The sequence below is a fragment of the Streptomyces sp. NPDC002643 genome (assembly GCF_053592555.1).
This window is the reverse complement of the sequence record NZ_JBSFVY010000011.1, coordinates 229181-286851: the sequence shown is the minus strand read 5'-3', so window position 1 is coordinate 286851 and position 57671 is coordinate 229181. Positions and strand designations below refer to the sequence as shown.

Below are 57671 nucleotides of genomic sequence, written 5' to 3'. Positions count from 1 at the left end.
GATCGGCATGGGCGTCACGGCCTACACCCTCGGTATGCGGCACGCCTTCGACGCCGACCACATCGCCGCCATCGACAACACCACCCGCAAGCTGATGGGCGAGGGCCGGCGCCCGCTGTCGGTGGGCTTCTGGTTCTCCCTCGGCCACTCCAGCATCGTCTTCGCCCTCACCTTCCTCCTCACCCTCGGCGTCAAGGCCCTCGCGGGCCCGGTCCGGAACGACGACTCCGGGCTGCACGAGGTCACCGGCTGGATCGGCACGACCGTCTCCGGGACCTTCCTCTACCTCATCGCGATCATCAACCTCGTGATCCTGGCCGGGATCTGGAAGGTCTTCCGCGCGATGCGCTCCGGCTCCTACGACGAGGCCGCCCTCGAAGAGCAGTTGAACAAGCGGGGCTTCATGAACCGCCTCCTCGGACGGCTGATGAGGTCCATCACCAAGCCCTGGCAGATGTACCCGCTCGGCCTGCTCTTCGGCCTCGGCTTCGACACGGCGACCGAGGTGGCGCTGCTGGTGCTCGCCGGCTCGGGCGCGGCCTCCGGGCTGCCCTGGTACGCGATCCTCTGCCTTCCCGTCCTGTTCGCGGCCGGAATGTCGCTGCTCGACACCATCGACGGCTCATTCATGAACTTCGCCTACGGCTGGGCCTTCTCCGAACCGGTCCGCAAGGTCTACTACAACCTCACCATCACGGGCCTCTCCGTGGCCGTCGCCCTCATCATCGGCACCGTCGAACTCCTCGGCCTCGTCGCCGAACAGGCGCATCCGCACGGCCCGTTCTGGACCTGGGCCGCCGGCCTCGACCTCAACATCATCGGCTACGTCGTCGTCGCCCTGTTCTTCGCCACCTGGGCCGTCGCCCTGCTGGTCTGGCGGTTCGGCCGTATCGAGGAGAAGTGGTCGGCGGCACTCGCCCCACCCCAGCGCGCCCGCCCATGAACTCACCCCGGCGCGCCCGACCGTGACCCGCCCTACGAAACGGTCTCGATCCACGCCCGCTCTTGGGCCGCGCGGACGCCCACGCAATCATGTGGCCATGCACCGGCCGCCCCCGCTCCACCTCCCCACCCCCGAGTGGTTCACGGCCGACGCCTCGACCCTGAACGTGGCGCTGGTCTACCCGATGCAGGGCCCCGCCGGGATCTTCGGCCCCACCTGCGCGACCTGCGCACGGCTGGCCGCCGAGGAGGTCAACAAGTCCGGGGGAGTGCTGGGCAGGGAGCTACGGCTGATCGAGGTCGACGGCGGCGCCGAGCCCCTCAGGGTCGCGGAGGAGGTCGAGGCCCTGGTCGCCTCGGGCCTGGTGCAGGGTGTCACCGGCTGGCACATCTCCTCCGTACGCCAGGCCGTCGCCCCGCGCATCGCCCACCGGGTGCCGTACGTCTACACGGCCCTGTACGAGGGCGGGGAGCGCACCGAGGGCGTCTTCATGACCAGTGAGACACCGTCCTGGCAGTTGCTGCCCGCCATGCGGCTGCTCGCGGAGGCACGCGGGGTGCGCCGCTGGTTCGTCGTCGGCAACAACTACGTATGGCCCCGGCACACCGCCCGCGCCGCGCGCGGTTACGCCCGAGCCTGCCGGGGCCGGGTGTGCGGCGAGGCGTATCTGCCGCTGGGCACCGAGGGGTTCACCGACGTACTGCGCCGTATCGAGAGGTCGGACGCGGACGGGGTGCTGATGCTGCTCGTGGGCAGCGACGCGGTCCGCTTCAACCGGGCCTTCGCCGCCTCCGGCCTCGACCGGCGCTGTCTCCGGCTGAGCACCCTGATGGACGAGAACATGCTGATGGGCAGCGGCCCCGAGGCCACCGTCGACCTCTACAGCACGGCCGGATTCTTCGCCTCGCTCGCCGACCGCAACACCCTCGACTTCCACGGCCAGTACGCCGACCGCTTCGGCCTGGACGCACCGACCCCAGGCAGCCTCGGCGAGTCCTGCTACGAGGGCGTCCTGCTGCTCGCCGCGCTCATCCAGCGGGCCCGCGCCCTCGACGTCTCCGCGATCGGCGCCACCGCCGACACCGTCTCGTACGAGGGGCCGCGCGGGCTGCTGCGGCTCGACGGCCGGCACGTACGCCAGCGCATCTATCTGGCCGAGGCCGACGGCTACGACTTCAACGTGCTCGCCCAGCTGCGCGCTCCGCACGACCTCCGCTGACCCGGCCCCGACCGCCCGCCGAGGCCCCTTCCTCCAGGGCCCGGGCCAGCCGGTCCAACAACGGCTCCAGCCGCGGACCGCCCCCGTCCTCACCGGCTTCCGCCTCCGCCTCCGCTTCCGCGAGCAGGGGCGCCAACTCCGCCCAGTCGGCCCGTACTTCACGCGTCAGCAGCTGCCAGCGCTCCTTGCCGCGCGGGGTGAGATGCGCGAGGACGCGACGCCGGTCGGCGGGGTCGATACGCCGGAACACCAGGTTCTGGTCGACGAGTTGGTCGATCAGCTTGGTCAGGCTGGGGGCCGGGAGGAAGGCGTGGTCGGCGAGGGCCGTCATATTGTGGCCGCGCCCGTCGGAGAGCAGATCGAGGACCCGCCACGCCTCGACGGAACAGTCGAACTCGTCCAGCACGGACTGCACCCGTCGTACGGACAGCCGCTCGGCCCGGGTGAGCAAGTGGAGCAGTTCCTGGGGCTGCTTCGCCATCGCACTCCTCAACTCGCGTATCCCCGCCCCCTCGACGGGGATGCGGCGAGCCTACCTTCGAGGACCGCGCCTCTGACAAGGCGGCCAGAAAGGACATCCGCAGAAGGACATCCTTTCTGGGGGAAGTAATGGATCTCGAAAATTACTTCCCCTGGAAACTGTTCTTCAATTGCTCGGAAACAGCGACGAAACAGTTCGATCCCAGGCTGTGACGGACTTCCGCTCCCTCTCCACAACGCCCTTCGCGGGCAAGGAGGTTCTGCATGTCCGGGTTCAGCATCAGCAGACGAGGTCTGCTCACCGGTGTGTCGGCGCTCGGCGCGACCGCCGCACTCAGCGCCTGCGGTGCCAAGACCGGCACCGCCACGACGAACTCCGGCGCCAAGGCGGACACCTCCGGCGACACCGTCAAGGTCGGCCTGCTGAACTCGCTCTCGGGCACCATGGCCATCAGCGAGGTCACCGTCCACAACGCGCTGCTGCTGGCCGTCGAGGAGATCAACGCCGCCGGTGGCGTCCTCGGCAAGAAGCTCAAGCCGATCAGCCAGGACGGCGCCTCGGACTGGCCGACCTTCGCCGAGAAGGCGGAGGCACTGATCACCGACGACAAGGTCGTCGCCACCTTCGGCTGCTGGACCTCCGCCAGCCGCAAGGCCGTCAAACCCGTCTTCGAGCGCTACAAGTCGCTCCTCTTCTACCCCGTGCAGTACGAAGGCCTGGAGCAGTCGCCGTACATCTTCTACACCGGCGCCACCACCAACCAGCAGATCGTCCCCGCCCTCGATTACCTCAAGAAGCAGGGCCTGACCCGGCTCTACCTCGTCGGCAGCGACTATGTCTTCCCCCGCACCGCCAACAAGATCATCAAGGCGTACGCGGCGGCCAACGGGATGACGGTGGCCGGTGAGGACTACGCGCCGCTGGGCTCCACGGAGTTCGCCACCATCGTCAACAAGGTGAAGGACGCCGGCGCGGACGCCGTGTTCAACACCCTCAATGGTGACAGCAATGTGGCCTTCTTCAAGGAGTACAAGTCCGCCGGGCTCACCGCGAAGAGCCTGCCGGTGCTGTCGGTGTCCATCGCCGAGGAGGAGGTCAAGAGCATCGGCACCCAGTATCTCGAAGGCCAGTTGACCGCCTGGAACTACTACGAGACCACTCCGGGGGCCGCCAACGAGAAGTTCGTGAAGGCGTATCAGGCCGCCTACGGCAAGGACAAGCCGACCAGCGATCCGATGGAGGCCGCGTACATCTCCGTCTACCTCTGGAAGGAGATGGTGGAGAAGGCCGGGTCCTTCGACGTCGCCAAGGTGAAGTCGGCCTCCGACGGTATCGAACTCGCCGCGCCCGAGGGGGCGGTCACCGTGGACGGGGCCACGCAGCATGTCTACAAGACGGCGCGTATCGGGAAGGTCGGGGCGGATGGCCTGATCGAGGAGGTCTGGAACTCCGGCAAGCCGATCAAGCCGGACCCGTATTTGAAGGGGTACGACTGGGCGTCCGGCCTCTCCTGACGGCCGGGCCCGCCCAAGAGGCTTCTCGCCCCCGCCGCCCCTACCCGTCCCATCCCCAGGGGGCTGCGCCCCCGGGCCCCCGCGGGGTGCGTGGTCGGGTGCGGGTGGGTGGGGGCTGGTCGCGCAGTTCCCCGCGCCCCTGAAGGCTTGGGGCTGCGCCCCGCGCCTTCGAGGGCCGCAGGCCCTTGCCCTTAGGGGCGCGGGGAACTGCGCGAGCGACCACGACACCACCCGCACCCGCCGAACAACCCCTCTTCCCGAGCCCTCCCCCGTGGCGGGGTCGAAGGGGCGCCACCCCTGGGGATGGGACGGGTAGGGGCGGCGGGGGCGGGAATCGTACGGGCGTACCCTGGTGTACGCCGAAGAATCGAATGCACAGGGAGCCGATGTGTCCGCAGTCTCACCCGACGGACGCAAGATGCTGCGCCTGGAGGTCCGCAACAGCCAGACCCCCATCGAGCGCAAGCCCGAGTGGATCAAGACCCGCGCGAAAATGGGCCCCGAGTACACGAAGATGCAGAGCCTCGTGAAGAGCGAGGGCCTGCACACGGTCTGCCAGGAAGCCGGCTGCCCGAACATCTACGAGTGCTGGGAGGACCGCGAGGCCACGTTCCTCATCGGCGGCGACCAGTGCACCCGGCGTTGCGACTTCTGCCAGATCGACACCGGCAAGCCCGAGGCCCTGGACCGTGACGAGCCCCGGCGCGTGGGCGAGTCCGTGGTCACCATGGATCTGAACTACGCGACCATCACCGGTGTCGCCCGCGACGACCTCCCCGACGGTGGCGCCTGGCTGTACGCCGAGACGGTCCGCCAGATCCACGAGCAGACCGCGAACCGCGAGGCCGGCAAGACCAAGGTCGAACTGCTCGCCCCCGACTTCAACGCCGTACCGGAACTGCTGGAAGAGGTCTTCGCCTCCCGCCCCGAGGTCTTCGCGCACAACGTCGAGACGGTCCCCCGCATCTTCAAGCGCATCCGCCCCGGCTTCCGCTACGACCGCTCGCTGAAGGTCATCACCGAGGCCCGCGACTACGGCCTGGTCACCAAGTCCAATCTGATCCTCGGCATGGGTGAGACCCGCGAGGAGGTCGTCGAGGCGCTCAAGCAGCTGCATGACGCGGGCTGCGAGCTGGTCACCATCACGCAGTACCTCCGGCCGAGCGTCCGCCACCACCCGGTGGAGCGCTGGGTCAAGCCGCAGGAGTTCGTCGAGCTGAAGCAGGAGGCCGAGGAGATCGGCTTCGCCGGCGTCATGTCCGGCCCACTGGTGCGGTCCTCCTACCGCGCCGGGCGGCTGTACCAGATGGCCATCGAGAAGCGGGGTTCCTACGTCGCCTCGCAGGCCGTGTGACACCCCTCGTACGACTCCTTCGTACGGCTCCGCCAAATGGCACGCAGTGCCACGCCGTCGTGTGAATCTGAGCACAAGTAGCTACTCGCCGGTAATGGCCGATTGGGCGCGGTCCCGACAGTCCTCGCAGATGAGGGCGTTGTCGGGGCCGCGTCGGGGTTTAAAGGCCGCGCATCAAGGTTTCATTGGTGTTTGACCGGTCGGTCACGCCCTGGTAACACCAATCAGTGACCCTGGTTTTACACCCGGTACAGCTCTCACCTGAGCCTTGAATCCCGAGGGGGACCTCCACATGCAGGCCGCGCCCGTCCGTGCCACCGCGATTCCGTCGTTCACCGATGCACTCCGTGCCGTCGAGTCGATCCTCATGAGCGGCGGCCAGCGCACCGCCCGCCGCAACGCCTGGACCTCCGTCCTGGAGGACCGCCGCCGCGCCAAGGACCGCGTCGAGGCCGAGCGAGTCCTCGAAGAGGCCGTCGCCGCGCGTATGTCGTAACCACCCGCACCACCGCGCACAACGCACACCTCGTACGACGCACCACCGCGTACGACGCACCACCGCACACAACGCACCACCCCGTACGACGCACCACCGCGCAGGACGACCGCTCCCGTGACGAGCACGAGCACTCCCGTACGACCACCGCTCGACCCCGTTCCATCCGGCACAGCCGCCGCCCGGCGCGCGTTCCCCAGCGTCGCAGCCGGTCACCGGTCCCCACCGGCACCGCCGTCGTCCGCACTTGCCCGGCCACGTAGACTTCGTGCCATGGCGAGGAAGGAATCCGCAGCGGAGGCTGCGAACCCCGGGCGACTCAAGCAGATCGCCCTGACGTACAAGATGACCCGCAGGGCCGACAAGAAGATCGGTCTTGTACTCGCGGCTGTCGGAATCATCACCTTCGGTGTCTTCCTCGCGATCGGTTTCTTGATCGGTCACCCGATCTATCTCGGTGTCTTCGGCCTCCTGGTCGCCTTCCTGGCGACGGCGATCGTCTTCGGACGGCGGGCGGAGCGTGCCGCGTTCGGGCAGATGGAGGGCCAGCCGGGCGCCGCCGCGGCGGTCCTGGACAATGTGGGCCGCGGCTGGACGACGACGCCCGCGGTGGCGATGAACCGCAGCCAGGACGTGGTGCACCGGGCCGTCGGCAAGGCCGGCATCGTCCTGGTCGCCGAGGGCAACCCGAACCGGGTGAAGGGCCTGCTGGCCGCCGAGAAGAAGAAGATGGCCCGGATCGTGGTGGACGTGCCGGTGCACGACCTGATCGTGGGCACCGGCGAGGGCCAGGTCGAGCTGAAGAAGCTCCGTACGACCATGCTGAAGCTGCCGCGTGTCCTCTCCGGCCCCCAGGTGACCACCACCAACGACCGGCTCCGCGCGATGGGCGACCTGATGAGCAACATGCCGCTGCCGAAGGGGCCGATGCCCAAGGGCATGCGCATGCCGAAGGGCGGCCCGAAGGCCCGCTGAACCGCCGACACCGACGCGGACTCGCTCCTCGTACGAGAAAGGGGGCGCCCGGATTGATTCCGGGCGCCCCCTTCGTCGTCGTACGAGCGACGCAGGACTGACGCTAGATGCGCACCTCCACCGTCCGCGCCAGGCGGTCGTGGAGGCCTCGGCCGTCGCGGTCCCACACCAGGGGCGGGATGGCGAGGAAGAACAGGACCGTACGCAACAGAGCGCGCGGCGGATTGACCCGGCCGGTGTCCAGGGCGACCACGCGGAGGCCGAAAAGGCGCTTACCCGGAGTGAAGCCGACCGTGCTGAGGGTGAGCACCATCAGCGCGAGCAGGATGAGCGGCGCCCAGAGTTGCGCCGCCTCGTTGTAGCTGTCCGCGATCAAGCTGTATGCGATCAAGAGGCACAGACCCCAGTCGACGGCCAGGGCGCCGAGGCGTCGGCCGGGGCGGGCGATGGAACCGGGACCCTCCTCCGGCAGACCCAACTGCTCACCCCGGTATCCGAAGTCGACACCGGCCTCTTCCGCGGCCGCGCGGGGGCCGGAGAGCCACGATCCGATTGCTTGCCTCTTGTCCACCGGACCACCGTACTGCGACCGTTTTGCGATATGGACAGGTGGGGTGCCGGGCGGGATGTCCGGTTAACTTGTGCGAAACAAATGGGTCACGTACGAGAAATCACCCATCCCTAGTGTCGAGATCAGCGTGTGCCACCGCACTGGCGCGCGAACGAACTACCACCCCGGCCGACGTCGGGAGTAGGAGGAGCTGGATGTTCCAGAACGCCGACGAGGCCAAGAAGTTCATCGCGGACGAGGACGTCAAGTTCATCGACGTCCGCTTCTGCGACCTGCCGGGCGTGATGCAGCACTTCACGGTGCCGGCGGAGGCCTTCGACCCGGCCGAGGAGCTGGCCTTCGACGGCTCCTCGATCCGCGGCTTCCAGGCCATCCACGAGTCCGACATGGCGCTGCGCGCGGACCTGTCCACGGCGCGCGTCGACCCGTTCCGCCGGGACAAGACCGTCAACATCAACTTCTTCATCCACGACCCGATCACGGGCGAGCAGTACTCCCGTGACCCTCGGAACGTGGCGAAGAAGGCGGAGGCGTACCTGGCGTCGACCGGTATCGCGGACACCGCGTACTTCGGTCCCGAGGCGGAGTTCTACGTCTTCGACAGCGTGCGCTTCGCCACCACGTCGAACGAGTCCTTCTACCACATCGACTCCGAGGCGGGCGCCTGGAACACCGGTGCGCTGGAGGACAACCGGGGTTACAAGGTCCGCTACAAGGGCGGTTACTTCCCGGTCCCGCCGGTCGACCACTTCGCCGACCTGCGTGCCGAGATCTCCCTGGAGCTGGAGAAGTCCGGCCTGCAGGTCGAGCGCCAGCACCACGAGGTGGGCACCGCCGGCCAGGCCGAGATCAACTACAAGTTCAACACGCTGCTCGCCGCCGCCGACGACCTGATGCTCTTCAAGTACATCGTGAAGAACGTGGCGTGGAAGAACGGCAAGACGGCGACCTTCATGCCGAAGCCGATCTTCGGTGACAACGGCTCGGGCATGCACGTCCACCAGTCGCTGTGGTCGGGTGGCTCGCCGCTCTTCTACGACGAGGCCGGTTACGCGGGTCTGTCGGACACCGCCCGCTACTACATCGGCGGCATCCTCAAGCACGCCCCGTCGCTGCTGGCCTTCACCAACCCGACGGTGAACTCGTACCACCGTCTGGTCCCGGGCTTCGAGGCCCCGATCAACCTGGTGTACTCGCAGCGCAACCGCTCGGCCGCGATGCGTATCCCGATCACGGGCTCCAACCCGAAGGCCAAGCGCGTCGAGTTCCGCGCGCCCGACTCCTCCGGCAACCCGTACCTGGCCTTCTCGGCACTGCTCCTCGCGGGCCTGGACGGCATCAAGAACAAGATCGAGCCGGCCGAGCCGATCGACAAGGACCTCTACGAGCTGGCTCCCGAGGAGCACGCCGGCGTGGCGCAGGTCCCGACCTCGCTCCCGGCCGTCCTCGACTCCCTGGAGCGCGACCACGAGTTCCTCCTCCAGGGCGACGTCTTCACGCCGGACCTGATCGAGACGTGGATCGACTTCAAGCGGACGAACGAGATCGCCCCGCTCCAGCTGCGCCCGCACCCGCACGAGTTCGAGCTGTACTTCGACGTGTGATCGGCGCTGTCGGAGTATGCGCGGTGTCTCGGAGTGCGAGGCGCTGATCGCCTCGTAGGCCGACCGTTTCGTTCGCCGACGCCCCCGTTCCGGTTTTTCCGGGCGGGGGCGTCGGCGTATGGTCTTCTGCACAGCTGTTCGACAGACAACGCTGTTCGACGGACAACGGGGAGATACGGGGATGCCCGAACAGGACGGCAGCGAGCGGGAGTTCGACCTCGGATGGGCGGAGAGCGCCGAGCACAAGGAGCCCTCGGCCCGGGCCCGGATGCTCGCCGCGCGCTGGAAGGAGAACCCGCCCCGGCCACAGCCCTTCCGCGCCGACCCCGGCCCGGTGACACCCCGCCGGTCGTCCTGGGTCTCGACCCTCATTGTCTTCGGCTGTGTGGCGGGCCTGATCGCGCTGATCGGTTACATCAACTATCGGTCGTCGTACTAGGAACCCGAACCGTTGTTCCCGGGCGCACAATGGAAGGCGGGACGAGTGCCGGCCTGAGTGCGGGGTGGTACGGATGCCGAACCGGTTCCGGAGCGATCCGCGGCTGAGTGCGCGGATGGCGGTCACGATTTTTCTGCTCGGATTGTTGTACGTGGTGTTCGTCGCCGCGTTGATCGTGTTGTTGAAGTCCTGGGTGCTGGTCGTGGTGATCGCGGCGGGGCTGTTGGGGGCGCAGTACTGGTTCTCGGACCGGGTGGCGTTGTTCGCGATGCGGGGGCGGGTCGTGGAGCGGGAGGAGTATCCGCTGCTGCACGGGGTCGTCGATCGGTTGTGTGCGGTGGCGGATGTGCCGAAGCCGCAGGTCGCGGTGGCCGACATGGAGATGCCGAACGCCTTCGCGACCGGGCGGGACGCCGATCACGCCGTGGTGTGTGTGACCACCGGGATGCTGCGGCGGCTGGAGCCGGACGAGCTGGAGGGTGTGCTCGCGCACGAGCTGTCGCATGTGGCGCATCGCGATGTCGCCGTGATGACGATCGCCTCGTTCCTCGGGGTGCTCGCCGGGATCGTCGTACGGTTCGCGTTCTACTCGAACCTGTTCGGCGGGCGGCGCGACCAGAACACCGCCGTCGTGTTCGCCGCGATCATGGGGATCTCGGCCGCCGTGTACGCACTGAGCTTCCTGCTCATCCGGGTGCTGTCCCGGTACCGGGAGCTGGCCGCCGACCGGGCGGGTGCCCTGCTCACCGGGCGGCCCTCCTCGCTGGCCTCCGCGCTCACCAAGGTAACCGGCGACATCGCCCGTATCCCGACCCGCGATCTGCGGACGTCGCAGGCGTTCAACGCGTTCTACTTCACCCCCGCCCTGGGCGACCACTCGCATCTGCCCCGGTTCTTGTCCACCCACCCCACGCTGGAGCAGCGTCTCGAACAACTGGCCGCCATCTCCGTGGAGTTGGGCGAGACCAGGAAGGCGGGGTGAGCCGGTGTGGGGCGGCTTCTGGATGTCCTTCTCGGGCGTACCAAGCCCGTACCCGCCGATCTCGACCGGCTCTTCGGCCTGCCCTCCGCCGCCGTGACCCTCGAAGCCTCGGCCTCGTTCACCCCCACCGGGGCGGGCGCGGTGTGCTTCGCGTCCGTCGAGGGGGCCGCCTTCGAGGACGTACGACGGGAGGTGCGGGCGTTGCTCGGCGCGGATGCCGGGCGGGGTGGGGCCGAGGCGGGGGTCGAGGTCGTCCGGGACGAGTACGGGTACTCGTGGCTGGTGTCCCGGCGGCGGCCGGGGCCGGAGGATCTGCCCGCGCTGGTCGGTGATCTGCACGCGGTCAACAGCGCGCTGGAGAGCGGTGGGTTCGGGCCGCGACTGCTGTGCTCGGTGGTCGGGTTCGAGGGGGCGGACGGGGCGCGGCTCGGGCTGGTCTATCTCTACAAGCGGGGGACGTTCTATCCGTTCGCGCCCATGGCCGGCGGGGACGGGCAACGGCGGGACGGCGCGCTGGAGTTGAGGATCAGGGCCGTACTCGGGGACGAGCTGCGGATCGAGCCCGAGCTGACGCGGTGGTTCCCGATCTGGGGTGCCCCGGGGCTGTGATCGCCCCGGGGCACGGCCGGTTGTCGTAAGCGACTGTCCGCTTCGTGTCCGCCTCTTGCCTACTTCTGGCTCTTCTCCCGCTCCTGGCGGCGGGACTCGAAGGGCCGTTCGCGGCGGTAGCGGCGCTCCCACTTGGCCTGCTGGTCACGGCGGTCGCGGTACGCGCGGTAGGTGGCGGGCTGGGCCGGGGTGCCGGTCGACGGGGTGCCGGACGCCGTCGACGAGCCGCCCCTCGTGAGGCCGTAGCGGATGTACAGGTAGAGGAGGGCGACCGCGGCGAGCCACAGGGCCTTGTTGGAGAAACCCATGACGACCAGAACCGCCGCCGCCGAGAGGATGACAGTACTCATGACGGGCCTCCTTCTGGCGTTGGGGTGGGTGATGGCTTGACTCCAGGATGCTCGTGGGACGTGGGCGCGGGCATCCCATTTTTGGGGACGCCGGACGGGCCACTGGATGGGGCACCGGATGCCCCGTCCGGTTCCCATGGGGAGGGGACGGCACGGATACGCGGCTGTCGGGGGCCGGTCAGAGTCCGGGCTCGGCGGTGACCACGCCTGCCGTGATGGCGTCGGTGAGGGCCTTGTGGTCGCGGACGGTCTGGTCGGCGTAGTGGAGAGCGAAGCCGGCGACGGCCTGTTCGAAGGTGTCCTTGCCGCCGAGGTAGGCAGCGATGGCGATGCGGTCGCCGGAGCGGGCGTGGGCGCGGGCCAGGGTCGTACCGCAGAGCCGGGCGTGGAGGAGGAGGTCGGCGGGGTTCGGCGAGGCGGCCTCGGCGGAACCCTTCGAGTCGCGCAGCCGGCGCCAGTAGAACGCCCGCCCCTGGGGGCCGGTCATCCAGCCCAGGAAGATGTCACCGGCGGCCTGCAGCACCCGCTGACCTGCGACGACGCGACGGCCCGGATGGTCGTACGGGCCCTTCGGGAGGTGTTCTTCGAGGAGGGAGCGGCGGGCCTCCTTGATCTGGAGGAAGAGGGGGTCGTCGGTGTCGCGGCCGGCGAGCAGGACGATGAAGCAGCGGGTGCCGACGCTGCCGACGCCGACGACCTTGCGGGCGGCGTCGACGAAGCGGTAGCGGTCGAGGAGGAGCCGGCGCTCCTCGGAGAGGGTCGAGCGGTAGTCGCTGAATATCTTGCGCAGGGACGCCATGTCGGGGGCACCGGCGGGCTCCAGCAGGGGCGGGTCGTGGACGATACGGCGCCGTCCCTCGACGGTCTCGGTCAGCTTGCCGAGCGCGTGCAGGCTGGTGCGGCGGCGGGCGTGGGCGAGGCTCGACTCCACGCGCCGGCGGCTCTTCTTCGAGCGGATCAGCGGCAGCAGCTCATCGGTATCGGCGCGGGCGTACCAGACGGCGAGTTCGCCCTGTCCGGCCAGGTCACGCATGGTCCTGCGATACGCGGCGGCCGCCTCGTACGCGGCCCTGCGGACGTCGTTGTCGGCGTGGCCGTTCTCCCGTGCGGCGACGGCGACGGAGGCGGCGAGTCGTTTCACATCCCATTCGAAGGGGCCCGGGAAGGTCTCGTCGAAGTCGTTGAGGTCGAAGAGGAGCGCGCGTTCCGGGGAGGCGTACAGGCCGAAGTTGAGCAGATGGGCGTCGCCGCAGAGCTGGACGGTGAGGCCGGTGTGCGGCAGCGTCGCGAGGTCGGCGGCCATCACGGCGGCGGCGCCGCGCAGGAAGGCGAGCGGGGAGACGCTCATCCGCCCGTACCTGATGGGCAGCAGTTCGGAGAGACGGTCCCGGCCCTGGCGTTGGAGCACGGCGACGGGGTCGGTCCGGTCGACCGGCGCGAGCCAGGCCGCGTGCGCGGAGCGGGGGACGTGCTTGCGGGCCTGCCTGCCTTGCCGGGCACGGTCTTCGGGCGTACTCATCGGCTCGCCCGGCGTATCGCATTCGTTCCAGGCATTCCTCGTGTTCCGCGTGTTCGTCGTGTTCCGCGTGTTCCCTGTATTCCGTGCGTTCCGCGTATTCCGTTGCGCGCCATCCCACGCCGCCTCTCCGACTCCGTCGGCGCCAGTGGGTCCGCGGGCCCGCCGCCCGGCCCGGCTCCGCCACTCCTGGATCGCCCTGATCGCAGTGAAAGCCGGGCCGGTGGCGACTGCATGTCCGGCGAGGCGAAACGGGTGATACGGGCTGGTGGGGGCCGATTGTCAGTGGGGTGGGGCAGGATGCCTTCGAGGACGAGTGGGGCGTACGTGTGGCATACGACGGGCGGAGGCGATGGGGATGGGGGACGCGCGGCGGTACGTCGACGGGGGCGAGCGGCGGGCGCGGCTGGGGGTGCGGCACAGGTTGGCCGGATCGGTACGGGCGACGGTGCCCGAGGAGGTCGCCGGGTCGCTGGTCGCGCTGCACGGCACGGACCCGGCGACGGTGTATCTGGCGGTGGGCGCCCGGCTGGCCGACGCGGGGCGGACGGTGGCCGAAACGGAGCGGGCGCTGTACGACGACCGGACGCTGGTGCGGATGCACGGCATGCGGCACACCGTGTTCGTGTTCCCCACGGGGCTGGCCGCCGTGGTGCACGCCTCGACCGGGCTGGAGGTCGCCGCCAAGGCGCGTGCCGCGTTGCTGAGACAGATGGCGGCGGCGGGGGCGCCCGACGCGGCCTGGCTGAAGGAGGTCGAGGAGTCCGCCCTGGTGGCCGCCCTGGCCCGGCGCGGCCAGGCGACCGCGGCCGAACTCGCCCGTGACGAGCCGCGGTTGAGGGAGCGGTTCGTGTACGGGGCCGGGAAGAGCTACGAGGGTGAGCACACCGTTTCGACGCGGCTGTTGCGGGTGCTGGGTGTGGAGGGCCGGGTCGTACGCGGGCGCCCGCTCGGGTCCTGGACGTCGAGCCAGTTCCGGTGGGCCGTGGCGCCGCCGCATCCCGACCTGGATGTGGCCGGCGCCCAGGCGGAGCTGCTGGGGAGATGGCTCGCGACCTGCGGTCCGGCGACCGAGGCCGACCTCAAGTGGTGGACGGGCTGGCGGGTGACGGAGGTACGGCGGGCGCTGGCGGCGATCGGGGCGCGGGCCGTGACGCTGGACGAGGGCGTGGGGTGGGTGACGGCCGACGACGAGGACCCGGTGGCCGCCCCCGCCGAACCCTGGGCCGCTTTCCTGCCCGCCCTCGACCCTACGGCGATGGGCTGGCAGCAACGCGACTGGTGCCTGTCGCCCGAGATACGGCCCGCCCTGTTCGACCGCAGCGGCAACATCGGGCCGACGGTGTGGTGGAACGGGCGGGTCGTGGGCGGCTGGGCCCAGCGCGCGGACGGGGAGATCGTGTGGAGGCTGTTGGGGGCGGGAGGGGTGGGGAGGGAAGCGGTGGCCGCCATCGAGGCGGAGGCGGAACGGTTGCGGGGGTGGCTGGGGGTGACTCGGGTGACTCCGCGTTTTCGGACGCCGCTGGAGAGGGAGTTGGCTTGACCGCCGGGCGCCTCAAAGCTCGGGGGGTTCGGTGCGTTGGCGGCTGCGGGTGGTTCGTGGTTGCTCGCGCCCACGCGGCCGAGCCGCACATGTCACAGTCCCGCGCCCCTGAAAAAGCAGGGGCCGCGCCCCGCTTTTTCACAGGGCCGCAGGCCCTGTCTTTAGGGGCGCGGGGAACTGCGCGATCAGCCCCCACCGAGCCGCAGACGACAACCGGCCCCGAAAGCCGCGCGGGGGTCCGGGGGCGGCAGCCCCGGGCGAGCGGCCCGCACCAGCGCCGGGTGCCCGAAAAGCAGGGGGCACCCGGCACCCATCGGCTCACCCCTCCGGGCACTCCTTCCACGCCAAGTGATAGATCGTGCTGATGTCCCCGTCCGTCGAGTCCATCGTCATGAAGCTCGTGCTACTGGCCGGCGAGGAACCCCGGTTCACACGCAGCTCGGTGTTGATGTTGAAGTTGCGTTCGACACCGCAGGGCGCCCACACGAGTTGGGCCCAGTCGGTCTCGTCGGTGGCCTGCCAGTTGTCCTCGTAGGGGCCGTTGAACGGGTGGGTGCGGGAGGCCGTGTCGGGGCTGCCCTGGAAGTAGTACGACGCCTTCTGCGTACCGCTGGCGCCGGGCTGCAGGGAGGCGAAGCCTCGGTAGTCGACGCTCGCGATGGCGTAGGTGAAGCCGCCGGGCACATGGACGATCAGGTTGAGCTGGCAGTTCTTGCGGAACGCCGTGGCGGGGGCGCCGCCGCCGACCTGGGCGAGATAGTCGCTGTAGGTCACGGTGAACGCGGTGTTGTCGGGCGAGACGGCGACCGCGGCGGTGCCCTGGGGACAGCCGGAGCCGTTCACCGTGGCGACCTTGATGATGATCTTGTCCGGGGGCGGGTCTTCGAACGGCGACTCCGCCGAGGCGCTCTGCGCGGGCAGAGCGGTGGCGAGCAGGGCGGCCATCGCGCCGCCCATGAGGAGACCACGAACCATGGGGGGTTCTCCAATCAAGGACATGGACATGTCAATAGACATGCACCAGCGACCCCACGGCCTGTGAAAGAGCTGTGAAGACCGAGGGGCGACCGCATCGTATGGACCCGGGACGGGCAGGGCTAGGGCGATCTCCGGCCAACCCTGACAGCCGGAGATCGCCCTTTTCTCCTCCGCCCCGCCCCACTCCGCCCCCACGAAACGGCGGTGCCGCCCACCCCGAAGAGTGGACGGCACCGGTTCGGGTCGGCCGAGCGGCGCGGCCCTCAGCGGCTGTAGCGCATCAGCGCACGCACCATGTGGCACGTGGTGTCCGACGGCGGGTGGACGCCGATCAGTTCGGCGGTGCTCCGGATCTTCTCGTTGCGTGCCTGGTTCGGCATGTAGACACCGGAGTCCAGCAGGGCGATGGCGAGGCGCATCGCCTTCAGGCGCCGGTTGTGCGTGATGTACCACTCACGCGGGCGGCCGGGCGGCAGCGTGTGCTTCACCAGGGGGGCGTACGGCAGGTCGAGCAGGACGGGATGCTGGGCGGTGGACTGGGTGGGCAGCGGCTTCGACTTCAGTGCGGCAGCGGGCACGGACATCCTCCTGTCGCGGTCTGGGCGCCGCCGGAAATCCCCCGTCGGCAACCCTCGAACACTGCTTCAATTTTACTACCCCCCACTGACAATCGCCCCTGGCCAGACGGCATTTGAGGGGTTCTGTGACAGGGGTGCGACATGGGTTTCGGGCATGCGTACGACGTCCGTTCCCCGGCGCCCGGCGAACGCCGTGGATCGCCTACCGTGGGCGCATGGAGATCTGGATCAACCCGGCGTGCTCGAAGTGCCGTAGCGCGATCAGCCTGCTCGACGCGGAGGGTGCCGAGTACACCGTCCGCCGCTATCTGGAGGACGTCCCGAGCGAGGACGAGATCCGTGCCGTACTGGACCGGCTCGGGCTCGAACCGTGGGACATCACCCGCACCCAGGAGGCCGTCGCGAAGGAGCTGGGCCTCAAGGAGTGGGCGCGGGACGCCGATTCACGCGACCGCTGGGTCAAGGCCCTCGCCGAGCATCCGAAGCTGATCCAGCGGCCGATCATCACCGCCGACGACGGCACGGCGGTGGTCGGCCGCACGGAGGAGGCGGTACGGGACGCGCTGGGCAGGTGACCACCTCGCCCCCGCCCCCAGCACCCGTGTGATGTGCGTTACTTGAGTGTTTCCTGTGACCGTTGAGTAGCTTCGTTCGGGATCTCGTACGTAGCGGCGTACTCGCTCGTCCGAGCCGGTGGCCGGGAGTCGGTCAGCCGGGAACAGGAGGCGCGCATGTCGCGCAGGAGAACGCTCAGCACGAAGAAGAGGGTCGCGCTGTTCGTGACCGCCGCGGCGGTGGCGGGGGGCGGGGCCTTCGCCATGGCGGCCACGTCGAACGCGGCGCAGACCGCCGCCGAGTCGACCGTCTGCCAGGGGCTGGCCACCGCGCTCGGCAACAACGAGCGGTTCATCGCGGGCCAGCGGGCCGATCCGGACGCCCAGTCGGAGGCCCGGATCGCCAACCGTGAGGCGGTCATCGCCCAGATCGAGGTCCAGCAGGAGGCGTCCGGGTGCGTCGTCGGGGAGTCGGCTCAGGGCTCCCAGGCGGCACAGCCCGCACAGCCGTCCACGCCGGCCGGGGAGACCGGTGAGCAGCAGGTCTGCGCCGGTTCCACCGTCACCCTCTCCGGCGAGGCCGGCGCCCCGGCCGCGTCCAGCGACGAGTTCCCGGCCGGTACCAGGCTGCGCGTGACCAACCTGGACAACGACAAGTCCACGACCGTCGAGGTCACGTCGGTCTCCGGCAGCTGCGTCCTGCTGAACAACGCCGCCTTCGAGCAGGTCAGGGAGCCCGGCAAGTTCCTGATCCGCCGTGCGCTGATCGAGAAGGTGGGGTGAGCCCGGCCCGGGCGGCGAAGCCGCAGGCCCGGTCGACTCGGTGAGGTGAGGAGATCGGCCGCCGCCCGGGGCGACCGTAGGACAGTGCCGTCGGCCCCGTAGCTCTCCCTGGGGAAGGAGGGCAACGGGGTCGGCGCCTGTCCGGTGCCTGGTCACCACGCTCCCGGCGGCCGGGGGGTGTGAGCCCGCCGTCCCACGACGTGAGTCGGGCCACACGGGCGTCCGGTAACACGGGGTTCACATTCGAGCAATGATCGGGAAATCGCATGTTGGCAGGCTGCCGGGCATCAGCGCGGCGTTTCAGTGCCGCAGCGCCGCAGCACCCCGTAGCACCCGCACACGCGCCTAGTGACCCACCCCGAAGGATGTGTCCCGTGACCTTCAAGGCTGAGTACATCTGGATCGACGGCACCGAGCCGACGGCCAAGCTCCGTTCCAAGACCAAGATCATCGCGGGTGAGCCCGCCGGTCTGGACGCGCTGCCGATCTGGGGCTTCGACGGGTCCTCCACGAACCAGGCCGAGGGCCACTCCTCGGACCGCGTGCTCAAGCCGGTCTTCTCCTGCCCCGACCCGATCCGCGGCGGCAACGACGTCCTCGTCCTCTGCGAGGTCCTCAACATCGACTTCACCCCGCACGAGTCCAACACCCGTGCCGCGCTGCGTGAGGTCGCCGAGAAGTTCGCCTCCCAGGAGCCGATCTTCGGCATCGAGCAGGAGTACACGTTCTTCCAGGACGGCACCCCGCTCGGCTTCCCCAAGGGCGGCTTCCCGGCCCCCCAGGGCGGCTACTACTGCGGTGTCGGCGCGGACGAGATCTTCGGCCGTGACATCGTCGAGGCCCACCTGGAGAACTGCCTGGAGGCCGGTCTGGCCATCTCCGGCATCAACGCCGAGGTCATGCCCGGTCAGTGGGAGTTCCAGGTCGGCCCGGTCTCCCCGCTGGAGGTCTCCGACCACCTGTGGGTGGCCCGCTGGCTGCTCTACCGCACCGCCGAGGACTTCGGCGTCTCCGCCACCCTCGACCCCAAGCCGGCCAAGGGCGACTGGAACGGCGCCGGTGCGCACACCAACTTCTCCACGAAGGCGATGCGCGAGGGCTACGACGCGATCATCACCGCGTGCGAGTCGCTCGGTGAGGGCTCCAAGCCGCTCGACCACGTCAAGAACTACGGCGCCGGCATCGACGACCGTCTGACCGGTCTGCACGAGACCGCCCCGTGGAACGAGTACTCCTACGGTGTCTCCAACCGTGGCGCCTCGGTCCGTATCCCGTGGCAGGTCGAGAAGGACGGCAAGGGCTACATCGAGGACCGCCGCCCGAACGCCAACGTCGACCCGTACGTCGTGACGCGTCTGCTCGTCGACACCTGCTGCTCCGCGCTGGAGAAGGCCGGCCAGGTCTGATCCACCGGCTTGTGCGGAGGGCGTCCACCGATTGGGGTGGGCGCCCTTTGGCGTTGTGTGGAAGCGGGGGTCTTCCGGTGCGCGGGCACGGGGCGCCGTCGGTGTTGTCAGTGGGGCGTGTCATGGTGGGGGCATGAAGATCGACGGGGGCGGCGTGGGCGCCGTGGACGGACTTGCCATCAAGGCCGAGACGGAGGACGGGCACAAGCACGTCCGGGTCTCGGCGGAGCGGCTGCGGGAGCTGGTGTGCCGGATCGGGGGTTACGCCGACCGGTTCCTGGTGGTGCAGCGCGTCCCGGACGTGCCGGATGTGTTCATCCAGGTCTGGCACGAGCGGGGCGACGACGGCACGGACGGGGAGTACCAACTGGAGTACCGGGAGGGCCGCGACCGGTTCTTCGGGACGGTGCTCACCGACCGGGAGCGGGTCGCCGAGGCCATGACGGGCTGGGCACGGCGGTCGGACGGCTGGGACGCGGACGTCGAGTGGACCCCCGTCGAGCACGACGCCCCCGAGGACGTGCCGGAACTCCCGGACGACATACGGGAAGAGGTCGAGGAGCGGGTACGGGAGCTGCTGCGCTGCGGTTACGACGACCGGGCCCGGCTCAGCGAGGCCGCCGAGGACTATCTGGTCGACGGCGAGGACCGTCCCGTCTCCTCCGCACAGGCCCGGCAGCTCGTGGACCGGCTGTGGGTGGAGCGCATCGCCGAGCAGGAGACCTGGGAGGGGACGACCGACCCCGAGCGGATCACCCGTGCCTTCGCGACGCTCCAGGCCGAGCACGGCATCACGGCCCGGGAGAACTTCACCTGCTGCCGCACCTGCGGTACGAGCGAGATAGGCGCCGAAGGGCCGGATGACGCGCGGGGGTTCGTGTTCTTCCACTCCCAGTGCACGGAGGGGGCCGCCGAGGGGTACGGGCTGATGCTGCTGTACGGGGGCTTCGACGGGTCGCCTCAGACGACGACGGCCGTCGGGCACCAGGTCGTGGCCGCGCTCGGCGCCGAGGGGTTGTCCACGGAGTGGGACGGCGATCCCACCACGGCGATCACCGTCACCCCGCTGGACTGGCGGAAACGGCTGGTCGGCTGAGGAAACCGCTGGTGGGGCGAGCCCCGGGCACGCGTGCGTCGGTGTCCGGGGGCGTCCGAGCCGTGAGAGGAGGGTCCTCTCCGAGGGGTGTGTCTGCTTCAATGGGGAGTATGGCCAGCATCCAGAACCGCCGCGCGACGGGTCGTCATGACCTGGAGCCGTTCTGGCCTTCCCGTCAGCACCATGACTTCGACCGGGTGTGTTGCCGCGCGATGAACGCGTCGGCCCTCTAAAGCCGTACACCCCGGCCTTCGGTCGGCGCGACAACGAGTACGTCCCTCGGGCGGACCGGCCATGGACCCGGTCGCCGAGGTTTTCTGCCGAACTCGTCGGACTTCTCGCGCGAAAGAGCTGACCTCTCATGGCGAACACCCGTACTTTTCCGACCGCCGCTCCTCTGACGGCCTCGCCCCGGCATCGGCTGCGTGCCGTGGGGCGGGAGGAGGTGGTGGATGTGGCGGACTTGCTGCCGCCGGGGGCCACTTGGCTGCCGGCGCCCCCGCACACGCTGCCGTCGCTGCCGGGGCAGCCGCCGATGGTGGGTTATCTGGTGCTCGTGCCGGCGGATCAGCAGCCGGCGTTCGGCGCCGGGAGGTTGGGTGCCCAGAGGGGTGCCACCGAAGGCGCCGAAGGGCCAGGCGCCGGGGAGCCGTTGGTGCGGATCGACTCCGTGCGGCGTACCGCCGAGGTCGATGGGCGGGCGCTCGATCTCACCTATCTGGAGTTCGAGCTCCTCGCCCATCTCGTCGCGCATCCCCATCGGGTGCACACCCGTGATCAGTTGGTCACCACTGTGTGGGGGTACGGGCATGTCGGGGACGGTCGTACGGTGGATGTCCATGTCGCCCGGCTTCGCCGGAAGTTGGGGGCCGAGTTCCGTCAGGCGATTCAGACGGTGCGGCGGGTGGGGTACAAGTACGCGCCGCCGGTGGGGCGTTGAGTGAGCTTGGCTGGGGCTGGGCGGGGCGGGGTCTCGCTTACCGGCGCTGACAGGGTGCCGCTCTCTTTGGGATGGGTGCCGCCCCTAGCGGCACGCCTGCCCGCAGCTACGACAACTGCCGGGTGGGCACCGCCCCAGCGGCACGACGGCCCGCAGCTACGACGACCGCCGGGTCAGCGCCGCCTCAGCGGCGCGATTGCCCGCAGCTGGGACGAACGCGGCGAAAGCATCCTTCCCGGGCGCGCCCGAAGGCCCCTGTCGCGTACGTACCGCACTCGATCGACAACTCCCCGTGTTTCATGGGGAGTTGAAACCAGTTTGTCCCGCGAATCTCTCACCAATTTCTGAGTCGGCTGAACACTCCTGTGACGACCTCCGTATGGGATGGAGCCGCTTCACTCCTGTCGGGCGCCTCGATGCCCCGCAAGGAAGTCAGAGGAGTTCCATGGGACGCAACACACGCAAACGACGTTCGCCGCTGGCCGTTCGGGCCGTTGCCGCATCCGCGGCGCTCGCGGTCGCGGGCGGCGGGCTGGTCTGGGCGAACTTCTACGCCTCAGCGGGCGAGTCGAAGTCCAACCAGAACAGCACGCTGGCCTCCGCGCAGGTGGCCACCATCGACTGCCCTGACGTCGGTCAGCAGCTGACGAATGTGCCCCAGCGGGCGCGCGCGGGCGTCGCCAAGGAGCTGGCACTGCTGGACCAGCAGGTCACCGACGCCTACAAGCGCCTCGCCGACACGCGCCAGGCGCAGGCGGGGGACGCCGGCTACGTCAACAACGCCATTCTGAGCCCGCTGAAGTCCAAGCGGGTGGCCACCCTCGACCGGATCGGCATCAACATCCGGAACGCGGGCGGTCAGGTTCCGTCGGGTCTTGAGCAGATGGCCACCTGCGAAGGCAAGGTGGACGAGGCGACGACCAACGCCGGTGGCGGCTTCGGCGGCCGCGGCAACGGTGGCAAGGGAAACAACGGCAACAACAACGGCCAGAACCAGGGCGACAACGGTCAGGACCAGGACCAGAACCAGGGCGACAACGGCCAGGATCAGGGTCAGGACAACGGTCAGGACCAGGGCCAGGACAACGGCCAGGGCGGTCAGGGCGGCAACGGTCCGGTCGCGGACGACTTCATCGACATCAACCAGGTGCAGCCGAACGGCGGCCCGCAGGGTGTGAACGGCAACGGCCTCGCCGCGAACGGTGACAGCGGTTCGACGGGTACCTTCACCACGAACTGCGGCACCAACGAGAACGAGCTCCGCAACTCGGACAACGTGATCGTCGCCCCCGGTGTCAGCAACGGTGCCCAGCACCAGCACGACTACGTCGGCAACCAGAGCAACAACGCCTTCGCGAGCGACCAGGACCTGGCGAACGCGCAGACCACCTGCCAGAACCAGGGCGACCGGTCCTCCTACTTCTGGCCGGTCATCCGTCTGCAGAACGGCCAGAACGACATCGACGCCAACGCCCCCGGTGGCGGTCAGGACGGCAACGTCGGCCAGATCGTCGAGCCGAGCCAGGCGGAGCTGAAGTTCGTCGGCAACAAGCAGAGCGAGGTCGTGGCGATGCCGCAGGCCCTGCGCATCATCACCGGTGACGCCAAGTCCTTCGTGAACGGTCTCGGCAACGCCAACACCAACTGGAGCTGCACCGGCTTCGAGGACCGTGTGGTCACGGACAAGTACCCGATCTGCCCGCAGGGCAGCTCCGTGGTCCGTACCTCGTTCTTCCAGAGCTGCTGGGACGGCCAGAACATCGACAGCGCCAACCACCGTACGCACGTCGACTTCGTCGAGGCGGACGGCAGCTGCTCCAACGGCTTCCAGGCCATCCCGCAGCTCCAGGTCCGTCTTGTCTACGACATCCCGGCCCCGTCGGTCCAGAACGGGCAGCTGCAGAACGCGTACGCGATCGACTCCTTCCCGGACCAGCTGCACAAGGCGATCACGGACCACAACGACTTCATCAACTTCTTCAACGAGGACACGATGAACCAGATGGTCCAGTGCATCAACAGCGGGCAGGACTGCCAGTAGTCCTGAACCAGTAGGAAGCCGACGGTGGGAATTCCCACCGCCGGCTTTCGCTTGTCCGGGAACCGGGCGGTCCGCGAACCGCCGGTCAGCTCTTGTGGCTGTTGTGGCTGCCGCCGGGGTTCATGTGTTCGGAGCCCTCCTGGAGTTCCCCGCCGAGGGAGCTCTGGAGGCCGGAGACCGTCTTCTCCTCGCCGACGGCGACCCACTTGCGGCCGACGAGGTAGTAGCCGCCGTAGTCCTTGGCGCCGGCGAGCCACTCGGCCTGGCCGCGGTCGGTGGCGAAGGTGGCGAGGACGAACTTGCCGTCGAAGTCGCCGTCCTTGTTGGTGCAGAGGGCCTGCCGGATCGTGTCGGTGTCCGTCTGTATGTCCGGCTTGCAGCCCGCCTCGCCGGCGATGGACTCCAGCGTGCCGGTCGCCGTCTTGGGGATCGCGTCGCCCTCGTCGGCCGAGCCCGAGCCGCAGCCGGTCAGCATCAGCAGGGCGGCGGCACCGGCCGCGCCCAGGGCGAGCCCGCGCACCGGGGGCCTCTTGTGCGTCATCTTCATCCGTCGTTCCTCCGGGTCCGTTCCGGCGACATGAACTCGCCAGCTCCGTGCGCACCGTTGAGCACAGCCGTCGCTGCGGTTAGCGTGCCGCATCTGTCGACACAGGGGGCACGCGGTCATGAACTCTCCGTCCATGGACTCTCCGTCGCGACGTTCGGTGCTGGGCTCGGCCGGCGCCATCGGCCTCGGGACCACCCTGGGACTGACGGTCCCGGTCCACGCCGCTGAGAGCCCCGGCCAGGGCCCTGCCCTCGATACGGCTCCCACGCGCTCAGCGCTCAATCGACTGCTCCCCGGCCACGCCGACCAGTTCCGGCTCCGCCTTGTCGACCGGCAGGGTACGACCGACCGTTTCCGCGTCACCGGGACCACCGGGCGCATCCAGGTGACGGGGACGACACCGGCGGTCCTGCTCACCGGGGTGCACTGGTACCTCAAGTACGTCTGCGGCGCCCATCTCTCCTGGAACGGCAGCCAGTCGAACCTCCCGCGCCGCCTTCCCGCGCCCGCCCGGCCCCTGGAGAGATCCACCTCCCTCCCCCCACCGCTTCGGATCTGCTGGCGGCGCACGGCTGCAACGAAGTGCTGGTCATCGCCGGGATGGAGGCGGTCTACCACCGGGTGCTGAAGGAGTTCGGCTACTCCGACGAGGAGTCCCGCGCCTGGCTCCCGGCCCCCTCGCACCAGCCGTGGTGGCTGCTGCAGAACCTCTCCGGCTACGGCGGCCCCCTCTCCCCCCGAGCTGATCGCCCGCCGGGCCGCGCTGGGCCGCAGGATCGCCGACCGGCTGCGGGAGCTGGGCATGGCCCCGGTCCTGCCCGGCTACTGCGGCCACGTCCCCAAGGAGTTCGTGGAGCGCAACGGCGGTGACGCCCATGTCGTCCCGCAGGGCGTCTGGCACGGCTTCGAGCGGCCCGACTGGCTGGACCCGCGCACGGAGGCGTTCGCGAAGGTGGCCGCCTCCTTCTACGGCCACCAGGAGGACGTCTTCGGCGAGGCGGCCCACTTCAAGATGGACCTGCTCTCCTCGACGCCATCGACCGTTCGAAGATGCTGATCGTCGACGGCGTCTCCGACCGCTACGCCTGCGTCACCGACCGCGAACGCGACTGGGGCGGCACCCCGTACTGCTTCGGCACGATCCCCAACTTCGGCGGCCGTACGACGATCGGCGCCAGGGCCCACCTGTGGAACGACGGTACGGCGGGCGCGACGACTCCGCGCGGCGGGCCTGGCGGGCGCTGCACGACACGGCGTACCAGCAGCGGGCCGTCGAGCGCAGCGATCCGCATGACTCGCTCTTCAGCGCCCGCCCGGACCTGGCCGCCGATCGCGCGGCCGAGTACGCGCCGAGGACCCTGACGTACGACCCCGGCCGCTTCGACGCGGCGCTGGCCGGGCTGCTCGGGGTGGCGAGCGGGCGGCGGGGCAGCGCCGCGTACCAGTACGACGTCGTCAGGCAGGGGCCTGCGGCCCTTCGATACCCGCGCGGTGCTCTCACTCCCCCAGACACCACTGGACGAAGGCCGCGATGCTCGGGTCCACCTGCCCCTGCTCGTCCGCCACGGCCGCCGTGCAGAAGAACCGGACCTCGCCGAATTCCAGGTCCATCGTCTCCACCAGGTTCCGCAAGCCCAGCCGCTCGCACAGCCACTCCCGGGTCGTGTCGCTGTCGTCGGGGCGGTCGGGCAGCAGGGCGGGCTGCCCGGCCAGCAGGTCCCTCTTGCTGACGGCGACGGCCAGCCGGGCCTTGTCGAGGCGGGTGCCCATCGTGCGTACGGTCTGCGTCGAGCGCGAGAACACATCCTCCGGGTCGACCGTCGACGCCAGGGTGCGGTCCACCTTGGGGCCCTCGGGGTCGAGGCGGGTCCAGAACGCGTCGACGGACATCGGGTCCAGGACGAAGAGGAAGGTGCGGGCCTCCTTGGCGTAGCGCAGCGCGTCCGTCTCCTCCCGGTTGAGGAACCGCTCGCCGGCCGTGTCGAAGACATGCACCAGCCGCTCGGCGCGGCCCCTGCCCAGCACGAACGAATGGGCGCGGGGCAGCCTCTTCTGGGTGGGGCGGGTGTGGCCCTGGATGTCCAGGACCTCGTTCAGCACCTGCTGGTTGGCGATCGACTCGGGGTCCGCGAGCCGGATCGGCTCTCCGCCGTTCTCCGCCGCGTTCTCCAGGGACTTCACCATCGCGGCCATCAGCTGTGTCTTGCCCGCGGCCCGGCCGCCGATCAGCGGCAGGATCAGCTCGGGCATGTGCCCGGCGTCCGGGTTCATCGAGTTGCCGCAGTGTTCGTGCACGCAGTAGCCGCTCAGCCGGGCGTCCCTGCCCATCAGCATCAGCAGGGTCGGTATCCGCTCACCGCACGCGCACCGGCGGCGGAAGAGACCGAAGGTGCCCGGACGGATGTCGGAGTGCCGACGTCGGCAGGTCGTGCGGGGGCAGTCGTACGCCGGATAGGGGACGCGTTCGAAGCAGCTCGGGCACATCATGCCCCGGGGCAGCCCGCGCAGGATCATCCCCGTACGGTCGGTGGCCCGCAGGGTGTACGCGGTCAGCCGGGCGCCGCCCATCAGCAGGGCGACGCCGAGCGCCTGCGCACCGAGGAGCAGGCCCAGCACCGGTACCGCGACGGCGGCCCCGGCGCCGAGGCCCAGATAGAGGGTCAGTCCGTACGGCACCGAGACGGATCGGTGCACGGAGGGCGCGGTGAACTGGCGTGCGGTCACCCGGCGGTAGGCGTCGCCGACCGTGCGGACGTACAGCCGCCGCCCCTGGGTGAGGAGTTGGCGCAGGTCCCGGGTGGCGGGGCCGAAGAAGTAGTTGCGGTGGGCCAGTTCGTCGGCGGGGCTGAACGCCGGGAGGGTCACGAACTCCGGGGTCCGCCGACGCAGTACGCCGTCGAGCAACTGGCAGTAGCGCCACACCAGTTCACTGACCAGGGCGGCTCCGCGCAGGGCGGCGATCGCCGGGGCGAAGAACAGATAGATCGAGAGCAGGGCCAGGAAGGCCAGGGGGACGAGGATGAAGAGCAGGATTTCGTCCATCGGGAGGTCACCCCTCGTCCGGTCGGGGGCTGTCGGGGGACGGGGACCGCCGTCGGCCGCGTTTGCGGCTCCACTTCTTCATACGGCCGAGGCGGGCTTCGGCGTACCCCTCGTAGGCCTTGGCGAGCCCCGCGTCGTAGGGGCGGAGCGCGCGGGCCAGGCGTTCCAGGTCCTCGGCCCGCCAGTGTTGGGCGGTGTGCAGACGCAGCACCTGGACGATCTCCTGGTGTGTCTGGGGCAGTGGGACCCGTTCGTCGTTGATCGCGATCACCCCGGTGACATGGCTGAGCAGCACGTCGTCGACCCGGTCCGCGGTCATCGCGGCCTGGTGCACGGCGCGCAGATAGCGGTCGGCGAGGGAGAAGCCGAACTCCCCGATCTCCGTGCGCAGCCGGGCCGGGTCGGCGGGCAGCCGGAGCATGGCGGGGAGCAGCCGGTGGCGCTTCAGCGCGCGGGGTGCCGCCCAGGCGCCGATCTGCGGGATGCGGAACTCGCGGGCGAGCGCGGTGGCTTCGGCGGCCTCGCGCAGGGCCGCGTCCAGGCCGAGCGTGGTCCGCACACACTCCTGGGTGACCGGCCGCAGCCAGGCGTAGCGGCCGGGCGGGGTGAGCGTGTCGCACAGCACCAGCAGGGCCCGTAGGCCCGGCTCGTCCGGGACCTCCTGTTTCACCGCGCGGTCGAACCACTCCCCGACCGCCTCGTCCACCGGCCGGTCCGACGGCAGCCGACGGGCGATCTCCGTCGCCTCCTCGTACGTCCAGGCCGGGGACGGCTGCCGCCACAGCCCCCGCAACAGCTCCGCGTCCGGCGATGCCTGGCCGCGCACGTCCAGGATGCGGAACAGCAGGTCGACCGTGCGGGCGGGCTCCCGCTCGGCCTGCGCACGCCAGTAGTGCTCCAGGAGCCGGGGCCGCTCGTCGAGGTCCCGCTCGTTCAGCAACTGGGCCGGGAACTGGGCGAACAGCTGCTCCTGGCCGCCCCGCTCGTCCAGCACCTCGTGCACCGCCGTCGCCAGGGAGGCCCTGAACTCCGGGAGGGTGTGGACGAGGCGGGCCACCTCCTCGCGCAGACCGGGGCCCGCGTCGGAGGAGCCGAGCAGGGTGCGGGCCAGGTCCAGGCTCTGGGCCGCGAGCAGCTCCGGCGGCGGGACGAGCCGGGCGCCCACCGCCCACAGCAGCAGCCGTACCCGCTGACGGCTGGTGGTGGCCTCCCCGAGCATCCGCTGCCACAGGGCGGTGGCCCGCTCCCTTTCGGCGGGGTGGGTGATCGGCACCGGGCCCGGGGCGTTCTCCGCGCCCGTCACATAGGCGCGGATGCGGGACTGGTGGAGCTTGCCCTCCAGTTCCTGGTGCAGTGCCGTGTCGCCGCCCGCCTCGGCGGCCGCGCTCAGCGCCGCGAGCTGATCGTCGTCCAGGCCCCGGTGCTCCCGGTGGAGGTCCGCCGCGACCGCCGCCCGGCGCGGCCCGAGATGACCGGCGCCGGGCAGCCAGTCGATCACCGCGCGGACGTCCGCGTCGGTCAGCGCCGTGCCGCCGGCCGCCGCTGCCGCCGCCACCGGGGCGTGCCAGTCGCCCAGCGCCCGTTCCTGGCCGTGCGTGTACTCGGCCGTCCACGACCACACCGAGCGGATCGACCCGACCCCGATACGGGTCAGCAGCCGTACCAGATGGTGGGTGGGGACCACCTCGGGGAAGCGGCCCGCCGAGAAGTCGAAGACGGTGTACGACTCCTCGTCGTCGGGGCCGAAGTCGGGGTGTGCCCCGGGCACCGTACCGATCAGATGCAGCCGGCTGCGGGTGGGCCGGAACAGGTAGGTGGCGAAGGAGAGAGTGCGGGCCAGCGGGGGCGGCAGGAGATAGGAGACGGTCGCGAACCAGTGGGCGATCCGGTCCGTCGTGTCGTCGATCACCACCACCGAGCCGTCCTCCGCGAGCGCCGCGAACACCGCCGCCAGCAGCGCGGGCAGCTGCTCGGCGTGCGGGTGCGCACGCAGGAACTCACGCGCCGAGCGGGGCGAGAGCGGGCCGCGGGGCAGGGGTGCGGGAAGCTCCGGGATCTCGGTCGTGTCGGCGACTCGCGCGGTCCACACCGGGGAGTCCCACAGCTCGATCGCGAGCAGGCCGCCGCTGTCCGGCGTGAACTCGCCCTCGGTGTACAGGGCGTGGGCGAAGTAGTTCCCGAAGCGGCGCGCGGAGTCCCGGCCGACGTACCGCACGCACAGTGTGGTGGCGCCGCCCGGCCGGCCCGGGGCGTGGCAGAGGTTCACCGGGCAGCGGGCGAGCAGCTCGGGGGCGTCCGACTCGACCAGGGAGCGCGGCGGTTCGTACCCGGCGAGGCTCTCCACCCGGTGCCGGGTCTCGGCCGAGACCTGCTCGCTCACCGCGTTGAACTGGAAGCCGGAGGAACCGCTGAGGCCGAGGTCGCAGGACGTGTAGTAGAGCTGCTGGAAACTTTTCATCCCAGGCCCCTCACTCCCAGGGTCCTCACTCCCAGGCCCCGCTTTTCCAGGCCCCTCATCCGCGGCCCGTCTTCGGTACGGAACCGAACTCGCTCAGCAGCCACAGCAATGGATCGGCGACCCGGTAGGGCTGGATGCCGGTGTCGGCGACCCGGGCCTCGGAGGTGGCGCTGCGGCCGAGCGCGGAGACACCGAAGTAGCGGTAGCGGGCGAAGGTGTTCTCCAGGGACTGGTCGATGGGCACGCCGTCCCACTCCTTGAGCAGTTGGCGCACCTCCTCGTGGACGCTGAGGCTGTCGCCGACGTCGAAGCGACCGCGTGCGGGGGCGTGCGAGCGGAGCGGGCTGCCGTTCTCCATCAGATGCCAGAAGGCGTCCATCTTGGAGAAGACCACCGCGATCGGGGTGTCGATCTTCGCCGCCTTGCCGCCGCGCGCGGCCAGCAGCATGCCGCTCACCCGGCTCAGTACGTTGATCGGCGGGTCGATGCCGTCCGCGTTGGGCAGCGCGGTGCCGGGTGCCGCGTTGTCCCGGGCGCCGGGCATCTGCAGCGGGTCCAGCAGCAGGATGATGCCGTCCGCGTTGGTCAGATAGCGGGTGTTGAGCTCCACGCTCTCCCGGCTGTTGAAGTCCTCGCCGGCCGTGTCGAAGAACGACAGCACACTGTGCTGCGGCCGCTCCCCGAACAGCGTCCTGCGGCGCAGCCCGAACCTGAACACCAGCGGTTCGACCCGGTTGGCGTTGGTCGTCGCGGTCTGGGTGGGCGGGAACATCTGCCGGTCGCGGTAGAGCCGGTCCTCGTACTCCGAGCTGTAGCGGCGCATGGTGGTGTCGTCCAGGCCCATCAGCGAGGCGCCGTAGGCCTCGCCGACCTGGTTGCGCATCTCGTGCAGCAGGACGGTCATGTAGATCGTCTTGCCGGAGGAGCGGGCGCCCACCATCGCGATCAGCCGGTTCTCCACCATCCCGAACTGCACCGGCAGTTCGACGTGGCAGACCGGGCAGATGCGGTAGGTCGTCTCGCCGTCGCAGTCCGGGCAGACCGCCGTCGACTTGCGGCCGTCGGCGGCGAAGTCCGGGCCCACGTCATGGCTGGGGCGTCTGCCGAAGCGTTCGTCGAGGACCGGGTCGCGGCGGCGCTCGCACTGCTTGCGGGTGCGGCTGAGCCGGCTGTTGCAGCGGAACCGGATCTCCCGCGCGGCGAAGGTCTCGTAGCAGTAGGGGCAGGTGAGTCTTCTGGCCATTCAGGTCACTCGCAGCCGGTGCAGCGCCGTGGGGCGGATGTCGATGGCACGTTCTGTGTCGGAGTCGGGGCCGGAGTCGGGGGCGTCCACCGGGAAGCAGACGAGCCAGGAGGGGCCCTTGGTGCTGGGGAGGGGGAACTCGACGGTGAGGGGGGTGCCGGCGGGGAGTCGCTGGGCGGGGACCTCGTGGAGGACGGTGCCGTCGGCGGTGCTGGTGGGGCGGTAGCGGCCGAGGCCGTGGACGATCCGGAGGGCGGGGAGGTCGCAGCCGGTCCTCGCGGTGAAGGTGACCGTCGCGACGCGGGTGCCGGTGAGACGGCGGCGCAAGGTGGGTTCGTACTCGACGATGGGGGGTTCGGCCGGGATGCGCAGGGTGGCGGCGCCCTCGGTGTCGACGGTGCCGTTGCGGCCCTGGTCGGGGACCAGGGCCTCGACGGTGAGGGTGATCGCGCCTCGGCCCAGGGGGAGGTTCAGGCCGCCGTCGTGTTCGTACACCCTCCGCTGACAGCGGATGTCGCCGTTGCGGGGGGTGTCGCCGGCGGTCGCGGTGGTGTCCTCGCGGCGCCAGCGGACTCGGGCGGTCAGGGCGGAGTCGGGCCAGGCCCAGAGGAGGAGGAGGTGGTCGTCTCGGCGGATGTATTGGAGTTGGGTCACCGGGATGGAGTGGAGGGTGGGGGGTGAATCCGGGTGGGGGTGTGTTGTGGGTTGGGGGTGGGAGTGGGGATCTGGGTTGGGGTGGGGGTCTGGTTCGGGTTGGGATTCGGGTTCTGGTTTGGGGGTGGGGATGAGGGGTGGGGTGGTTTCGGGAGGGGGTTCGGTGCGGGGCTGTGGGGGTTGTTCGCGCCCACGCGGCGGAGCCGCAAATGTCTCAGCCCCGCGCCCCTTTGGGGTGGTTGCGGTGGGTTGTTCGGTGCGGGAGCGTGGGGGTTGCTCGCGCCGTTCCCCGCGCCCCTTTGGGGCGCTTCCCTCCTCCAAAGTTGGTCTTGGTTCGGGGTCCTCCAGGGGTGGGGGGAAGTGGGTGCTCGTCGGCGCTGGGCCCGTGGCTATGCGGAGTAGGCCGAAGTCCTCCAGGAGTAGGAGGCCGTTTACCACTGCCAGTTCGGGGGTGGTGCAGCGGACCGTCAGGCCCTGGGCCTCGGGGAGGGCTTCGATGGCCGTGTGGTGGGCGGGGGTTGTGTACAGGTCGCCGGAGAGGAGTACGGCGTCCGGGGGTGTGTCCGTCAGGGTTCGGGCCACCGCTGCGAGGGCGTGGTCGTGGGCCAGTTGTTCCGTGTGCGTGGTGACGATCCGTACCGTCAAGTCCGGGGTGATGGCCAGGACCGTCAGGTCCACCGTCGTCCCGGTCTGGTCGACCACCAGGACCGTGCGGTGTACGCCTTCGTCGATGGCGCCGTAGTGCAGGGCCACCGCTACCGGTTCCGGGACGATGCGGTTGACGTGGAGGCCGGCGTCCTCGGCGGCGCGGCGGAGGCGGGCATCGGCCTCGCGGTCGGCGGACGCGGGCAGGCCGAGCACCGCCTCCTCAGCGGTGGTTCCGGCCAGGAGCGTGGTCAGGGCGGTGGCGGGGTCGGTCACTCCGTCCGTTTCGGCCAGGTCCACCGTCGTCACGGTCGGGCGGCCTTCCGGGTCGAGTCGGCCGACGCGGGCGACGCGGTGGCCGATGGCGATACCGAGCATGTGTTCAGCCGTTCCCTTCCTCGGGCCTGCCGTTCCCGTCCTCTGGCTGGGGGTTTGCGTCCTCGGGCCTGACCCACGGTGTGCCGTCGGTGGTGATGCCGAGCCGGATTCTGCTGCCGGGGGGCGGGCGGTGGGCCAGGAAGTGGGTGACCACGGCCGCTCGCAGGCGCTCCAGTTCGTTGCGGATCTGGCGGCCGCCGTACGCCTGGTGCTCCGGGTCGCTCATGCGCTCGGTGATCCAGGGGTGCAGGGTGGCCGTGTCGGGGATCAGCTCGGTCTGGTGGCGTTCGCGGACGGACTCGGTGAGCTGGCCCAGCAGCCGGTCGGCGATCTTCACGATGTGCGCGCGGCGCAGCATGTCGAAGACGACCACGCCCGGCTTGAGGCGACCGTAGATCTCCGGTCGGCCGATCGCCCGGAACTTCTCCTCCACGGCCCGGGTGAAGTGTGCCTCCAGGGCGGTGTACGGCAGTTCGTCGTCGCCGTCGGACAGCAGCCCCTGGACGGCCTCCGCGCCCGTGTTGGAGGTGAAGATGATCAGGCACTGGGAGAAGTACGCGGTCTGGCCCCGGCCGTCGGTGAGGCGGCCGTCCTCCAGGATCTGGAGGAACTTGTCCAGTACCCGTGGGTGCGCCTTCTCGATCTCGTCGAAGAGCAGGACGCTGAACGGCCGTTCCTGGACCCTGCGGGTCAGCTCGCCGCCCTGTTCGTGGCCGATGTAGCCGGGGGGTGCGCCCGCGAGCCGCTCGGCCGCGTGTTCCTGCTGGTACTCGCTCATGTCGAAGCGGGCGTAGGCGCTCTGGTCGCCGAACATCAACTCGGCGACCGCCTTGGCGAGTTCGGTCTTGCCGACGCCCGTCGGGCCGACAAAGAAGAACGCGCCCCGGGGGCGGGCGGTGCCGGAGCCACCGAAGTCGACGCCCACGAAGGCCGCTTGGAGCGCGGCGGCCACCGCGTCGACGGCCTTGGACTGGCCGACCACCCGGGTGCCCAGGACGTGGGCCGCGCGGGCGACGGTCTCCCGGTCCAGCTGGGTCCACGGGTCGATGCTCACATTGAGCCGGTGCAGTTCCAGGAGTTTGTCCGGTTTCTGCAGGGGTGCGTCGCGCAGCCATGAGGTTCGGGCCAGCGCGTCGATGTCCCAGCCGGACATGCCGTCGGTCGCGCCGACCAGGGTCTCGATGTCGTGGCGTGTGGCGTTCGGGGCGCCGTTGAAGTCGCCGCGCAGCCAGGTCAGCCACAGGCGGCGCTCGCTCGGGTCCGGTGGGCCGATGTGCAGGGCGGCGATCCGGGGGTCCTCCAGGTGGAACCAGCCGGGCAGCCGGCCGATGTCGCCCACGGCGCACAGCACGGCGTTGCGGGCGTGCGGGCGGCGGCCCGCCCGGGCCTGGTGGGGGGTCACGGCGTCCGTCATCGCGGCGCGCAGCCGGAGGTAGCCGGCGTTCGATTCCGGCTGGCCGGGCGGGAGCTGGTGGTCGATGTCCTGGAAGACGAAGGCCGTGGCCGCGTCGGGGGACGCGGCGAGCCGGTGGACGGTGGCGACCACGTCGTCGAAGGCGCGCGGGGGCCCGCCCGACCGAGGGGAGAGCAGGCTGGAGCGGTCCCGCTCGCGTTCGGCGCCGCGCCGGGCGCGCGCATCGGGCTGCCGCCGGGCGTCGGTGGGTACGCCGTGGTCGTCCCCGAGTGTGCCCCGACCGTCGGCGGATGCGCCCCGACCGCCAGGGACGGCGCCTCGGCCGTCCTCGGGTGCACCCCGGCCATCCAGGGATGTGCCCCGACCGTCGGCGAACGCCCCCCGGCCATCGGAAACGGTCCCCCGGCCACCGGGCACGACGCCCCGGCCGTCGCCGGGGCCGCCCCGCCCGCCGTTCCTGTCGGCCCTCCGCGGCCGGTTCGCCTCCAGTTGGGCGAAGCGCTCCGCGTGGCCCGGCAGGGGGAAGGTGAGTCCGGCCACCGGGTCCCACCAGCCCACCACATCGGCGCCGCGCGCTTCCAGCACCCCGGCGACCAGTTCCTGGAAGGAGGCGGGCCGGTCCTCGAACCACCAGCGGTCCCGGATCTGCCCGTTCATGATCACCTGTCGGCCGCGCCGCAGCTCCCAGCCGAGGGACACCGTCCACAGGGGCATCATGCCGTCGGCGGTGACGGGCCCGGTGCCGTCCTCGCTCTCACCGCTCCCACGTTTGGTGAAGTCGATCGTGCTCACGGTGCCGTCCACGTCCAGGAGGTGGTGCGGGGCAGGGGTTCGGCCCGGCGGCCCGGCGGCTTTCCGTCCCAGGTGATCTCACCGGGTACGAAGCCGTCGTCGCCGCCCAGCGCCTCGTGCACCCGCTCCAGCAGCGCCTCGGTGGTGTCGCACACCGCCTCGTCCCGGTCGGCGTACAGCGTCACATCGGGCTCGCCCTCCACGTGGTAGACGAGTACGGGTGTGCCGTCGTCCTCGGTGGTGACCGTGGTCTCGTACGTCGCCCCGGTCGGCCGGGTGAAGTGCAGCCGGAAGCCGCCGCCCTCGTCCTCGCCGCCCTCGAAGGCGAACCCCTCGCCGGTCATGGCGTCGCGGAGCGCCTCCACCAGGTCCCGGCGCCGCTGATAGGCCAGCTCCAGTTCGTCCAACCGGCCCTCGGCGTCGGGGAGTCGGCGTTCCAGTTCGGCGATCGCCTCCAGGGCCTCGGTCGCCGAGCGTGCGGTGAGCGCCTCGGTGACGGTGCGCAGGGCGTCCCCGATCTCGTCGGCGAGGCCCGGGTCGCCGAGATCGGCGGCGGTGTCCACCACGCCCTCGGCGGCCGGGCGTACGACGTCGAGGCGCTCGGCGGCCTCCGCGAGGGCGGACTCCAGGGCGGCCCTGGCCTCCTCGGCGCGCTCGCGCTCCGCCGCCTCCCGGGCTTCGGCCGCCTCGGCGCGTTCGCGTTCCGCCGTCTCGCGCCGCTGTTCCGCGAGGGCCTGGCGCTCGGCGGTCTCCCGCACCTGCGTGACCGTCGCCGTATGCCGGGCGAGGGCGTGTTCGACCGTGCCGAGCAGGGCTTCGAAGCGGACCCGCTGGTCCGGGCCGGTGGCGGCGCGCAGTCGGTCCAGCAGTTCGGTGCAGTGCCGATGGCCGTCCGCGTCGAGGGCGGCGCCGTCCGGGCCGGTGGCGGCCAGTCGGTGTTCCAGGGCGGCCAGGGCTCCGGCGCGGTCATCCGTACGGTTGCCGGCCGTCTGCGCTTCCAGGCTCACGACCCGGCCGCGCAGTTCCTCCACGGCGTCGCCGAGTCGCTCCCCACGGGCGGCCCGCTCGCGCAGTTCGGCCAACCGCCGCTCCAGGGAACCGGTGTCGGCGCGGGCCCCGGAGCGCTGGGCCTCGGCGATCAGCTCGCGCACCTCGTCGAGGCCGCGTTCGTCGGCCCGGCTCTGCTCGGCCCTCGCCCGGTCCAGCCGGGCGTCGCGCTCGGCCGCCCGACGGGCCGCCAACTCGGCTTCCTTGCGGGCGATTTCGGCCCGGCGCCGCTCGGTCTCGGCGCGGGCGCGTTCCCTGCGGGCGGCGGCCTCCTGGGCCAGCCGTGCCCGCTCGGCGGCCCTTCGGCGCTCCCTGGCCCGGCGTTCCTCGGCACGGCGTCGGCGCTCGGCCGCCTCCCGCTGGGCGTACTGGGCGCCGACCCGGACGCTGCTGTACTTCGGTGATCCGCTCATCGTTCCCTCCGTGCCTCGGTGTGCAGCACGAACCCCCGCGCCGCGAGCCGCTCCTCAAGGTTTTCCCGGAACCCGGGGGTCGGTGGCACCCCGGCCCAGGACAGCGATCCGTCGGCCTCCACCGACAGTTCGATCCCGGCGGTCGTATCCGGCTCGGCCAGGACCCGCGTATAGCGGTCGGTGAGCGGGATGAGCCGCTGGTTGTCCGAGCCGCGCCAGCGCAGACTGCCGTGCCGTGCCGCCCGGTAGGGCCCGTCGACCAGCAGGTCCAGCCGCCGCAGCAGGGCGAGCCGGTCCGGACCGCCGCGGCGCAGTGCCTCGTGGCGGAAGCCGGAGTACGCCATCGCGCCGAAGTCCGGGCGCCGCTCCCGTACCGCGTCGAGGAGTTCGGCGAGTGCTCCGGCCTGGCTGAACGGCTCGCCGCCGGAGAAGGTGACGCCCTCGATGCCGTCCAACCGGCAGAGCCATTCGGTGAGTTCGGCGACCGATCGGCTGGTGCCGCCCTCGAAGGGCAGGGTCTCCGCGGCCACACAGCCCCGGCAGCGCAGCGGGCAGCCCTGTACCCAGATGACCGCGCGGCTGCCGGGTCCGAGGACCGTGCAGTGGTCCAGAGTCCGGGCGACGGACAGGAGGGTTTCGCCCCGGTGGGGGTCCCTCCCGTCCGGGCGGGGCCGGGAGTGCGGCTGGATGTTGGGCCCGGTCGTCGTCATGCCGCCTCCCTGGGATCGCCGGGGTAGCTGTCGGTGCCCCGCTCGGCCTGGTCGCACCAGGGGCACCACGGTCGTTCCACGGTGTGGATGTGGCGGGCGTTCACCGCGCACCGCCTCAGTCGGCCGGGGGCCTTCTCGGCGGCGAGGGCCGCTGCCCACTTGACCGCCGTGGGGCGTGGACGCGTGCGCGCGAACGCCGACCTGAACAGTTCCGTGAGTCGTCTCGGCAGCAGATCGGCGGGCGGCACGGAGCGCGGCAGCAGCACCGACGTACGGTCGACGACGCGGCAGCGGCCGTGCAGCACGTTGTCGTCGTACGAGAGATAGTGGCCGCCGTCGGTGGGGTGGCCGGCGAAGGGGTGCAGTCCGGCGACGAGGAGTTGGTGGATCAGGACGGCGAGGGCGAAGTCGTCGGAGGCGGTGTCGGGTGGGGTGCCGGCGGGGGCGCCGATCCGTTCGGGGGCGGTGTAGCCGGGGGTGCGCATCCGGCCCGGGAAGACCTCGCGGCCGTCCGTGAACTGCCAGGAGTCGATGTCCGCCATACCGATCCGGCCGGTGTCGTCGACCCAGAGGTTGTCGGGCTTGAGATCGCCCACCACATAGCCCTCGGTGTGCAGTTCGCCCAGCAGCCGGGCGAGGGCGAGGGCGGCGTGGAGGGCGGTCGCCCAGGTCGCCCGGGGCAGGAGGGTGCGGCGGGCGGAGGTGGTGAGGAGGTGGCTGAACGGCTGGTAGGCGTGGCGCATGTCGGTCATCACATAGCCGTCGACGCGGTCCGGGTCGTCGCCGTCGGCCGTGCGGATCGAGACCAGCGGCCAGGCCAGCCGGACGGGTGTGCCGGAGAGCAGGCCCACGGTGCGGGGTTCACGGCGCTGGCGCACCAGCCGGGCCACGCGGCGCCGGTAGGCCTCGGGGTCGGGTGGGTCGGGGACGAGTTTCGCGACGAGCGGGCGGGCGTCGTCGACGCCGTACACGAACCCTTCCGAGCCGCTGCCGATCTGCTCGGTGAGCCGCCATGTGTGTCCGCTGCCGGACACCACCGTCAGTCCCATGGTCACCTCCCTTCGACGAGAGCGCCGAGGACGGTCAGATCGTCGCCGGTACGGGCGGCCTCCGGCCCGGAGAGCCGGCGGCGAAGGGGCTCGGCGTCCCCGTGGTTCTCGCGGAGCGTGGCGGCGAGTCCGAGGAAGAAGCGCTCGGCCGGTAAGGGGCCCGCCTCCGGGGGGAGTCGGTGGACGGAGGGGTGGTCGAGGGTGAGGGCGGCGCAGCCGTCGGTGGCGAGGAAGACCCCGTCGAGTTCCGGTTCCCAGACGACGAAGGTGCGGACGCGTAACGCCGCGCCGGGCGAGGACAGGAAGACCGGTGGGGCGGTGGGTGGAGGGAGGACCAGATGGCAGCGTCCGTCGCGGGTGAGAAGCGTGCCGAAGCAGTCGCCCAGCGAGAGGAAGGCCACCCATGGGGGGCGTACGACGGCGGCGGCGAGGGTGGCCGCCAAGGCGCCGGGGTCCTGTGCGGCTGCTGCGCCTGATGTCTCCGAGGCGCCCGGCGTATTCGGTGATCCCGCCGCCCCCGATGCTGACCCCAGCGACCCCGACACCCCCAACACCCCCGTCACCGCCCTCCGGTACTCCTCGACCACCCCCTTCGCGCGCCCCGCGATCCACCGGCTCCACGCCTCCGGTGGTTCCTTCGCGTCCGGTGGCTCCTCCGTCAGCAGACGGCAGGCCGCGTCGACCGCGATGTGGGCGCCCAGGGCGCTGCGGTCACGGCTGCTCGCTCCGTCGGCGACCGCCAGTACCGCCGTGTCGCCCAGGTCGATCGCCTTGAACGCGTCCTGGCAGCCCTGCCCGGTGGCGAGATGGGCGGTGCCCTGGACGGAGGCGCCCGCGATGATCACTGGAGGTCCCTTTCCAGTCTCTCCATGCGCGCGAGCCGGGCGGCGCGGTCGCCCACCTGCTGGTGGATGAGGTCCGCGTCCTGGTCCGGGCTGCTGTCGTCGGTGCTCTGGAAGAGCAGGTCGAGAATCCGGCCGAAGTCCAGGTTCTCCAGAGGTGAGGTGGCCTTCGGGGCCAGTTCCCGCAGCATCGGCAGGTCGGCGCCGCGTACCCCGATCACCTGGAAGACCAGCTCCCCGCGCTCCTCGCCCCGGCGCACCCGTCCCGCCGTGCCCGCCAGGGCCTTCGCGTCCAGGGGGCGGCCCTCGGCGTCGCTCGGCGCACCGTCCGTCAGGACCCACAGGAAGGGGCGCCGGACCGGAACCCGTTGCCGCTGCAGGGTGTGGTAGCGGGCGCGGGCCAGTTCGAGGGCCGTTTCCACCGCGTCCGTCAGCCGGGTCATGCCCTGGGCGCGGAGCTTGGGCGGGCGCATGCCGTCCGCCGGGACGAAGAGCCGGTCGGTGTCGGCCTCGTCGGCCGGGACCAGGCGGCCGGGGCCGGGGTCGTAGACGCGCACCACCGAGTCGAAGGTGATGAGACAGACCTCCACCCGGGTGCGCAGCCTGTCCTGCGCCTGGACCCCGTCGAACCATCGGGTCAGCGCGTCGCTCAGTTCGTCGATCCTCGGGTGTTCCTCGGGGCGGCCCATGGACGCGGAGGTGTCGAGGAGGAGGACGACGGGCTGCCGTTCCTCGTATCCGGACCCGAACTCGATGCGGTGGACGCTCATTCGGCCGCCCCGGGGGCGTCGGCGTGGGCCACCAGCCGTTGCCGTCCAGGGTCGTGGCGCACGGTGACGGCCGTGCCCGGCGGCAGGCCGGGTGGCTCGGGAAGCATGCGCAGCAGGACACCGTCGACGAGTACGTACAGGTCCGGGGCGGGCCAGGTCACCGTGCGACCCGCGCAGCCGTGCGCCCACTCAACCATCCCCCTGGTCATACGGACACACTATGTGACGTCGGTACCAACATTCCCATTCCTCAGCAGAATTGACACCGCATCGACGAAAGCGGCTCCCAGCACGGGCCGCCCAGGGAGGAAAGGCTCCCCCGGGCACCCCGCCTGAGCGGCCCGCCTCTTCAGTCAATCGGATCGGCCGGGCGGCGACTGGTCGCACCCCGGGCGGGTCCTGGCCGGACGCTCCGGGCCGGTCCCGGCCTGACGCACCTGGCCCTGGCGGGTCCTGGCCGGTATCCGCTCCACGACACGGGCCGCCTCCGGGGTGCGGACCACGATGTGCACGTCCCAGCGCGCCCCGCGCGCCAGTTCCGCCTCGACGGCGCTCCACACGGCGGCCGCGCTCACCCGGTACGGAAGCCCGCCACGCCCGGAGCCGAGCAGGGGGAAGCACACCGAGCGCAGCGGCGGGGTGTGCCGGTCGTACTCCTCGGCCAGCAGCGCGAAGGCGCGCGAGGTGGCGCGGGTGACATCGGCGGGGAGCACGTCGTAGTCGTTGGTGCCGGCCCGGGGTACGGCCACCGCCGCGTGGTAGATCCGGCGTACGCCGTACGCGGCCATGGCTCCCGAGCCGGTCGCGGCCACCGTGCCCGGCAGCACCGGGCGTCCCGAAGTGCCGTGCCGGGCCGCCCACTTGCGCAGCGCGTCCTGGACGGGGTCGTCCAGCAGGTCACCGGTCACGCCGCGTACGGAGGCGGCCCGGCGCAGCGAGGCGGAGACCGAGGACTTGTACGGTTCGGGCAGCGCGAAGTGGGTATTGGCCGGGGCGACCACCACGTCCACGTCCCGCAGCAGGTCGACGGGGTGGATGTGGAGGGTGAGGCGCGCGGTCCGGTCACCGGCCAGGACCTCCACCGTCCGGTGGGTGACGCCCTCCCAGTCCTCCTCCCCCGGCTCCTCGCCGCCCTCCACCAATTCCACTATGTGCTCGGCCACTTGCCCGAGCACCATCACCTCGTGGTGCTTGCGGAAGCGCTCCTCGCTCACCCGGTACACCTCGGCGGCGCGGGCCCTGCGGGAGGACGCGGGCCAGTCGCGGGTGCCCTGGGCCAGGCCGAGTGTGTACTCGGCGGCGGTGCGCAGCGTGCCCGCGTCGAGCCGCTCGACCGCCCGGCGCAGCAGCGCCTCCACCGCGCCCTCGCGGGTGCGTGCGCCCGCCACGGAGGCCGCGGCCGACTCCAGCGCGGGAAGCTCGCGGTCGCGCAGCCTCAGCAGTCCCGCCCGCCGAACCGTCTGCAGATCCACGAGGATTGACGTGTGGTCAATGGACCGTGGTGCCATACGGTCAACGATGGCACCACGGGTCACACCGGGACAAGGCGGCGGTCAGGCGTGGCGGCACGGCACGCGAGGACGCCTCGGTGCGGCGGCGGGGCGCCGGGCTCAGGGGTGGCGACGCGGCTTCCTGATCGCCGAACCCAGCGGCTGGAGCAGTTGGTTGGCCTCCTCGATGCCGTCCGGGGAGCCGAGGTCCGGGATGCTGCGGTACGCCAGTGCTTCGAGCGGCCCGTCCGCGAGGTCCGTCCCCTCCGCGAGCCGGTCCCCGAAGAGCACCAGGACACGCTGGGACGGGTTGCGCTTCGAGCCCCAGATCATCCCCATGGCGTCCGGCGCCTGCGCCCGGATCTCCCGCGCCCAGTTCCGTGTGCTCTCGTAGTGCTCCGCCCCCTCGCTCTCCAGCAGCCGGTTGTCCTGGCGGACGGCGGCGAGCGCCCGCCCGGAGAGCAGCGAGACCAGTTTCAGCTCGCACCTGGTCCGCACCACGCTCAGCGACTTGCCCCGCACCTGCGCCCACAGGACCAGTCGCGTATTGGTCTTCGCGTCGAAGGGGACCGAGCGCAGCAGGGTCTCGGCGAGCGCGGTCTCCGCGTCCATGGCCGCGTACAGACAGGGGTACGGGTCCTCGGGTGTGCCGTTGAAGCGGCCGTGCGGGCCGTGCTCCGGGTCGAACGGCTTGAACTCCTCGGCCGCGAACCGCGACGAGTGCATCCGCCACAGCTGCGTACCGGCGGGCAGCACCTCCCAGTGCGGCCGGAAGCGGTACGCGGAGGGCGGCACGGTTTCCTCGCGCATCAGTCCCCCTCCACCAACGCGACGGCGGCGCCGACCAGTTCACGGTCAGGCCGGATGCCGAGGAGGTCGGCGGGCGGCCCGCCGCCCAGCCACGCGTTGCCGCTCAGCCACCAGTCGGCGGCCCCCCACGGGTCCGCGTCGGCGAGCAGCACCCGGTTGACCTCCAGGACCACCTGGTACGGTGCTCCGCCGCCGGGCTCGAACTGGAACTCGGGGTAGCGGTCACCGAGGTCGGGATCGTCGAGCCGGATCAGCTCGGGCGGTGGCTCCGAACCTCGGTATCTGTCGCGGACCTCGGCGTCCGACAGAGCGGGCGCTTCGAGGAGCCGGCGCTCGACGGTGTCGATGATGGCCTCGGTGTCGGGGGGCGCGGGCGGGTCTGCCTCGGTGTCGGGCGGTGGCGGGTCGGCCGTGAGGCGGGCCAGCAGGTCGCGCGTCCGCAGGACGGTCGGCCGACTGACCGGCGCCGTGCCGACGAGCCGGACGGAGTCCAGTGCCTCCCGGACCGGATGGTCGTACGGCAGCACCACCAGGCAGAGGCGTACGGCCTGGAAGGCCCTGCGTACGGCCCTCGCGTCGTCCGGCGGGGTGTCGGCGAGCGCCCTCAGCCGGGTGAGCAGGAGTTGGTACTGCTCGTCGGTCAGGCGGTCGCGGATGCTGTCGTGGTGTTCGGCGATGAGGCCGAGCACCCTCGTCCCGTTGTCGTCACCCGTGGTCATACGGTCTCCTTCCCCCCGCCGGGGTGGCCCTGGTGGATGAACGCGGCCCAGAGGGCGGGCCGCCCGAGGTCGGGGCGGCGGATGTCGTGCCGTAGTCGGTCGGTCAGGCGGCCCGGGTCCCGGCGGTCCGGGTCGAGCATCCACAGCTGTGCGGCCCGCAGGGCGTCGGCGGGGCCGAGCCCGGCCCGCAGATGGTGGTGGAAGACCGCCACCAGCAGCATCGACGCGCTGTCCCGGGTGGTCCACCGCGACCCCACGACATCACGTGCGCCGCCCGAGACGAACGCCGTGGTGAGGGTCAGCGCCTCGTCGTGGTCGCGGGTGCTCAGATCGGTCTCGCAGGCGCTCAGCACGATCAACGGGCCGTCCGGCGCCTCCTGTCCGGCGGGCCGGTCGAGCAGCCGGGTCACGGTGAGCCGGCCGCTCTCCTCGCCTTCCTCGCCTTCCGGGGGCGCGAGATGCAGGGCCGACTCCGTGGGCCGCGGCCCCGCCAGGCCGTGCGTGGCCAGATGGACCATCGAGTGGTCCTGGGCGAGCAGGGCCAGCAGCTGCTCGGGGGTACCGGTCGGCACCGAGTCGGGCGGCAGGCTGCCGTAGTCCCCGTACAGCCGCGCCCCCGGATAGAAGGCCTCGCGCAGCTCCAGGACCTCCTGCTCGGCGTACGTCAGCGACAGGCTCGGGTCGGCCACCATGGCCGGGGCCGAGATCGGATCGCGCGGGGCGCGCTTCACCGTACGCAGGAACTGGCTGCCGGAGGCCGCGTAACTGATCACCAGGGCCTGGCAGAGATAGTCGTACGGGGCGTCCTCGGGGAAGCGGGCCGCGTGCCAGGGGACGATCCCGAGGCGGCCGCAGGGGACCAGGACGACCCGGGGTGTACGGCGGTCGGCGGCGTCGCCCGGGAGATGTTCCTCCAGCCCGGCGAGGACGTGGACGAACACCTCGTACGCCCAGTCGCACAGCTCCGACAGGGCCTCCTCCCATGCCTGTTCGACCTGCTTGTCGTGCGGGGCGTCGGAGCGGGCTTTGCCCGCGTCGAGGTACCGCTCCAGGGGGCCGCTGTCCGCTTCGGAGAGCGTGGGGAGCGCGCCCACGCCGATGCCGATCTCGGGGCCCACGGCCAGCACCATGCCCGGGGCCTCGCCGTCGCCGCCGGGGACCAGATAGATCAGCGCGTCCGCGCCGGCCTCGCCGACGCCGTCCGCCAGTTCGCGCAGGGTGGGGGTGCTGAGCAGGCTTCCCGGCTCCCGGTAGCCGAGGGCCTCCAGGGCTTCCCGGCGCAGGGTGCTGGGCAGCTCCGCGGGCAGTTCCGCGCTGTCGGCGGCGCCGGACCTCCGCCAGGCGGCGGCGAGTTCGGGATGGCCGCGCTCCTCCAGCAGATCGGGTACGGCCCGGGAGGTGGCCGCCGCCTGCAGCACCAGTGCCCTGCCCAGCTCCAGAGCGGCGACCGCGTCGTGCACCTTGCCGTGGGCGGCGGCCCACAGGGCGGCCCGTACCCCGAGGGAGGCGCCGTTGCGGGCGGTCGTCAGACGGTGTTCGGCGCCGAGTTGGAGGAGCACGTCGGCGGCGAGGGTGGTCAGGGCCTCGTTCGCCGCGTCGATGGCGGCGTCCGCGTCGGACTCGCTGTGCTCCCGGTGCCAGCGGGCGCGGTGGCAGTCGGCGAGCGTCCACAGGGAGCGGGCCGCGACGCGTGGGGCCCGGCCCTGCCGGATGTGTTCGCGGAGCCGTTCCAGCGTGGTGATGGTGGCATCGAGGTCCGCCCGGTCCTTGGTGAGGCCGTAGCGCATGCCGAGGCGGTTCGCGGCGGAGTACAGCCGGTCGGCGGGGGCGTCCGGTGGCGGTACCTCCCGGTCCGGGATGAACGCCGCGTCGTCGGTGAGGTAGGCGCGCGCGGCTTCGATCTCGGGAACGACGGCCGTGAGCACGTCGTCCCCGATCGGCAGGGCGCTGTTCCCCGCGGCGGCCCTGCTGTCGTCGAAGTCCGTGAGACCGCCCAGGAGCAGTTCCCTGTCCTGGGTGAACCGGCCGAGCGTGAGGCGGGCCATGGCCCTGGCGAGGAGGGCCAGGCAGCGGAAGTCGTGGTCGTCGGGGACGGTGTCGGCCAGGGCCTCGGCCTCCGAGACGAGGTCGCGGAGCCTCTGCTCGTCCTCGGTCTGACCGGCGGTACGGACGTCGGTCATCACGCGCATGACGTCCGCCATGATCCCGAAGCCGTCGGCCATGGGGATCGAGGTCTTCGACTGGCGCCGCAGGAAGTCGACGATCGTCCCCGTGTGCGCGAGCCCGAGCGCCTGGTCCTGAAGCGTCCCGCCGGCACCCTCGCTCGCCCCGAGCAGCAGCGCCATCAGCCCTTCGAGAGCGTCCTTGTTGGGGACACCGTCCGGCAGCCCGTCCAACGCCTCACGCAGCCGCTTCAACTGCTGATTGAGAGCGGCGGGGTCACCGCCGCCCGCGTTGTCGACGAAGTCGACGGACGTGGTGTTGGCGGCCTGCACCGCCGCGATGAGACGACGGAAGTCGTCGGGGGTACGGAACATGGGCGGGGCGTCGGGGCCGGCGTCACCGGGGGTCGCGCCGCCCGGGGGTGCCGGGTCGGGGGTGCCGGCGTGGTCGGCGGGCTGGTCGGCGGGGGCCGGGGTGTTGGTGTCGGCGTTGCCGGAAGGGGCCGGGGCGTTGGGGTCGGCGTTGCCGGAGTGAGCCGGGGTGGCGGCGTCGGTCTTGCGGGAGGCGCCCGGGGTGGCGCGGGTAGCGCTTGTGTCCGGGCCGGGGCCGGGGCCGGGGCCGGTACCAGGTGCCGGGCCGGGGCCTGGGCCTGGGCCTGTTGCCGTCTCCGGGCCGGGACGGGTTGCCGTGCCCGAGCCGGGACCGGGTGCCGTGCCGGAGCCCGCGCCACCGGCCATCGTCGTCAGCAAGCTCGCCAACATCTGCCGCATCTGCTCGGTGCCCGGCTGGCCGTCGTCGGGTATGAGGGTCGTGAGCATGTCGACCATGCCGTCGACCGAGGGGCTGCCGTAGAGGTCGCGTACCTGCCGGAGCATGCTCAGGGTCTCCGGCGGCAACGGAAGCTCGGCGGCGTCGGTCACCAGCTCGTGCATCTCGGCCCCGAAGGCGAGCATCCCGTTCGGTCCCAGCCGGGTGATCATGTCGAACATGGCGGTCGCGTCCGGCTCCGGCGCGAGCCCGCCCAGCATCTCCTGCAGCGGCAACGCGTGTGTCAGCAGGAACAGCGCCGCCCACCGCCGGTCCTCGGTGGAGGCAGCGGCTCCGATCGCCGTCGCCGGGTCCCGTACGTCCCGCAGCAGACCGTGCGCCCGGTCCCGGTCCTCGGGGGTTCCGCCCCCGGCGGCGTGGCGCAGGGTGAGGGCACCGCCGAGCCACAGGGTCGCCGAGCTGCGCAGCGGAGGGTCGTGGTCCAACAGACGGGAGAGCGCGCCTAGTTCGGTGATCGAGTCGTCGTGGGCGCGGGAGGGTCTGGCGACCGTGCCCGGCACCGGCAGCAACGCCCTCGCCCGCCCGACGGCCTCACCGGCCCAGGTCCGCAGCGCCTGAACCCCGCCGTTCTCCTCTTCTTCCCCCACAACCACTCCTCACGTCCCGAGGACATCAACACACGGTCCCGCCCCTCATGATGACGAGCTGGACCGCACAACACCGCCCGGTCAACGAGCTTTTCCGGCAATCGCCCAACCAACACCCGAAACCCGCCCGGCTTACGCCCGGGAGGGGGCCGGGGGGAGCTGGGTGCGGGAGGGCCGTGGGCCGGTACGGGAAGGCCGTGGGGGCTCGCCCAGGAGTGTCTCGCCCCCGCCGCCCCTACCCGTCCCAACCCCAGGGGCTGCGCCCCTTCGACCCCCGAGGGGGTGGGTGGGTCGGGTGCGGGTGGGTGGGGGTTGCTCGCGCAGTTCCCCGCGCCCCTGAAAAGCAGGGGCTGATCGCGCCTACGCGGCGGAGCCGCACACCGACACAGCCCCGCGACCCTGAAAAGCACAGGCCGAACGCGCCCACGCGACGAAGCCGCACACCGACACAACCCCACACCCCTGAAAAGCACAGGCCGAACGCGCCCACGCGACGAAGCCGCACATCGACACAGCCCCGCGACCCTGAAAAGCACGGGCTGATCGCGCCCGCGCGGCGGAGCCGCACATCGGCACAACCCCGCGACCCTGAAAAGCACGGGTTGATCGCGCCCGCGCGGCGGAGCCGCGCATCGGCACAGCCCCGTGACCCTGAAAGTCCGTGGCGGTCGTGTCACCGAGCGCGGACGCCGCGCCCGTCCCTGCCGTGCGGCAGCGGTCACGTGACCCATCCGTGTATTCGCTCGTTCTGCTGAACGTGCAGTCACAGGATGTCGCCCCGCGCCCCGCAGGTTCCCACGGTCAGGATTCGGTGGTGGATGTCGAGCAGGCGGAGGCCGCGCTCGTCGAGCATTATCCGCGTCTGGTCCGGTTGGCCTATCTGACGTTGCCGCCGGCGTTGGGGCGCAACCGGCGGGTGCTGACGGCGCACGCGTTGGCGCAGCGGGCGCTGCCGAGGGGACGACGCAAGGCGACGTCGATGATTCCGGCGCAGGCGACGGGGCGGGAGCGGAACCCGGGGTACGCGTATGTGCGGCTCCAGGTCGTGCGGACCGCCCTGGAAGCAGGGCTTCCGCTCCGTCGCAGGGCCTGGCCCAAGCGGGCCCAGCTGCCGCCCCTGCTGCCACGGGTGTGGGGCCTGCGGCTCTTCCCCCGCTCGGGCGGCGCCGATGAACTCGCCCTGGACCAGCGGCTGTCGGGCCTGTCCGCCCCGGCCCGCGCGGTGTACGTACTGCGGGGGCTGGAGAAGCTGCCCGACCCCGCGATCAGGGCGCTGCTGGAGGAGGCCGGGGTCGGCAACCCGGCGGCGGCCATGCAGGAGGCGGCGGACTCCATCGCCGTCCGGCATTATCCGCTGCTCACCTCCCCCGAGTTCGATCCGTGCTCGCTGCACGCCCGGCCCACCGATCTGATGCGGCGGCGCCAGCATGTGAAGGCCGCGCTCGCCGCCACGGCCGCGCTGGTCGCGTGCGGGGCGCTGCTCGGGCTGCCCGGCGAGGCATGGGGGCCGGACGGCGCGGCGGCTCCCCCGTACGCGCTGAACCCGGCCGCCCAGGCCGCCCTGAACCCCGCGCGGTTGACGACGGCGTCGGCCACGGCCTGGCAGTCGACCGGCCGCACCGACTTCTCCACCTGGCCCGCGCGCGGCGAACTCACCGGCGACAAGGGGCTGTTGCGGCGGGCCCTCGCCGTATGGGCCCGACCCGGCGAGTCCGTGCAGGTCGCGGTCACCCTCTCCACCCCGGCCGGCCCCCCGCCCGGCCCGCCGCAACTGCTGTACGCGGGCGAGATCGACAACACCAAGGTCGTCGTCCTGTACGACGGTCTGCGCGTCGCCCGTTACGCCGAACCGGTCGACGATCCGAGCGTCGCCGCCCTCGACCTCACCCGGGTCGACGGCGCGTCCGGCGCCGGTGCGAGCGCCCTGGTGCTGGGCCGGGCCGACGGCAACGTCCGCTATCTGACCGCGCCCTGGGTGCGCGAGGCGGCCGTACGGGATCTGGCGCGGCCCGCCGAGCGGACGGCGGCGCTGGAGTTGTCGGAGGACGGGGTGACGGCGCCGTTCGCGAGCCCGGCGGTACGGACCGGGGAGTGCGCCTCGTGGGAGGTGTTGCAGTTGACCGACGCGGCGGGGCGCACCCGGCTGTTGTCGGACCTGTCCGAGGTGACACCGGCGCATCTGACCGCCGGTCGCCCCTCCGCCGCCCCCGCCGAGGCGACCACCGCGCTGGACGCCTGGGCACCGTTCGCCTGTTCGCTCGGCGCCATGCGGTCGCAGGGTGTGCGGGCCGTGAACGCCTGGCAGTTCGCACGGCAGCCGTTGCCCGACGGCAGCGGCACCGCCGACTGGATGTGCACCCGGGCGGAGACCTGGCGGGGTGCGGGCAGCAGGGTGATGACCCAGTTCAACACCCCCGACGGCGCCTTCGTGACCGCCGCCGCCGACGACCGCCCGACCTGCGGCACCGCCGACCCGCATGTGCTGGCCACCGGGCGCTGGAAGTCGGCGGCCGGACAGTCCTACCTCCTCGCCGCCGGCGGCAAGGACACCGTCTCCCTCACGGCGACCGGCGGTGTGACCGGCTCGGCGCGGGGCAACCTCCTCGCCGTACCGGCCGCCCCCGACGCCAAGGCCCAACTGAAGGGAACGCTCACGGGCGGCCGCGAGATCAACGCACTCTGACCGCTCTCGCCCCGCGCACCACCCCCGCGCCACCCCGCACCACCGTCACTCGATCCGGCCCGTCGGGGGCCGGAATCAATCGGTAAGGTGTTCGCATGAAAACGGGTGTGCGCCGCAGGATGGGTGTGGAGGAGCGACGCCGGCAGTTGATCGGCGTCGCCCTCGAACTCTTCAGCGGGCGCTCGCCCGAAGAGGTCTCCATCGATGAGATAGCGACGGCGGCCGGGATCTCACGGCCGCTCGTCTACCACTACTTCCCGGGCAAACTCAGCCTGTACGAAGCGGCGTTGAAGCGAGCGGCCGAGGATCTGGCCACCCGTTTCGTCGAGCCTCACGAGGGCCCGCTGGGCGCCCGGCTGCTCCGTGTGATGCGCCGCTTCTTCGACTTCGTCGACGAACACGGCCCCGGTTTCTCCGCCCTCATGCGCGGCGGCCCCGCCGTGGGCTCCTCCCGCACCAACGCCCTCATCGACGGCGTCCGCCAGGCCGCCTATGTCCAAATCCTTTCGCACCTGGAGATCGAGAACCCCCCGGCCCGCCTCGAACTGATCGTCCGCTCCTGGATCTCCCTGGCCGAGTCCACGGCCCTGATCTGGCTGGAGGGCCGCAAGATCCCGAGGAGTGAGTTGGAGACCCAACTGGTCCACGATTTCGCGGCCCTGACAGCGGTGAGCGCCACACAGGACGAGGAAATGGCAACGCTGCTCCGCAAGATCCTCGCCGAGGAACCGAGGGAGGGTCCGTTCGGTGAACTGGTGGGGCGCCTAGTGACTCTGGCTGAGCACTAGTTCTTTTGGTCTTTTAGGGGCGCGGGGAACTGCGCGAGCAACCACAACGAACCCGCAGCCGAAGAAACGCCCAAACCCCAACGGCGCTGTCTACACATCGAACTTCCGGTAAGAGGGATCAAGGTCCCGCACCTCCGCCGACACATGCAGAGCCACCCCGGACGCCTTCACAAACTCCCGCAACAGCCCGACCACGTTCTCGGTCAACGCCGCCTTCGTCTCCTCCGTCCGCCCGGCAAGCAGCGCCAGCATGACGTGCACCATGGCATGCCCCTCGGTGTCCGGCCCGACGACCGGGTCCTCACAGGCCCGGAACTGAGTCTTACAAGCCTCCGGCTTGGCAGCGGCAGTCCGTACGACCTCGTCATGGAGCGCACGGGCGAACCCGGGCCGGTCGAAGCCATCGGCAAGTACGGACGAGTAATCCACGGTGATCAACGGCATGGGGCCCTCCCGGCAACCAGTTCCACAACAGACAATCCGGCTCAGCCTAGCCGCAGGCGCAACGCCAGCATCGCGATGTCGTCCTCCCGATCCCTCCCGAAGCAGTGCAGCAAGGTGTCGCACAACGCGGACGTCCCCAGCGGAGCGTCCGCCGCGGCGGACCGGAGGTGTTCCAGGGACTGGGACAGATCGATCCCCCGGGTCTCGATCAGACCGTCCGTGACCATGAGGAACCGATCGGTCGGCCACAGAACGGTCTCCGTGGGCTCGGGCCGGTCGAGGCCGAGCCCCAACAGCGGCCCGGCGGCCTTCACATACTCGGCGCTGCCCGACTCATGGACGATCAGCGGCGGGATATGCCCGGCGTTGGCGATCCGGACGTGCCCACTGCCGGGCTCGACCAGGGCCAGACAGACCGTGGCGGTGAGGTCGGGGTGGTAGTGCTGGAGCATGTGGTCGAGTCGCCGGGCCACGGCGGCGGGGTCGGCCTCCTCCACGGCGTACGCCCGTAGCGCGTGCCGGATCTCGACCATGACGGTGGCCGCGTCCAGCGAGTGCCCGACCACGTCCCCGACGGCGGTGAGGACACCGGCCGGGGTGGAGACGACGGCGTAGAAGTCGCCGCCGATCTCGGTCTGCCGGGAGGCGGGGACATAGCGGACGATGATGTCGAGGCCGGGGAAGTCGGGCACCCGCTTGGGCAGGAAGCTGTGCTGGAGGGTGAGCGCGACATGGCGTTCGACCTGGTACATCAGCAGGGGCTGGGCGGCGAGGGCGGTGGCCTGGGCGAGGCGGGCGACGAGGCCGGCGGTGTCGGGGGCGACGGTGCGGGTGGCGCGTACGGGTGTGGCGATGCAGATGGGGGTGCCGCCCTCGGTGCGGGCCAGTACGAGGCGGGCGTCCTCGGCGATACCGGCCCGGAAGAACCCGGCGGGCCACAGCGGGGCGGGTACCACGGTGTCGTGCGGCTCGGGGTCGGCTGCGGTGAGCCGGCGGATCAGCCGGGCCACGGCCTCGTGGGCGCCGGCGTCGGGGAGGGTGGTGCGGGCCCTGGCCCGGGAGGTGCCGGTGTGGAGTTCGCCGTCCTCGCCGAGCACGAACACGGCGGCCGGTGACCGGGTGAGCCGGGCGGCCCCCTCGGCGGCGGCACCGGCCAGCTCCTCCAGACTGCGGGCGGCCTGGACGTCGACGATGGCCTCGGAGAGCAGGGTGAGCCGGCGTACGAGGGCCTCGGCGCCGTTGCGCATCCGGGCGCCGCGTACGGCGGCCCGTACGACGGCCTGGATCTCCTCGGGTTCGGCGGGCACCGTCAGATAGGCCTCGCCGCCCGCGTCGAGTCCCCGGCAGCGGTCGCCGGGCGCTACGGCCGCGGCGGAGAAGTGGACGACGGGCAGGGCGGACATGGGGGGCCGGGCCTTGAGCCGGCGGCAGAGTTCGAAGCCGCTCATGTCGGGCAGGCCGACGTCGACGAGGGCCACATCGGGCAGGGAGCCCGCGCGGAGGCGGACGTCGAGTTCGGCGAGGGCCTCGCCCGCGCTGGCGACGGGGACGACCCGGTGTCCGGCCCGGCGCAGTACCGCGCCCATCGCGTAACGGCTGGTGGCGGCGTCGTCGACCACCATGACGGTGGTGCCCGCTTCGTCGGCCAAGAGGCTGTCGGCCAAGAGACTCATGAGGCGCTCGCGATGGACCGGGGACAGGGGGACAGGTGGGCCGCCCCGGTCCTGGAGGGCCGGACCGGGGCGAGGGGTCACCGGGGCTCGGCGGCTTCGGATACCCCAGAGGCCGAAGAACCCGGACGAACACGTGGGTGGTACGGGTCGCCCCCTCGGCCCGCACCACCCAAGCTAGCGCCCTACCGCGCCGCCCGTGCGAATACCGCGACGGTCCGCCCCGGAACAGCGAACGTGCCCGATTCCGCTTCGTAGGACGATCCCTTGACGGTAGAGTCCCCGCCCTGTGCCTGGATGGGATGGAGGGTGTAGTCCGTTCCGGCCAGGGCCGTCACCGTCTGGTTCCGCTTCTCGGGGGTGGCGTTGAAGACGACGACGAGGTCGCCCAGCTGCATGGTGATCACGCCGGGTGTCTCGTCCTCGCCGGAGAGCGGGAAGGACAGCTTCGACTGGACCTGGGCGGTCGTGTCGAGGGAGAAGACGTCCTCGGTGGTGCGGATACGCAGGAGGTCCCGGTACGCCGCCGAAGCGCCCTCGATCTGTGCGCAGCCGACCCCGACGGAGGTCAACAGGGGCTTGGCGTAGGGCCACTTGGACTCGTTGTCGGCGGCCGGCGGAAGCCCCCGCCCGAACCCGTTGCCGTCCCGGCAGCTCCAATGGATGGTGTTGAACCAGTCGCCGCTGTCGTAGGAGTTGCGGTCGAGGGACTTGGAGCGGAGCAGGTCGGTGCCCGCCTGGGAGAGGGCCGGGCCCTGGGAGAGCGCGGCCGTCGCCATGGCGAGGACCTGCATCCGGGAGCGGTCGGCCGCGCTGGTGGACTGCGGCAGCTTGAAGGCGAGCGCGTCGAACAGGGTCTCGTTGTCGTGGGCGTCGACGTAGGCGAGGGCGTCGCCGGGGGCGTCCGCGTATCCGGCGGGGACCCCGTTGTAGTCGACCTCGGAGCCCTTGACCTCCTTGCCGCCCGTGTCGGTGAACCGGTAGTTCGCGAGATTGCCGCTCAGGCCGACCTTGATGAGGTCCTGGTAGTGCAGCAGCCGCGTCTTCTGCTCGGCCGAAGTGCCGTTGCTCTCCGAGGAGTTGGGGTCGGTGTAGAGGCCGGACGCGAAGCCCTGGACGCCCGGGTCGGCGTCGAAGGGGCCACCGCCGCGTACGGCGTCACGGGCGCGGTCGGAGAAGGTGGCGATACCGGTCCCGGCCATGTTCTTCTGCGTGGCCTGGACGAACCGGGCGTCGTCGGCGACCTCCCCGAAGTTCCAGCCCTCCCCGTACAGGATGATCTTCTTCCCGTCGACGCCGTCCTTGGCGAGGGTCAGCGAATCGAGGGCCTTCCGCACGGCCAGGATGTTGGCCTTCGGGTGGTGCCCCATGAGGTCGAAGCGGAATCCGTCGACCTTGTACTCCTTGGCCCAGGTGACGATCGAGTCGACGACCAGTTTGCCCATCATGGTGTTCTCGGGCGCGGTGTTGGCACAGCAGGTGGAGGTGGCCACGGAACCGTCCGCCAGCAGCCGGTGGTAGTAGCCCGGCACCACCTTGTCGAGCACGCTCTTGTCGGCCTGCCCGCTCGCCGGGGTGTGGTTGTAGACCACGTCCAGCACGACCCCGAGCCCGTCGTCGTTGAGCGCCCTCACCATCTTCCGGAACTCGACCGTGCGCTTCGTCCCGTCCGGATCGCTCGCGTACGAACCCTCCGGGACCGTGTAGTGGTACGGGTCGTAGCCCCAGTTGTACGCGTCCTTCGCGGCGACCTCGGCCACGCACTTCTGCTGCCGCTCGGAGTCGGCGGCGTAGGAGGGCAGATCGCAGTCGACCGTCGCCTGGTCGGCCTTCCTCTCCGGGATCGTGGCGATGTCGGCGACGGGGAGGAGATGGACGTACGACGTCCCGGCCTGCGCCAGCTGCCGCAGATGCTCGCTGCCGTCGCTGTCCTTGTCGGTGAAGGCGAGGTAGGTGCCCTGGTCCTTCGCGGGGACGGTCCTGTCCCCGATCGAGAAGTCCCGGACGTGCAGCTCCTGGATCTGGGCGTCCTTGAGCGGTACGGCCTCGGGCTTGGTGTACGAGTTCCAGCCCGCCGGGGCCAGCGACCTGTCCCCCAGGTCGACGACGAGGCTGCGCTCGGAGTCGGCGGTCAGGGCGACGGAGTACGGGTCGGTGACCTTGTTGGTGACGATCTCACCGACGCTGGGCGCCCATACCTTCACGACGTAGCGGTAGGGCTTGTTCCGCCAGGACTTCTCGCCGGTGACGGACCAGATGCCGGTGGTGGCGTCGCGTTTCATGGCCACCGTCCGGCCGTCGAGGTCGAGGGCGACCTGCTGGGCGGTCGGTGCCCAAACGGCGAGGCTGGGGCGGCCGTTGCGGAAGGTGGGCCCGAGGTCCTCGTGGGACGCGGCCGTTGCGTACACGTCGTCGAGTACGCCGGCGATCTGGACGCCCGTCGCCGCGAGCACGGCCCCGTTGGCGGCGCGCTGGGAGGCGACGAGTTGGCCGCGCAGAGCCTCGCGGACCCGGTCGCGGTCGCGGGGGTCGACGGTCCAGGCGGTGGACGAGGCCAGGTGCGGGAACCTGGCCTTCTGGGCGTCGGTCAGGGTCGACCTGGTGAGGCGGAGCCAGCGCTCGTCGGTGCCGGCGAGGGTGCCGTTCGCCGCCTTGATCGAGCCGGTGCGGGAGGAGAGGAGCTGGGTGGAGGCGGCGGTGTCGTCGCCGTTCCAGACGACGGTGTCGCGGTCGATCCAGATCGCCTTGGAGGTGGTCAGGTCGAGGGCGGCGGCGGAACCGGCAGGCTGTGGGAGCAGATACTTCTCCTGGCCGTTCAGCAGCCACACCTCGTTGCCGCTGGCCTTGAGGTCGAGGGACTGGTCGGCGGAGAGGTCCTTCTCGTCGCCCTTGTGGATGATGTAACTGAGGCCGGTGGCCCCGTCGTTGAGCGGCACCTCGAAGACCGCGCCGTAGGCGTCGGTGCGCACCGGCTCCAACGGCTTCGACCAGTCGGTGGGGTTCGCGGCACCGGCCCAGACGTGCAGGCCCCAGCCGTCGTAGTTCCCGTCGGCGCGGTGGTAGTGGAGGACGGCCTTGGTCCTGTCCTGCTCGGGGTAGTCGGCGGCGGGCTTCTCGGTCAGCACGGCTTCCTTGCCCTGCTCCACCCAGATCTCCCCGGTCCTGGTCACGTCGATCGAACGGTCGGCGGAGACGTCCTTGTCGCCGTCCCTGTCGATGACGAGATAACCGACGTTCGAGGCACCCGGCTTGAGCTTGACGTAGGCGAAGGCGCCGTACGCGTCACGGCCGATGAAGTCATGGCCGTCCGGCCAGGTGGTCTCCTCGCCCTCGGCGATGTCGCCCCAGGCGTAGAGCCGCCAGTCGGTGTAGTCGCCGTCCGCGCGCTTGTAGTGGACGATCGCGTAGTCGCGCAAGGAGGCGGTCGGGACCTCCGGGGCGGGTGGGGTGCCGGTGGTCGAGGTGGCGGTCGCGCTTGCCGTACGCCCGGTGGAGTCGACCACAACCGCCTTGTAGCTCAGGGCGGTTCCGGGTGCGATGTCCTCGTCGAGGGTCTGGGTGACCTTGTAGGGGGCGTGGTCGGCGGAGCCGAGGGTGCGCCACTTGCCGTTGCCGATCTGGGCGGCGAAGACGACGCGGTTGAGCCCGCCGCCGTCCACATCGGCGCCGATCTCCACGGTGCCGGTGGCGCCGGAGGCCGGGGCCTCGATGCCGAGGGCCGGCCCGGTGGCGGGCTTGGGCAGCTTGCCGGTGGCCTTGAGGACGATGGAGGAACCGGCCGGGACGGTGAGGGTGATCTTGCGGTCCGAGTCGCTGGTCGTGTGCGTGGTCGTCCCGTAGACGCCCTTGAAGGTCATGCCGGCCGAACCGGTGGCGAAGGTCGCCGACTTGGCCTCGTCGGCGTTGTTGAAGGCGACGACGTACTCGACGCCGGACTGGGCGTCGGTGCGGGAGAAGGCGTAGATACCGGCTCCGTCGGCCGCGTACCGCTCGGTCTGGACGCCGTCGGCGAGGGCGGGGTTGGCCTTGCGGAGCTTGGCGAGAGTGCTGATCTGCCGGTAGAGCGGCGCACTCGTGTCGTAGGCGTCCTCGGCGTGCGTACGGTCGGTGCCGAGTCGGTCGTCGTCGAGATAGTCGGCGACCTGGGAGGCGAAGAGCGTCTGCCGGGCGTCCTTGTCGCCGCCGGCGCCGGTGAAGCCCTGCTCGTCGCCGTAGTAGATGACGGGATTCCCACGGCTGAGGAACATCAACTCATTCGCGAGCTTCGCCTTCTTCACCAACTCGGCGTCACTCGCATCCGAGTCGTCCTGTTTGAGGAACGTCCCGATGCGGCCCATGTCATGGTTGCCGAGGAAGGTGACCTGCTCGTAGGCGTTGGCCTTGTCGGTCGTGTACTTGTAGTCGTCACCGAAGACGGCGGCCAGCTTCTGGGCGCTGCCGCCCTGGGAGGCGTACGAGCGGGCCGCGTCCTGGAAGGGGAAGTCCAGCGTGGAGTCCAGGCGGCCCTGGGTGACGTACGGCGAGGTGATGGAGGTGTCGGCGGAGTAGACCTCGCCGAACATGAAGAAGTCGTCGCGTCCCTTCTTCGCCGCGTACGCGTCGAGCGCGGTGGCCCACTGGGTCCAGAACTCGGTGTTGACGTGCTTCACGGTGTCGATCCGGAAGCCGTCGATGTCGAAGTCCCGCACCCACTTCTCGTAGATCTTCTCCATCCCCTCGACGACCTCGGGGCGCTCGGTCCACAGATCGTCGAGCCCGACGAAGTCGCCGTAGGTGGCGGACTCACCGGCCCAGGTGGAGTCGCCCCGGTTGTGGTACATCGTCGGGTCGTTGAGCCAGGCCGGGACCTTGAGGTTCTTCTTGGCGGCGGGGACGACGGGAGTGCGGGGGAAGGAGTCCCGGTCGGTCTTGGGGAAGCCGTTGTCCCCGTCCGCGTGGTCGGCGTCGTCGAAGGGCCCGCCGTCCTTCGCGAGGTACGGAAAGGCCCCCTTGGACAGGTACTCGTACGACTTCTCCTCGTAGTCGACGACATCGGCGGTGTGGTTGGTGATGACGTCGAAGAAGACCTTCATGCCCTTGGCGTGGGCCTTGGAGATGAGGGTTTCGAGGTCCTTGTTGGTGCCGAAGTGGGGGTCGACCTGGGTGAAGTCGGTGATCCAGTACCCGTGGTAGCCGGCGGAGGCGTTGTCACCGGTGCCTTGTACGGGCTGGTTCTTGAAGATGGGGGCGAGCCAGATGGCGGTGGTGCCGAGGCCCTTGATGTAGTCGAGCCGCCGGGTGAGGCCCTTGAGGTCGCCGCCCTGGTAGAAGCCCTTGTCGGTGGGGTCGTACCCGGTGGTGAGGCGGCCGCCGGTGAGGCCGCCCTTGTCGTTGCCCTTGTCGCCGTTGGCGAATCGATCCGGCAGTACGAAGTAGAACTGCTCCCGGGTGAGATCGTGCCGGGCGGCGGTTTTCGCCAGTTGGGCGTCGGAGGGCGGCGCGGGCGGGGTCGCGGCCCCGGCGGCGAGCGGCTGGACGAGGGCCGCGGTCAGCGCGGTCACGGTGACCGCGCTGACGGTGGCGACCCGTCCGGCGTGGGCGGTTCGGCGCCTCGACGGCACCGGCCATCTCGGTATCAAGACGTGGACTCCTAGCGATGTGCGGCTCTCAGGGCCCGTGAAGCTCAGCCGAACTCAGTCGTACTCAGTCGAACTCATCGGTCCCTCGGGTCCGACCCCGCGCGACCGTATCGCCGACGAAAGCATTTCAGCAAGAGTCTTGAAACCGATGGCAAGAGTTTTCAGCAGCTGGACTTGCCCGTGTAGATCGCCAACGCGGTGTTGGAACCGAGGGTGGCCGTGAACTGGCCCGAACTGTTCACGGTCACCGTCGTGTTGTTCTGGACGTTGCAGTACGTGCCTGCGGGGAGGGACGTCTGGTACGTACGGCTGAGGCTGCTCGACTCGTGGTTGATGGCGACATAGCCCTTGCCGCCCCGGCCGAAGGCGATGGCGTCCGCCCCGTTGTCCCACCAGTCGGTGACGGACTCACCGCGCGTGGCGTTGCGGAAGGCGACCATGCGCTCGATCTCCGGCCAGGCGTGCTGGCACTTCCAGCCGTCCTGCCAACAGGCGTTGACCGTACCGTCGTTGGGCGGACCCGCGTCCGTGCTGGACCACTCGTAGCCGGAGTTGATGTCCGGGGCACCGTACGGGTAGGCCAGCATGAAGACGTTGGCGAGGGTGTAGTTGGCGCCGTCCTTGTAGTTCAAGGTGCTGCCGTTGCGCTCGGTGTCGTGGTTGTCCACGAAGACACCGGAGACGCCGCCGCTCATGTACCCCCAGCCCTCGCCGTAGTTCGTCAGGTAGGCGAGGTTCTCGTTGTTGAAGACCCGCTTGAGGTCGTACGCGTAGCGGAACTCCTGGACGTCCCCGTTGCCCGTGTACTCGGTGGGCTGGACGGCTTCGCCGCTGCCGTAGATGACCTCCTGCTTCCAGTACACCGAGGTGTCGCTGAGGCGGGACTTGATGTTGG

Annotated in this window: 44 protein-coding genes and 2 pseudogenes (2 of these 46 running past the window's edge); 20 read left to right on the top strand and 26 right to left on the bottom strand. The window is 70.9% G+C overall.

What is annotated here, in order from left to right; genetic code table 11:
• Positions 1–943 (top strand): annotated as a pseudogene (locus ACWD4G_RS19280) (HoxN/HupN/NixA family nickel/cobalt transporter) (its annotated part extends 134 nt beyond the left edge of the window); the annotation flags it as partial.
• A 97-nt stretch (positions 944–1040) separates the two neighbouring features.
• Positions 1041–2162: a substrate-binding domain-containing protein gene (locus ACWD4G_RS19275; protein WP_451294860.1), complete on the top strand. Its 1122-nt coding sequence runs from the start codon at positions 1041–1043 to the stop codon at positions 2160–2162.
• Here the strand turns inward: ACWD4G_RS19275 and ACWD4G_RS19270 are convergent.
• Positions 2119–2643, bottom strand: coding sequence for a MarR family winged helix-turn-helix transcriptional regulator (locus tag ACWD4G_RS19270; RefSeq protein WP_451294858.1), 525 nt, complete (start codon positions 2641–2643; stop codon positions 2119–2121). The two genes, ACWD4G_RS19275 and ACWD4G_RS19270, sit on opposite strands and share 44 nt — an antisense overlap.
• Positions 2644–2906: 263 nt before the next feature.
• Here ACWD4G_RS19270 and urtA point away from each other — a divergent pair, with 263 nt between their 5' ends.
• The 4 genes from urtA to ACWD4G_RS19250 all read left to right on the top strand — a co-directional run bounded on the left by urtA (position 2907) and on the right by ACWD4G_RS19250 (position 6982).
• A complete protein-coding gene (gene urtA, locus ACWD4G_RS19265; protein ID WP_451294856.1) occupies positions 2907–4157 on the top strand; it encodes an urea ABC transporter substrate-binding protein in 1251 nt (416 codons plus the stop codon).
• Between the two features lie 388 nt (positions 4158–4545).
• On the top strand, positions 4546–5511 hold the full coding sequence (gene lipA / locus ACWD4G_RS19260; RefSeq protein ID WP_451294854.1) for a lipoyl synthase: 966 nt from the start codon (positions 4546–4548) through the stop codon (positions 5509–5511).
• Positions 5512–5803: 292 nt separating this feature from the next.
• Complete coding sequence (locus ACWD4G_RS19255) at positions 5804–6007, top strand: SCO2195 family GlnR-regulated protein (protein WP_451294852.1); 204 nt, start codon at positions 5804–5806, stop codon at positions 6005–6007.
• A gap of 273 nt (positions 6008–6280) precedes the next feature.
• Positions 6281–6982: a DUF4191 domain-containing protein gene (locus ACWD4G_RS19250; RefSeq protein WP_451294850.1), complete on the top strand. Its 702-nt coding sequence runs from the start codon at positions 6281–6283 to the stop codon at positions 6980–6982.
• 103 nt (positions 6983–7085) lie between these two features.
• On the opposite strand, the gene ACWD4G_RS19245 is transcribed toward ACWD4G_RS19250, so the two are convergent.
• Entirely contained in the window at positions 7086–7553 is a 468-nt protein-coding gene (locus tag ACWD4G_RS19245; protein ID WP_451294848.1) for an RDD family protein, read from the bottom strand.
• A 194-nt stretch (positions 7554–7747) separates the two neighbouring features.
• Here ACWD4G_RS19245 and glnA point away from each other — a divergent pair, with 194 nt between their 5' ends.
• The 4 genes from glnA (at position 7748) to pspAB (ending at position 11187) form a co-directional block, all read left to right on the top strand.
• Positions 7748–9157 carry a type I glutamate--ammonia ligase gene (gene glnA, locus ACWD4G_RS19240; protein WP_451294846.1) on the top strand — a complete coding sequence of 470 codons (1410 nt, stop codon included), beginning with the start codon at positions 7748–7750 and terminating at the stop codon, positions 9155–9157.
• A 181-nt stretch (positions 9158–9338) separates the two neighbouring features.
• On the top strand, positions 9339–9596 hold the full coding sequence (locus ACWD4G_RS19235) for an SCO2583/SCO2584 N-terminal domain-containing protein (RefSeq protein ID WP_451294844.1): 258 nt from the start codon (positions 9339–9341) through the stop codon (positions 9594–9596).
• 73 nt (positions 9597–9669) lie between these two features.
• The gene (gene htpX, locus ACWD4G_RS19230; protein ID WP_451294842.1) at positions 9670–10578 is read left to right on the top strand and encodes a zinc metalloprotease HtpX; all 909 of its coding nucleotides are present in this window, start codon (positions 9670–9672) and stop codon (positions 10576–10578) included.
• Between the two features lie 6 nt (positions 10579–10584).
• Positions 10585–11187 (top strand): PspA-associated protein PspAB, encoded by a 603-nt coding sequence (pspAB, locus tag ACWD4G_RS19225; protein WP_451294841.1) that lies wholly within the window; start codon positions 10585–10587, stop codon positions 11185–11187.
• 59 nt (positions 11188–11246) lie between these two features.
• On the opposite strand, the gene ACWD4G_RS19220 is transcribed toward pspAB, so the two are convergent.
• Both ACWD4G_RS19220 and ACWD4G_RS19215 read right to left on the bottom strand, forming a co-directional pair.
• A complete protein-coding gene (locus ACWD4G_RS19220; protein WP_451294839.1) occupies positions 11247–11537 on the bottom strand; it encodes a hypothetical protein in 291 nt (96 codons plus the stop codon).
• 178 nt (positions 11538–11715) lie between these two features.
• Positions 11716–13056 (bottom strand): DUF2252 domain-containing protein, encoded by a 1341-nt coding sequence (locus tag ACWD4G_RS19215; RefSeq protein ID WP_451294837.1) that lies wholly within the window; start codon positions 13054–13056, stop codon positions 11716–11718.
• A gap of 355 nt (positions 13057–13411) precedes the next feature.
• Between ACWD4G_RS19215 and ACWD4G_RS19210 the strand changes: the two genes are divergently transcribed.
• Positions 13412–14596 (top strand): winged helix DNA-binding domain-containing protein, encoded by a 1185-nt coding sequence (locus tag ACWD4G_RS19210; protein WP_451294835.1) that lies wholly within the window; start codon positions 13412–13414, stop codon positions 14594–14596.
• Between the two features lie 318 nt (positions 14597–14914).
• Here the strand turns inward: ACWD4G_RS19210 and ACWD4G_RS19205 are convergent, their stop codons facing one another.
• A complete protein-coding gene (locus ACWD4G_RS19205) occupies positions 14915–15571 on the bottom strand; it encodes a DUF4360 domain-containing protein (RefSeq protein ID WP_451294833.1) in 657 nt (218 codons plus the stop codon).
• Positions 15572–15837: 266 nt separating this feature from the next.
• Complete coding sequence (locus ACWD4G_RS19200) at positions 15838–16152, bottom strand: hypothetical protein (protein ID WP_451294831.1); 315 nt, start codon at positions 16150–16152, stop codon at positions 15838–15840.
• Positions 16153–16367: 215 nt separating this feature from the next.
• Between ACWD4G_RS19200 and ACWD4G_RS19195 the strand changes: the two genes are divergently transcribed.
• From ACWD4G_RS19195 to ACWD4G_RS19170, 6 genes are all read left to right on the top strand, one after another.
• A complete protein-coding gene (locus ACWD4G_RS19195; RefSeq protein ID WP_451294829.1) occupies positions 16368–16727 on the top strand; it encodes an arsenate reductase family protein in 360 nt (119 codons plus the stop codon).
• 156 nt (positions 16728–16883) lie between these two features.
• On the top strand, positions 16884–17489 hold the full coding sequence (locus tag ACWD4G_RS19190; RefSeq protein WP_451294827.1) for a hypothetical protein: 606 nt from the start codon (positions 16884–16886) through the stop codon (positions 17487–17489).
• 374 nt (positions 17490–17863) lie between these two features.
• On the top strand, positions 17864–18895 hold the full coding sequence (glnII, locus tag ACWD4G_RS19185) for a glutamine synthetase (RefSeq protein ID WP_451294825.1): 1032 nt from the start codon (positions 17864–17866) through the stop codon (positions 18893–18895).
• A 133-nt stretch (positions 18896–19028) separates the two neighbouring features.
• On the top strand, positions 19029–19991 hold the full coding sequence (locus ACWD4G_RS19180; protein ID WP_451294823.1) for a DUF6891 domain-containing protein: 963 nt from the start codon (positions 19029–19031) through the stop codon (positions 19989–19991).
• 361 nt (positions 19992–20352) lie between these two features.
• Entirely contained in the window at positions 20353–20931 is a 579-nt protein-coding gene (locus tag ACWD4G_RS19175; protein ID WP_451294821.1) for a winged helix-turn-helix domain-containing protein, read from the top strand.
• Between the two features lie 445 nt (positions 20932–21376).
• On the top strand, positions 21377–22972 hold the full coding sequence (locus tag ACWD4G_RS19170; protein ID WP_451294819.1) for a DUF1996 domain-containing protein: 1596 nt from the start codon (positions 21377–21379) through the stop codon (positions 22970–22972).
• Positions 22973–23057: 85 nt separating this feature from the next.
• Here the strand turns inward: ACWD4G_RS19170 and ACWD4G_RS19165 are convergent, their stop codons facing one another.
• Positions 23058–23519, bottom strand: coding sequence for a hypothetical protein (locus tag ACWD4G_RS19165; RefSeq protein ID WP_451294817.1), 462 nt, complete (start codon positions 23517–23519; stop codon positions 23058–23060).
• Between the two features lie 133 nt (positions 23520–23652).
• On the opposite strand from ACWD4G_RS19165, the pseudogene ACWD4G_RS19160 reads away from it, so the two are divergent.
• Positions 23653–25003 (top strand): annotated as a pseudogene (locus tag ACWD4G_RS19160) (alpha-N-acetylglucosaminidase TIM-barrel domain-containing protein); the annotation flags it as partial.
• Positions 25004–25016: 13 nt separating this feature from the next.
• Here ACWD4G_RS19160 and ACWD4G_RS19155 read toward each other — a convergent pair.
• The 15 genes from ACWD4G_RS19155 to ACWD4G_RS19085 form a co-directional block, all read right to left on the bottom strand.
• Positions 25017–26561 (bottom strand): TRAFAC clade GTPase domain-containing protein, encoded by a 1545-nt coding sequence (locus ACWD4G_RS19155; RefSeq protein ID WP_451294815.1) that lies wholly within the window; start codon positions 26559–26561, stop codon positions 25017–25019.
• 7 nt (positions 26562–26568) lie between these two features.
• Entirely contained in the window at positions 26569–29019 is a 2451-nt protein-coding gene (locus ACWD4G_RS19150) for a GTPase-associated protein 1-related protein (RefSeq protein WP_451294813.1), read from the bottom strand.
• 55 nt (positions 29020–29074) lie between these two features.
• Positions 29075–30262, bottom strand: a complete 1188-nt coding sequence (locus tag ACWD4G_RS19145) for a TRAFAC clade GTPase domain-containing protein (protein WP_451294812.1) — start codon at positions 30260–30262, stop codon at positions 29075–29077.
• Positions 30263–31939, bottom strand: coding sequence for an Hsp70 family protein (locus ACWD4G_RS19140; protein ID WP_451294810.1), 1677 nt, complete (start codon positions 31937–31939; stop codon positions 30263–30265).
• A 4-nt stretch (positions 31940–31943) separates the two neighbouring features.
• Positions 31944–34145: an AAA family ATPase gene (locus ACWD4G_RS19135; RefSeq protein WP_451294808.1), complete on the bottom strand. Its 2202-nt coding sequence runs from the start codon at positions 34143–34145 to the stop codon at positions 31944–31946.
• Positions 34142–35605, bottom strand: coding sequence for a hypothetical protein (locus tag ACWD4G_RS19130; RefSeq protein ID WP_451294806.1), 1464 nt, complete (start codon positions 35603–35605; stop codon positions 34142–34144). Before ACWD4G_RS19130 ends, ACWD4G_RS19135 begins: the two co-directional genes overlap by 4 nt.
• Positions 35602–36315: a 4Fe-4S single cluster domain-containing protein gene (locus ACWD4G_RS19125; protein WP_451294804.1), complete on the bottom strand. Its 714-nt coding sequence runs from the start codon at positions 36313–36315 to the stop codon at positions 35602–35604. The genes ACWD4G_RS19130 and ACWD4G_RS19125 overlap by 4 nt, the downstream gene beginning before the upstream one ends.
• Positions 36312–37364, bottom strand: coding sequence for a protein kinase domain-containing protein (locus ACWD4G_RS19120; RefSeq protein ID WP_451294802.1), 1053 nt, complete (start codon positions 37362–37364; stop codon positions 36312–36314). Before ACWD4G_RS19120 ends, ACWD4G_RS19125 begins: the two co-directional genes overlap by 4 nt.
• Before the next feature lie 2 nt (positions 37365–37366).
• A complete protein-coding gene (locus tag ACWD4G_RS19115) occupies positions 37367–38209 on the bottom strand; it encodes a protein phosphatase 2C domain-containing protein (RefSeq protein WP_451294800.1) in 843 nt (280 codons plus the stop codon).
• On the bottom strand, positions 38206–38976 hold the full coding sequence (locus ACWD4G_RS19110) for a vWA domain-containing protein (protein ID WP_451294798.1): 771 nt from the start codon (positions 38974–38976) through the stop codon (positions 38206–38208). The genes ACWD4G_RS19115 and ACWD4G_RS19110 overlap by 4 nt, the downstream gene beginning before the upstream one ends.
• The gene (locus ACWD4G_RS19105; RefSeq protein ID WP_451294796.1) at positions 38973–39185 is read right to left on the bottom strand and encodes a hypothetical protein; all 213 of its coding nucleotides are present in this window, start codon (positions 39183–39185) and stop codon (positions 38973–38975) included. Before ACWD4G_RS19105 ends, ACWD4G_RS19110 begins: the two co-directional genes overlap by 4 nt.
• A gap of 144 nt (positions 39186–39329) precedes the next feature.
• Positions 39330–40484 (bottom strand): macro domain-containing protein, encoded by a 1155-nt coding sequence (locus tag ACWD4G_RS19100; RefSeq protein ID WP_451294794.1) that lies wholly within the window; start codon positions 40482–40484, stop codon positions 39330–39332.
• 102 nt (positions 40485–40586) lie between these two features.
• The gene (locus ACWD4G_RS19095) at positions 40587–41276 is read right to left on the bottom strand and encodes an RES family NAD+ phosphorylase (protein ID WP_451294792.1); all 690 of its coding nucleotides are present in this window, start codon (positions 41274–41276) and stop codon (positions 40587–40589) included.
• Positions 41276–41995, bottom strand: a complete 720-nt coding sequence (locus ACWD4G_RS19090) for a hypothetical protein (RefSeq protein WP_451294790.1) — start codon at positions 41993–41995, stop codon at positions 41276–41278. The genes ACWD4G_RS19095 and ACWD4G_RS19090 overlap by 1 nt, the downstream gene beginning before the upstream one ends.
• Positions 41992–45573, bottom strand: a complete 3582-nt coding sequence (locus ACWD4G_RS19085) for a CHAT domain-containing protein (protein WP_451294788.1) — start codon at positions 45571–45573, stop codon at positions 41992–41994. Before ACWD4G_RS19085 ends, ACWD4G_RS19090 begins: the two co-directional genes overlap by 4 nt.
• 757 nt (positions 45574–46330) lie before the next feature.
• Between ACWD4G_RS19085 and ACWD4G_RS19080 the strand changes: the two genes are divergently transcribed.
• Complete coding sequence (locus ACWD4G_RS19080) at positions 46331–48256, top strand: hypothetical protein (protein WP_451294787.1); 1926 nt, start codon at positions 46331–46333, stop codon at positions 48254–48256.
• Positions 48257–48351: 95 nt separating this feature from the next.
• Positions 48352–49044 carry a TetR/AcrR family transcriptional regulator gene (locus ACWD4G_RS19075; protein WP_451294785.1) on the top strand — a complete coding sequence of 231 codons (693 nt, stop codon included), beginning with the start codon at positions 48352–48354 and terminating at the stop codon, positions 49042–49044.
• A gap of 90 nt (positions 49045–49134) precedes the next feature.
• Here ACWD4G_RS19075 and ACWD4G_RS19070 read toward each other — a convergent pair whose 3' ends face one another.
• From ACWD4G_RS19070 to ACWD4G_RS19055, 4 genes are all read right to left on the bottom strand, one after another.
• The gene (locus ACWD4G_RS19070; protein ID WP_451294783.1) at positions 49135–49488 is read right to left on the bottom strand and encodes a 5-carboxymethyl-2-hydroxymuconate Delta-isomerase; all 354 of its coding nucleotides are present in this window, start codon (positions 49486–49488) and stop codon (positions 49135–49137) included.
• Between the two features lie 41 nt (positions 49489–49529).
• Positions 49530–51161, bottom strand: a complete 1632-nt coding sequence (locus tag ACWD4G_RS19065) for a SpoIIE family protein phosphatase (RefSeq protein ID WP_451294781.1) — start codon at positions 51159–51161, stop codon at positions 49530–49532.
• A 182-nt stretch (positions 51162–51343) separates the two neighbouring features.
• Positions 51344–56776 carry a pullulanase-type alpha-1,6-glucosidase gene (gene pulA / locus ACWD4G_RS19060; protein WP_451294779.1) on the bottom strand — a complete coding sequence of 1811 codons (5433 nt, stop codon included), beginning with the start codon at positions 56774–56776 and terminating at the stop codon, positions 51344–51346.
• A gap of 161 nt (positions 56777–56937) precedes the next feature.
• Positions 56938–57671, bottom strand: the 3' portion of a protein-coding gene (locus tag ACWD4G_RS19055) for an alpha-amylase (RefSeq protein WP_451294777.1). The gene runs 649 nt beyond the window's last position; 734 of the gene's 1383 nt are visible here — the last part of the coding sequence; its start codon lies off the right edge, out of view; its stop codon occupies positions 56938–56940.

Excerpts from the sequence above, each read along its gene's own strand:
- ACWD4G_RS19215 (WP_451294837.1), bottom strand. The coding sequence starts at position 13,056 with ATGAGTACGCCCGAAGACCGTGCCCGGCAAGGCAGGCAGGCCCGCAAG.
- ACWD4G_RS19255 (WP_451294852.1), top strand. The coding sequence starts at position 5,804 with ATGCAGGCCGCGCCCGTCCGTGCCACCGCGATTCCGTCGTTCACCGAT.
- ACWD4G_RS19105 (WP_451294796.1), bottom strand. The coding sequence starts at position 39,185 with ATGACCAGGGGGATGGTTGAGTGGGCGCACGGCTGCGCGGGTCGCACG.
- htpX (WP_451294842.1), top strand. The coding sequence starts at position 9,670 with ATGCCGAACCGGTTCCGGAGCGATCCGCGGCTGAGTGCGCGGATGGCG.
- ACWD4G_RS19235 (WP_451294844.1), top strand. The coding sequence starts at position 9,339 with ATGCCCGAACAGGACGGCAGCGAGCGGGAGTTCGACCTCGGATGGGCG.
- ACWD4G_RS19140 (WP_451294810.1), bottom strand. The coding sequence starts at position 31,939 with ATGCTCGGTATCGCCATCGGCCACCGCGTCGCCCGCGTCGGCCGACTC.
- ACWD4G_RS19130 (WP_451294806.1), bottom strand. The coding sequence starts at position 35,605 with ATGAGCGGATCACCGAAGTACAGCAGCGTCCGGGTCGGCGCCCAGTAC.
- ACWD4G_RS19070 (WP_451294783.1), bottom strand. The coding sequence starts at position 49,488 with ATGCCGTTGATCACCGTGGATTACTCGTCCGTACTTGCCGATGGCTTC.
- ACWD4G_RS19165 (WP_451294817.1), bottom strand. The coding sequence starts at position 23,519 with ATGAAGATGACGCACAAGAGGCCCCCGGTGCGCGGGCTCGCCCTGGGC.
- ACWD4G_RS19110 (WP_451294798.1), bottom strand. The coding sequence starts at position 38,976 with ATGAGCGTCCACCGCATCGAGTTCGGGTCCGGATACGAGGAACGGCAG.
- ACWD4G_RS19220 (WP_451294839.1), bottom strand. The coding sequence starts at position 11,537 with ATGAGTACTGTCATCCTCTCGGCGGCGGCGGTTCTGGTCGTCATGGGT.
- ACWD4G_RS19175 (WP_451294821.1), top strand. The coding sequence starts at position 20,353 with ATGGCGAACACCCGTACTTTTCCGACCGCCGCTCCTCTGACGGCCTCG.
- ACWD4G_RS19095 (WP_451294792.1), bottom strand. The coding sequence starts at position 41,276 with ATGCGCGAGGAAACCGTGCCGCCCTCCGCGTACCGCTTCCGGCCGCAC.
- ACWD4G_RS19270 (WP_451294858.1), bottom strand. The coding sequence starts at position 2,643 with ATGGCGAAGCAGCCCCAGGAACTGCTCCACTTGCTCACCCGGGCCGAG.
- ACWD4G_RS19170 (WP_451294819.1), top strand. The coding sequence starts at position 21,377 with ATGGGACGCAACACACGCAAACGACGTTCGCCGCTGGCCGTTCGGGCC.
- ACWD4G_RS19250 (WP_451294850.1), top strand. The coding sequence starts at position 6,281 with ATGGCGAGGAAGGAATCCGCAGCGGAGGCTGCGAACCCCGGGCGACTC.
- ACWD4G_RS19120 (WP_451294802.1), bottom strand. The coding sequence starts at position 37,364 with ATGGGACTGACGGTGGTGTCCGGCAGCGGACACACATGGCGGCTCACC.
- ACWD4G_RS19275 (WP_451294860.1), top strand. The coding sequence starts at position 1,041 with ATGCACCGGCCGCCCCCGCTCCACCTCCCCACCCCCGAGTGGTTCACG.
- ACWD4G_RS19190 (WP_451294827.1), top strand. The coding sequence starts at position 16,884 with ATGTCGCGCAGGAGAACGCTCAGCACGAAGAAGAGGGTCGCGCTGTTC.
- ACWD4G_RS19065 (WP_451294781.1), bottom strand. The coding sequence starts at position 51,161 with ATGAGTCTCTTGGCCGACAGCCTCTTGGCCGACGAAGCGGGCACCACC.
- ACWD4G_RS19125 (WP_451294804.1), bottom strand. The coding sequence starts at position 36,315 with ATGACGACGACCGGGCCCAACATCCAGCCGCACTCCCGGCCCCGCCCG.
- ACWD4G_RS19195 (WP_451294829.1), top strand. The coding sequence starts at position 16,368 with ATGGAGATCTGGATCAACCCGGCGTGCTCGAAGTGCCGTAGCGCGATC.
- glnA (WP_451294846.1), top strand. The coding sequence starts at position 7,748 with ATGTTCCAGAACGCCGACGAGGCCAAGAAGTTCATCGCGGACGAGGAC.
- ACWD4G_RS19210 (WP_451294835.1), top strand. The coding sequence starts at position 13,412 with ATGGGGGACGCGCGGCGGTACGTCGACGGGGGCGAGCGGCGGGCGCGG.
- ACWD4G_RS19155 (WP_451294815.1), bottom strand. The coding sequence starts at position 26,561 with ATGGACGAAATCCTGCTCTTCATCCTCGTCCCCCTGGCCTTCCTGGCC.
- ACWD4G_RS19075 (WP_451294785.1), top strand. The coding sequence starts at position 48,352 with ATGAAAACGGGTGTGCGCCGCAGGATGGGTGTGGAGGAGCGACGCCGG.
- ACWD4G_RS19205 (WP_451294833.1), bottom strand. The coding sequence starts at position 15,571 with ATGGTTCGTGGTCTCCTCATGGGCGGCGCGATGGCCGCCCTGCTCGCC.
- ACWD4G_RS19180 (WP_451294823.1), top strand. The coding sequence starts at position 19,029 with ATGAAGATCGACGGGGGCGGCGTGGGCGCCGTGGACGGACTTGCCATC.
- ACWD4G_RS19150 (WP_451294813.1), bottom strand. The coding sequence starts at position 29,019 with ATGAAAAGTTTCCAGCAGCTCTACTACACGTCCTGCGACCTCGGCCTC.
- urtA (WP_451294856.1), top strand. The coding sequence starts at position 2,907 with ATGTCCGGGTTCAGCATCAGCAGACGAGGTCTGCTCACCGGTGTGTCG.
- ACWD4G_RS19145 (WP_451294812.1), bottom strand. The coding sequence starts at position 30,262 with ATGGCCAGAAGACTCACCTGCCCCTACTGCTACGAGACCTTCGCCGCG.
- ACWD4G_RS19100 (WP_451294794.1), bottom strand. The coding sequence starts at position 40,484 with ATGGCACCACGGTCCATTGACCACACGTCAATCCTCGTGGATCTGCAG.
- ACWD4G_RS19090 (WP_451294790.1), bottom strand. The coding sequence starts at position 41,995 with ATGACCACGGGTGACGACAACGGGACGAGGGTGCTCGGCCTCATCGCC.